The 57,671-nt window shown below is 71.5% G+C and carries 47 protein-coding genes and 3 tRNA genes (2 of these 50 cut by a window edge); 25 read left to right on the forward strand and 25 right to left on the reverse strand.

The window, feature by feature from the left end:
• A protein-coding gene (locus CLV40_RS09795) for a hypothetical protein (protein WP_104478527.1) crosses the window boundary here: on the forward strand, positions 1-606 show its 3' portion. It extends 285 nt beyond the left edge of the window; 606 of the gene's 891 nt are visible here — the last part of the coding sequence; its start codon lies off the left edge, out of view; its stop codon occupies positions 604-606.
• 131 nt (positions 607-737) lie between these two features.
• Positions 738-1,394 (forward strand): 16S rRNA (adenine(1408)-N(1))-methyltransferase KamB, encoded by a 657-nt coding sequence (kamB, locus tag CLV40_RS09800; RefSeq protein ID WP_104478528.1) that lies wholly within the window; start codon positions 738-740, stop codon positions 1,392-1,394.
• Here the strand turns inward: kamB and CLV40_RS09805 are convergent.
• The 8 genes from CLV40_RS09805 to CLV40_RS09835 form a co-directional block, all read right to left on the reverse strand.
• Positions 1,378-2,472 (reverse strand): DUF371 domain-containing protein, encoded by a 1,095-nt coding sequence (locus tag CLV40_RS09805; protein ID WP_104478529.1) that lies wholly within the window; start codon positions 2,470-2,472, stop codon positions 1,378-1,380. The genes kamB and CLV40_RS09805 overlap by 17 nt on opposite strands.
• Before the next feature lie 42 nt (positions 2,473-2,514).
• Positions 2,515-3,579: an acetate/propionate family kinase gene (locus tag CLV40_RS09810; RefSeq protein WP_104478530.1), complete on the reverse strand. Its 1,065-nt coding sequence runs from the start codon at positions 3,577-3,579 to the stop codon at positions 2,515-2,517.
• Positions 3,580-3,595: 16 nt separating this feature from the next.
• Complete coding sequence (locus tag CLV40_RS09815) at positions 3,596-5,926, reverse strand: phosphoketolase family protein (RefSeq protein ID WP_104478531.1); 2,331 nt, start codon at positions 5,924-5,926, stop codon at positions 3,596-3,598.
• A gap of 50 nt (positions 5,927-5,976) precedes the next feature.
• Positions 5,977-6,786, reverse strand: a complete 810-nt coding sequence (gene ppk2, locus CLV40_RS09820; RefSeq protein ID WP_104478532.1) for a polyphosphate kinase 2 — start codon at positions 6,784-6,786, stop codon at positions 5,977-5,979.
• An 80-nt stretch (positions 6,787-6,866) separates the two neighbouring features.
• Positions 6,867-7,007 (reverse strand): hypothetical protein, encoded by a 141-nt coding sequence (locus CLV40_RS37855; protein ID WP_181043413.1) that lies wholly within the window; start codon positions 7,005-7,007, stop codon positions 6,867-6,869.
• A gap of 96 nt (positions 7,008-7,103) precedes the next feature.
• Complete coding sequence (locus CLV40_RS09825) at positions 7,104-7,706, reverse strand: hypothetical protein (RefSeq protein ID WP_146107980.1); 603 nt, start codon at positions 7,704-7,706, stop codon at positions 7,104-7,106.
• Positions 7,707-8,611: 905 nt separating this feature from the next.
• Positions 8,612-8,684, reverse strand: a tRNA-Arg gene (locus CLV40_RS09830).
• Positions 8,685-8,820: 136 nt separating this feature from the next.
• Positions 8,821-9,378 (reverse strand): DUF3558 family protein, encoded by a 558-nt coding sequence (locus CLV40_RS09835; RefSeq protein WP_181043414.1) that lies wholly within the window; start codon positions 9,376-9,378, stop codon positions 8,821-8,823.
• A gap of 92 nt (positions 9,379-9,470) precedes the next feature.
• On the opposite strand from CLV40_RS09835, the gene CLV40_RS09840 reads away from it, so the two are divergent.
• The 7 genes from CLV40_RS09840 to CLV40_RS09870 all read left to right on the forward strand — a co-directional run bounded on the left by CLV40_RS09840 (position 9,471) and on the right by CLV40_RS09870 (position 25,698).
• A complete protein-coding gene (locus tag CLV40_RS09840; RefSeq protein ID WP_104478763.1) occupies positions 9,471-11,480 on the forward strand; it encodes a bifunctional copper resistance protein CopD/cytochrome c oxidase assembly protein in 2,010 nt (669 codons plus the stop codon).
• A gap of 155 nt (positions 11,481-11,635) precedes the next feature.
• Entirely contained in the window at positions 11,636-12,148 is a 513-nt protein-coding gene (locus CLV40_RS09845; protein WP_181043415.1) for a single-stranded DNA-binding protein, read from the forward strand.
• Between the two features lie 245 nt (positions 12,149-12,393).
• Positions 12,394-14,070, forward strand: coding sequence for an energy-dependent translational throttle protein EttA (gene ettA / locus CLV40_RS09850; protein WP_104478536.1), 1,677 nt, complete (start codon positions 12,394-12,396; stop codon positions 14,068-14,070).
• A gap of 24 nt (positions 14,071-14,094) precedes the next feature.
• The gene (locus tag CLV40_RS09855; RefSeq protein ID WP_104478537.1) at positions 14,095-19,341 is read left to right on the forward strand and encodes a hypothetical protein; all 5,247 of its coding nucleotides are present in this window, start codon (positions 14,095-14,097) and stop codon (positions 19,339-19,341) included.
• Positions 19,342-19,535: 194 nt separating this feature from the next.
• On the forward strand, positions 19,536-24,515 hold the full coding sequence (locus CLV40_RS09860; protein WP_104478538.1) for an NAD-glutamate dehydrogenase: 4,980 nt from the start codon (positions 19,536-19,538) through the stop codon (positions 24,513-24,515).
• Between the two features lie 126 nt (positions 24,516-24,641).
• Entirely contained in the window at positions 24,642-25,073 is a 432-nt protein-coding gene (locus tag CLV40_RS09865) for an acyl-CoA thioesterase (RefSeq protein WP_104478539.1), read from the forward strand.
• Entirely contained in the window at positions 25,066-25,698 is a 633-nt protein-coding gene (locus CLV40_RS09870) for a DUF8010 domain-containing protein (RefSeq protein WP_104478540.1), read from the forward strand. Before CLV40_RS09865 ends, CLV40_RS09870 begins: the two co-directional genes overlap by 8 nt.
• Before the next feature lie 14 nt (positions 25,699-25,712).
• Here the strand turns inward: CLV40_RS09870 and CLV40_RS09875 are convergent, their stop codons facing one another.
• The 3 genes from CLV40_RS09875 to CLV40_RS09885 form a co-directional block, all read right to left on the reverse strand.
• Positions 25,713-27,296 carry a glycoside hydrolase family 13 protein gene (locus CLV40_RS09875; protein ID WP_245931191.1) on the reverse strand — a complete coding sequence of 528 codons (1,584 nt, stop codon included), beginning with the start codon at positions 27,294-27,296 and terminating at the stop codon, positions 25,713-25,715.
• Between the two features lie 67 nt (positions 27,297-27,363).
• Positions 27,364-27,762: a globin gene (locus CLV40_RS09880; protein WP_104478542.1), complete on the reverse strand. Its 399-nt coding sequence runs from the start codon at positions 27,760-27,762 to the stop codon at positions 27,364-27,366.
• 24 nt (positions 27,763-27,786) lie between these two features.
• Positions 27,787-28,806, reverse strand: a complete 1,020-nt coding sequence (locus tag CLV40_RS09885) for a mechanosensitive ion channel family protein (protein WP_245931192.1) — start codon at positions 28,804-28,806, stop codon at positions 27,787-27,789.
• A gap of 303 nt (positions 28,807-29,109) precedes the next feature.
• Between CLV40_RS09885 and CLV40_RS09890 the strand changes: the two genes are divergently transcribed.
• Positions 29,110-29,679 (forward strand): HNH endonuclease, encoded by a 570-nt coding sequence (locus tag CLV40_RS09890; protein WP_245931193.1) that lies wholly within the window; start codon positions 29,110-29,112, stop codon positions 29,677-29,679.
• Here CLV40_RS09890 and CLV40_RS40725 read toward each other — a convergent pair.
• Positions 29,676-30,005, reverse strand: coding sequence for a hypothetical protein (locus CLV40_RS40725; RefSeq protein ID WP_374066457.1), 330 nt, complete (start codon positions 30,003-30,005; stop codon positions 29,676-29,678). The genes CLV40_RS09890 and CLV40_RS40725 overlap by 4 nt on opposite strands.
• Before the next feature lie 541 nt (positions 30,006-30,546).
• On the opposite strand from CLV40_RS40725, the gene ctaJ reads away from it, so the two are divergent.
• Entirely contained in the window at positions 30,547-30,807 is a 261-nt protein-coding gene (ctaJ, locus tag CLV40_RS09900; RefSeq protein WP_104478544.1) for an aa3-type cytochrome oxidase subunit CtaJ, read from the forward strand.
• On the forward strand, positions 30,794-31,291 hold the full coding sequence (locus tag CLV40_RS09905; RefSeq protein WP_181043416.1) for a DUF5130 family protein: 498 nt from the start codon (positions 30,794-30,796) through the stop codon (positions 31,289-31,291). Before ctaJ ends, CLV40_RS09905 begins: the two co-directional genes overlap by 14 nt.
• Positions 31,292-31,396: 105 nt before the next feature.
• Here the strand turns inward: CLV40_RS09905 and pepN are convergent, their stop codons facing one another.
• A complete protein-coding gene (pepN, locus tag CLV40_RS09910; protein ID WP_104478545.1) occupies positions 31,397-33,964 on the reverse strand; it encodes an aminopeptidase N in 2,568 nt (855 codons plus the stop codon).
• Between the two features lie 213 nt (positions 33,965-34,177).
• On the opposite strand from pepN, the gene CLV40_RS09915 reads away from it, so the two are divergent.
• Positions 34,178-34,801 (forward strand): mycothiol-dependent nitroreductase Rv2466c family protein, encoded by a 624-nt coding sequence (locus CLV40_RS09915; RefSeq protein WP_104478546.1) that lies wholly within the window; start codon positions 34,178-34,180, stop codon positions 34,799-34,801.
• Positions 34,802-34,981: 180 nt separating this feature from the next.
• On the forward strand, positions 34,982-36,412 hold the full coding sequence (locus CLV40_RS09920) for an aldehyde dehydrogenase family protein (protein ID WP_219823939.1): 1,431 nt from the start codon (positions 34,982-34,984) through the stop codon (positions 36,410-36,412).
• Here CLV40_RS09920 and CLV40_RS09925 read toward each other — a convergent pair.
• Positions 36,409-37,104 (reverse strand): MBL fold metallo-hydrolase, encoded by a 696-nt coding sequence (locus CLV40_RS09925; RefSeq protein WP_104478548.1) that lies wholly within the window; start codon positions 37,102-37,104, stop codon positions 36,409-36,411. The genes CLV40_RS09920 and CLV40_RS09925 overlap by 4 nt on opposite strands.
• A 28-nt stretch (positions 37,105-37,132) precedes the next feature.
• Positions 37,133-37,825: a DUF429 domain-containing protein gene (locus tag CLV40_RS09930; protein ID WP_104478549.1), complete on the reverse strand. Its 693-nt coding sequence runs from the start codon at positions 37,823-37,825 to the stop codon at positions 37,133-37,135.
• 99 nt (positions 37,826-37,924) lie between these two features.
• Here CLV40_RS09930 and CLV40_RS09935 point away from each other — a divergent pair, with 99 nt between their 5' ends.
• Together CLV40_RS09935 and CLV40_RS09940 are read left to right on the forward strand one after the other, a co-directional pair.
• A complete protein-coding gene (locus CLV40_RS09935) occupies positions 37,925-38,398 on the forward strand; it encodes a ribose-5-phosphate isomerase (RefSeq protein ID WP_104478550.1) in 474 nt (157 codons plus the stop codon).
• Positions 38,399-38,402: 4 nt separating this feature from the next.
• On the forward strand, positions 38,403-39,212 hold the full coding sequence (locus CLV40_RS09940; RefSeq protein WP_104478551.1) for an Fpg/Nei family DNA glycosylase: 810 nt from the start codon (positions 38,403-38,405) through the stop codon (positions 39,210-39,212).
• A 7-nt stretch (positions 39,213-39,219) separates the two neighbouring features.
• Here the strand turns inward: CLV40_RS09940 and CLV40_RS09945 are convergent, their stop codons facing one another.
• Positions 39,220-39,999 carry a hypothetical protein gene (locus CLV40_RS09945; protein ID WP_104478552.1) on the reverse strand — a complete coding sequence of 260 codons (780 nt, stop codon included), beginning with the start codon at positions 39,997-39,999 and terminating at the stop codon, positions 39,220-39,222.
• A 90-nt stretch (positions 40,000-40,089) separates the two neighbouring features.
• A complete protein-coding gene (locus CLV40_RS09950) occupies positions 40,090-41,286 on the reverse strand; it encodes a GNAT family N-acetyltransferase (RefSeq protein WP_104478553.1) in 1,197 nt (398 codons plus the stop codon).
• A gap of 231 nt (positions 41,287-41,517) precedes the next feature.
• Between CLV40_RS09950 and CLV40_RS09955 the strand changes: the two genes are divergently transcribed.
• Positions 41,518-42,051, forward strand: a complete 534-nt coding sequence (locus CLV40_RS09955) for a GNAT family N-acetyltransferase (protein ID WP_104478554.1) — start codon at positions 41,518-41,520, stop codon at positions 42,049-42,051.
• A 33-nt stretch (positions 42,052-42,084) separates the two neighbouring features.
• Here the strand turns inward: CLV40_RS09955 and CLV40_RS09960 are convergent, their stop codons facing one another.
• Together CLV40_RS09960 and CLV40_RS09965 are read right to left on the reverse strand one after the other, a co-directional pair.
• The gene (locus CLV40_RS09960; protein WP_104478555.1) at positions 42,085-42,546 is read right to left on the reverse strand and encodes an NUDIX hydrolase; all 462 of its coding nucleotides are present in this window, start codon (positions 42,544-42,546) and stop codon (positions 42,085-42,087) included.
• A gap of 212 nt (positions 42,547-42,758) precedes the next feature.
• A tRNA-Gly gene (locus tag CLV40_RS09965) sits at positions 42,759-42,829 on the reverse strand.
• A gap of 86 nt (positions 42,830-42,915) precedes the next feature.
• On the opposite strand from CLV40_RS09965, the gene CLV40_RS09970 reads away from it, so the two are divergent.
• Positions 42,916-42,989 (forward strand) — tRNA-Pro (locus CLV40_RS09970).
• Between the two features lie 231 nt (positions 42,990-43,220).
• Here the strand turns inward: CLV40_RS09970 and CLV40_RS09975 are convergent.
• On the reverse strand, positions 43,221-43,607 hold the full coding sequence (locus CLV40_RS09975) for an SCO5389 family protein (RefSeq protein ID WP_104478556.1): 387 nt from the start codon (positions 43,605-43,607) through the stop codon (positions 43,221-43,223).
• 156 nt (positions 43,608-43,763) lie between these two features.
• Between CLV40_RS09975 and CLV40_RS09980 the strand changes: the two genes are divergently transcribed.
• From CLV40_RS09980 to clpX, 5 genes are all read left to right on the forward strand, one after another.
• Positions 43,764-44,768, forward strand: coding sequence for an LLM class flavin-dependent oxidoreductase (locus tag CLV40_RS09980; RefSeq protein ID WP_104478557.1), 1,005 nt, complete (start codon positions 43,764-43,766; stop codon positions 44,766-44,768).
• Between the two features lie 119 nt (positions 44,769-44,887).
• Positions 44,888-46,288: a trigger factor gene (tig, locus tag CLV40_RS09985; RefSeq protein WP_104478558.1), complete on the forward strand. Its 1,401-nt coding sequence runs from the start codon at positions 44,888-44,890 to the stop codon at positions 46,286-46,288.
• Between the two features lie 160 nt (positions 46,289-46,448).
• Positions 46,449-47,057 carry an ATP-dependent Clp protease proteolytic subunit gene (locus tag CLV40_RS09990; protein WP_104478559.1) on the forward strand — a complete coding sequence of 203 codons (609 nt, stop codon included), beginning with the start codon at positions 46,449-46,451 and terminating at the stop codon, positions 47,055-47,057.
• A 27-nt stretch (positions 47,058-47,084) separates the two neighbouring features.
• A complete protein-coding gene (locus CLV40_RS09995; protein ID WP_104478560.1) occupies positions 47,085-47,714 on the forward strand; it encodes an ATP-dependent Clp protease proteolytic subunit in 630 nt (209 codons plus the stop codon).
• Positions 47,715-48,006: 292 nt separating this feature from the next.
• Positions 48,007-49,299, forward strand: a complete 1,293-nt coding sequence (clpX, locus tag CLV40_RS10000; protein WP_104478561.1) for an ATP-dependent Clp protease ATP-binding subunit ClpX — start codon at positions 48,007-48,009, stop codon at positions 49,297-49,299.
• Positions 49,300-49,467: 168 nt separating this feature from the next.
• On the opposite strand, the gene CLV40_RS10005 is transcribed toward clpX, so the two are convergent.
• From CLV40_RS10005 to CLV40_RS10020, 4 genes are all read right to left on the reverse strand, one after another.
• A complete protein-coding gene (locus CLV40_RS10005) occupies positions 49,468-50,361 on the reverse strand; it encodes an alpha/beta hydrolase (RefSeq protein WP_104478562.1) in 894 nt (297 codons plus the stop codon).
• Positions 50,362-51,581: 1,220 nt separating this feature from the next.
• Positions 51,582-52,751 (reverse strand): CaiB/BaiF CoA transferase family protein, encoded by a 1,170-nt coding sequence (locus CLV40_RS10010; RefSeq protein ID WP_104478563.1) that lies wholly within the window; start codon positions 52,749-52,751, stop codon positions 51,582-51,584.
• Positions 52,748-53,572, reverse strand: a complete 825-nt coding sequence (fdhD, locus tag CLV40_RS10015) for a formate dehydrogenase accessory sulfurtransferase FdhD (RefSeq protein ID WP_104478564.1) — start codon at positions 53,570-53,572, stop codon at positions 52,748-52,750. The genes CLV40_RS10010 and fdhD overlap by 4 nt, the downstream gene beginning before the upstream one ends.
• 79 nt (positions 53,573-53,651) lie before the next feature.
• Positions 53,652-54,989: an alpha-lytic protease prodomain-containing protein gene (locus CLV40_RS10020; RefSeq protein ID WP_104478565.1), complete on the reverse strand. Its 1,338-nt coding sequence runs from the start codon at positions 54,987-54,989 to the stop codon at positions 53,652-53,654.
• Positions 54,990-55,115: 126 nt separating this feature from the next.
• On the opposite strand from CLV40_RS10020, the gene CLV40_RS10025 reads away from it, so the two are divergent.
• Both CLV40_RS10025 and CLV40_RS10030 read left to right on the forward strand, forming a co-directional pair.
• A complete protein-coding gene (locus CLV40_RS10025) occupies positions 55,116-55,907 on the forward strand; it encodes an SDR family NAD(P)-dependent oxidoreductase (RefSeq protein ID WP_104478566.1) in 792 nt (263 codons plus the stop codon).
• Between the two features lie 31 nt (positions 55,908-55,938).
• The gene (locus CLV40_RS10030; RefSeq protein WP_219823940.1) at positions 55,939-57,432 is read left to right on the forward strand and encodes a phytoene desaturase family protein; all 1,494 of its coding nucleotides are present in this window, start codon (positions 55,939-55,941) and stop codon (positions 57,430-57,432) included.
• Between the two features lie 55 nt (positions 57,433-57,487).
• Here the strand turns inward: CLV40_RS10030 and CLV40_RS10035 are convergent, their stop codons facing one another.
• Positions 57,488-57,671, reverse strand: the 3' portion of a protein-coding gene (locus CLV40_RS10035) for an SCO4225 family membrane protein (RefSeq protein ID WP_104478567.1). The gene runs 137 nt beyond the window's last position; the window shows 184 of its 321 coding nt (coding positions 138-321); its start codon lies off the right edge, out of view; it ends in the stop codon at positions 57,488-57,490.

Consider the following 57,671-nt stretch of genomic DNA (forward strand, 5'->3'; position numbering starts at 1 on the left):
ATCCTGCCGCTGCCGGGCCCGATCAACCCCGACCTGGTCTGGGCGCTGCTCGACCTGGCCCAGTCGCTGGCCGAGGCGCTGATCAGCGTGCTGCCCCCGGGCACCCCCGGGATCCCGGCGCTGCCCCAGCTGCCACCGCTGGTCGGCGCCCTGCCCGACGTGACCGCGCCCGACCTCACCACGCCCACGACCCCGGACGTCACGGCTCCTGATGTCACTGTCACCGTCCCGGACCTGACGGCGCCGGAGGTGACCGCCCCGGACCTGAACCCGCCGGACGTCGCGATCCCGGAGCTGACGCCCCCCATTGTGACCGAACCCGACGCGACCGACACGGACGCGACGGACACCGTCACCGACGTCACCGGCACCGACGTGACCAACACCGACGCGACCGACACCGCCACTGACATGACGGGCACCGACATCAACGGCACCCACTTCACCGACGTCACCGGCACCGTCGCCGGCACGGACACCACTACGACCACGCACACCGGCACGGTGGACGCGCTGCTCCCGGATGAGTCCGACCTGAGCGGCATCCCCGGCCTGCCCGCGCTGCCCGGTGGCCCGGTCGACGTGACCGGCGGCCCCGCGCGGTAGCCCACGGACTGGCTGGCAAGACCCAGCCGAGAGGAAACGCCGCCGCCCCGCCAACGCGCCGCGACGGCCCACACCACCGAGCCCCGGTGGCCCACAAGGCCACCGGGGCTCGGCCAACTAAACTCCCGGGCATGCGTCGCATCACCGGCAAACAGGTCGTCGACGTCGGTCCCGCCGAGTTCGCCGACCTGCGCGCGCGGTACTCCGGCGCGGTGCTCGACATCGGCACCGGCGACGGCAAGCACCCCCTCGCCGTGGCCCGCGCGACCCCGGACACGCTGGTGATCGGCCTGGACGCGGCCAAGGACAACCTACGCAAGGTCGCGACGAAAGCCAGCGCCAGCCCCAAGAAGGGCGGCCTCGCCAACCTGCTCTACGTGTGGGCCGCGGCCGAGCGGTTGCCCGGGGAACTGCGCGACATCACCGAGGTCCACGTGCTGATGCCGTGGGGGAGCCTGCTGCGCGGCGTGCTCGGCGGTGACCCGGCGATGCTCAAGGGCATCGCGGCGGTGTGCGCGCCGGACAGCCGGTTCCTGGTCAGCCTCAACCTGCACGCCTGGCGTCCGCCGGTCCCGGAGGTGGGGGAGCACCCGGAGCCGACGCCGGAGTCCGCCGTGGCTGAGTTGGGGCCGGTGTACGCGGCGGCGGGGTGGCGGTTGGACGAATCCGCCTACCTCGACGACGACGCCATCGCCGCGCTGTCGACCTCGTGGACACGGCGGTTGAACTCCTCCCGCGACCAGTTGGAGGTCTTGGCGTTGACCGGTGTGATCAACCCTTCCGACTGAGGCCGAGCACGAAGTCGTAGGCGCGCTTGCGCGACCAGCCGGGCTGATCGGTCAGGGCGCGCACCAGCGTCGTCGCTGAGACCTCTTGCGCCAACAACGCCGTCAGCAGCGTAGTGGGGTCAAGGTCGACGTCATCCATTTCGGACTGGACGGGGTCCACCGCGCACAACACGTCACCGGTGAGTTCGGTGAACTCGTCCAGGGGTCCCCAGACCGGTCGTTCGTCGGTGACCAGCACCGAGGCGTGGTGGGCGCCGGTCTCGCGGGCGATCTCGGCGAGTCGGCGCGGCAGTTCGTCGCCGGGGCAGTCGAAGACCAGGCGCGCGTGCCGGTTCGTGGCCAGGCGCAGGACTTCCTTGCGCGACCGGCCCACGGCGAGGAGCGTTGGAGCGGCGATGGGGGTCGCGCCGGACACCGCGAGTTCCGTTGGCACACCGAGACATTCGACAGTGGGACGCGCGGTAAGCAGCTTTTGGACGGTGGGGGAGATGGTGTCCGTAGTGGACACGGCGAGGATCCGTCCTTCGGTGGCCGTCGACTGCGGTGTGGCGCCGTGGGCGGTGATCACGGCACGTGCGCCGGGGTCTTCCGCGAGGACGGTGTCCGCAGCGGCGCATTCCGCCGCCAAACGCTCGTCGTGGCCCTCACCGGCGCGGTAGCGGATGACACGGTGTTCGGGCTCCGGGTTGCGGGTGACCACTACGTCGATCACGGCGTCCGGGTCGCTCATCGCCAAGACCAGCGAACGCGGTAGGTCCGCCGACGACAGGTCCGCTTCGGTGCCGAGCGTGTTCGGCAGCCTCCGTGCACTACGACGAACTACGGCGCTACCGCCGGGACGCCACCCCGAGTTGGCCACCGCGTGCACGGTGGCGCTGTCTTCCCCCACGCTGACCGTGATCCGCAACCGCCCCGCCAACGCGGCCGGGGGAGTACCCACCACCACGCCGTCCACACCGACGACGCAGGTGGCCCGTCCGGTGATGGCGCTGTCCGCGGTGAACTCCAGGGTCTTGCCGTGGGTGGCACGGATGTCACGGTGACCCCGGCAGCGCAACCGCAGCAGTTCCGTCGACACTTCGGCCCCCTACCTCTTCGCGGCTGAGTGGACCGTATCCCGTCAGCGGCTGCCGGTGAGCAGCGCGGTCCGCGTGCCCCGCGCGATCTCCAGGTCCTCCCTGGCCGCCACCACCAGCGTCCGGATCTCGCACCCGTCGGCGGTGATGTCCTCGTCCCCGTTGTTGTTGCGCTCGTCCGACACCGCCACCCCGAGGAACGCCAGCCGCTCGGCCGTCCTGGACCGGATCAGCGCCGAGTTCTCCCCGACACCGCCGGTGAACGCCAGCGCGTCCAGCCCACCCGCGGACGCGGCCATCGCCGCGATCCCACCGGCGATCCGGTGCACGTAGACGTCCAGCGCCAGCACCGCGTCCGGGTCCCCGCCCTCGGCCGCCACCCGCACCTCCCGCAGGTCCGGGGTGCCTGCCAGCGCGGACAGCCCGGAGTGCTTCTCCAGTGCCTCCGCGATCTCGGCGGCGGGCATCCGCTCGGCCAACCACAGGACCAGACCCGGGTCGACCGTGCCCGAGCGGGTCGCCATCACCAGACCCTCCAGCGGCGTGAACCCCATCGTCGTGTCCACGCTCCGGCCGCCGACGACCGCCGCCAGCGACGCACCGGCACCCAGGTGGCAGGTGACCACCCGGGCGTCGGTGCGACCCAGCACGGTGCCGACGCGGGCCGAGCAGTACGCGTGCGACAGGCCGTGGAAGCCGTACCGGCGGATCGCGTACCGCTCGCGCCATTCCCGGGGGATCGCGTAGGTCGCGGCCTCAGGCGGGAGGGTCGTGTGGAAGGCGGTGTCGAAGCACGCCACGGCGGGCACGTCCGGCAGCAACCGACTCACCGCGTCCAGACCGGCCAACGACTTGGGCTGGTGCAGCGGCGCCAACTCCGTCAACTCACCTAAGGCATCCCGCACACGCGCGTCCACCACTACGGGCTCGGTGAACTCGGTGCCACCGTGCACCACCCGGTGACCCACGGCGTCCGGTGATGGCCACGCGGCCAAGACGTCGTCGAGGTCCTCCGGGGTGGTGTCGGCGGAGCGCAGCACCTCGTCGTCCGTGCCGAGCAGCCGCAGCTTGAGGCTCGACGACCCGGCGTTGACCACTAGGATCCTCATTGGGCCAGGACCCGCATCAGGCCCAGGTCCACTCGGCGATCGCCGGGTCGTCCTCGCCGTGTTCACGGGTGTACTGCCGGGCCGCCAGCCGCGCGTCGGCCATCCGCTGGCGCAGCACGGCCGCCTTCCCACCCAGGTGCGGCACCCGGTCGATGACATCCATGACGAGGTGGAACCGGTCGAGGTCGTTGAGCATGACCATGTCGAACGGGGTGGTTGTGGTGCCTTCTTCTTTGTAGCCGCGCACGTGCAGGTTGCGGTGGTTGTTGCGTCGGTAGGTGAGTCGGTGGATGAGCCACGGGTAGCCGTGGAAGGCGAAGACGACCGGCTTGTCGGTGGTGAACAGCGCGTCGAAGTCGCCGTCCGACAGGCCGTGCGGGTGTTCGGTATCGGGTTGCAGCCGCATCAGGTCGACCACGTTCACCACCCGGACCCGCAACTCCGGCAGGTGCGCACGCAGCAGCTTCGCCGCCGCCAACGTTTCCAGCGTCGGGATGTCGCCGGCGCACGCCAGCACGACGTCCGGCTCACCGTCGGTCGTTCCCGCCCACTCCCAGATACCCAGACCGCGCGTGCAGTGCGCGATGGCCTCGTCCATCGTCAGGTAGGTCAACGCGGGCTGCTTACCCGCGACGATTACGTTGACGTAGTGCCTACTACGGAGGCAGTGGTCCGCCACGGACAACAACGTGTTCGTGTCCGGCGGTAGGTACACCCGGACCACTTCGGCCTTCTTGTTCACAACGTGGTCGAGGAACCCGGGGTCCTGGTGGCTGAACCCGTTGTGGTCCTGGCGCCAGACGTGTGAGGACAACAGGTAGTTCAGCGACGCGATAGGCGCCCGCCACGGGATGTGCCGGGTCGTCTTCAGCCACTTCGCGTGCTGGTTGAGCATCGAGTCGACGATGTGGATGAACGCCTCGTAGCTGGTGAACAGGCCGTGCCTGCCGGTGAGCAGGTAGCCCTCCAGCCAGCCCTGGCACAGGTGCTCGGACAGCACCTCCATGACCCGCCCGTCCGGCCCGAGGTGGTCGTCGCCGGGCAGCGTCTGGGCGCTCCACGCCCGGTCGGTCTCCTCGAACACCGCCGACAGCCGGTTGGACGCCACCTCGTCCGGACCCATGACCCGGAAGTTGGCGGGGTTGCGGCGCATCAGGTCGCGCAGGAAGACGCCGAGCACGCGGGTCGCCTCGCTGGTGTCCGCACCGCGTTCGCGCACCTGCACCGCGTGGTCGCGGAAGTCCGGCATCACCAGCTCGCGCAGCACCAGACCGCCGTTGGTGTGCGGGTTCGCGCTCATCCGCCGGTCGCCCTTCGGGGCCAGCGCGCGCAACTCCGGCACCAGCGCGCCGTCGTCGTCGAACAGTTCCTCCGGCCGGTACGAGCGCAGCCACTCCTCCAGCTGCCTGCGGTGGCCCGCGTTGGTCCGGGTGCCCGACAACGGCACCTGGTGCGCCCGGAAAGTGCCCTCGACCTGCTGACCGTCCACCTCGGCAGGCCCGGTCCAGCCCTTCGGGGTGCGTAGGACGATCATCGGCCACGCCGGTCGGGTGTCCGGGTCGGCCCGGATCGCGGCGATCTCGTCGAACACCTTGTCCAAAGTAGAGGCCAGGAGTTCGTGCACGGCGGCCGGGTCGTCACCGGTGACGAAGTGCGGCTCGTAGCCGTATCCGCGCATGAGGGACGCAAGTTCCTCTTCGGGGATACGGGACAAGAGGGTCGGATTGGCGATTTTGTACCCGTTGAGGTGCAGAACCGGCAGGACTACGCCGTCACGCCGTGGGTTGAGGAACTTGTTGGAGTGCCAACTGGCCGCCAACGGGCCCGTTTCCGCCTCACCATCACCGATAACGCACAACGCCACCAGGTCGGGGTTGTCGAAGACGGCGCCGAAAGCGTGCACGAGCGCATAGCCCAACTCGCCACCCTCGTGGATGGAGCCGGGCGTCTCCGGGGCGACGTGGCTGGGGATGCCGCCGGGGAAGGAGAACTGGCGGAACAGCGATCGCAGACCGTCGGTGTTCTCACCGATCCCCGTGTAGACCTCGCTGTAGGTGCCTTCCAGGTACGCGTTCGCCACCAGACCCGGACCGCCGTGGCCGGGTCCGGTGACGTAGAGGACGTTCTCGTCGCGTTCGCGGATCACCCGGTTCAGGTGGGCGTAGAGGAGGTTCAGGCCGGGCGTGGTGCCCCAGTGGCCGAGCAGCCGCGGCTTGACGTGCTCCGACCGCAGGGACTCCCGCAGCAACGGGTTGTCCAGCAGGTAGATCTGACCGACGGACAGGTAGTTGGCGGCGCGCCAGTAGGCATCAATGAGACGGAGGTCGTCCGGTGACAAGGTAGGCATGTCGTCCTCTCCTCGGGCACCCCCAACGCTAGCGGCGCACTGCGGCCCCGTCAGTCGACCAAGGTCCCGGCGTGGTCGGGCACTTGGTGCTCGAGTTCCCGGGACGGTCGGACGTAACCACTCCCCGACGGGCGATCCGGCAGCTTCAGCTCGGGCCGCTCCACCGGTTCCCACGGCACGCTGGACAGCAGGTGGGCGATCATGTTCAGCCGGGCGGCCCGCTTGTCCTCCGCCTCGACGATCATCCACGGCGCGACCGGGGTGTCGGTGTGCACGAGCATGTCGTCGCGGGCCCGCGAGTAGTCGTCCCACCGGGTGATCGACTCCAGGTCCATCGGCGAGAGCTTCCACTGCTTCAACGGGTTGTCGTGCCGCTCCCGGAACCGCCGCACCTGCTCGGTCTCGCTCACCGAGAACCAGTACTTGCGCAGCAGCACCCCGTCCTCGACCAGCAGCTGCTCGAAGATCGGGCACTGGCGGAGGAACCGCTGGTACTCCTGCGGCGTGCAGAAGCCCATCACCCGCTCCACGCCCGCCCGGTTGTACCAGCTCCGGTCGAGCAGCACGATCTCCCCCGCGGCGGGCAGGTGCGCCACGTACCGCTGGAAGTACCACTGCGTCCGCTCCCGCTCGGTCGGCGTCGGCAGCGCCACGATCCGGCAGACCCGCGGGTTCAGGTGCTCCGCGACCCGCTTGATCGTCCCGCCCTTGCCCGCCGCGTCCCGCCCCTCGAACACCACGACCAGCCGGGTACCGCTCGCCTTCACCCACTCCTGCATGCGCACCAGCTCGCCCTGCAGCCGCAGCAGCTCCCGCTCGTACGCCTCGCGGGGCACCCGCCCGTTCTTCGCCTTCGCCATGCCCCCAGCCTGCCCGCAACCGACCGCCCCCGCAGCCGTGACGGCCACTACGTCCCCGAGCTCACCCGCCGCGGGGTGCGTCAACCCGCGGCGACGCGCGCCGAGTAGCGACGGCGGCGGCCCCCCGTCTCCCGCCGGGCGGCCGCCGCCGCGCACGCCGCACCCCGCGCCGGGTGCCCGTGCTCGACGATCTTCACCATGGTGATCCGCCGAACCCCCACCTGCGTTTCACCCTGGACGACAACCACTCGATCGTGGGGCACACCTTGTGTCGAGACCCCCGGTGTGCCCCACGCCCCCTTGTCTACTGTGGACGACTAAGCGCAAGCGCCCGGCTTGGTCTGGAACGCCGCGTCGGTCCGTGCGCCCTCGATGTGCTTGCGCCCGATGACCGCCATCTTGCCGTTCCGCACCGTGTACGTGACGCGCTCACCCACGTACACGTCGCGCGCCCAGTCCAGCTCCGCGGACACGGTCACGAACCTGCCCCCCGACCGCGCCTGCTCGCACCCGTACCGCAGAACGCCGCTGACTCCACCGCCCTGCCAGATCTGCACCGCCTTGCCACCGGAGGTCACCGGAACCAGCGACCGCCCGCTGAGCCGCCACGCGCTGAGCCGGTCGGTGTTGGCGCCAACCGACTCCACCACCAACACCTCCTTGCGCCGGTCCTTGTCCAGGTCCACCACAACGGGCTGCCGAACGGTGCCCGCGAAGTTCTCCAGCGGCATCCGCGCCGTGTACCGCTTCCCCCGCACCGTCGCCGAAAGTTCTTGCTGGGTCTTCGACCCCGCCACCGGCCGCAAGGTGACCTTGTCCTTGACCCGGTCGCCGTTGAGGTCGGCCCACACCACCACCGCCCCCGCCGACGACCCCACCTGCGCCGCCGCCACCCCAGCCCCCAGCAACGAAACACCCACGGAAACAACAACGGAAATGCCCAGCACAACAACAGACTTACGCATGAGAAGATCCCCCATTAAGATCCCCAAGAAACCCGCGGCCCACCCGCGAGTACCCGACGCCTCAGCGTCTGCAATAAGAGATGCGCACCCACCCGCCAAGTTCGCCCACTGTGACCCAACTCACGGAACCGAACAAAACCCCAGGTCAACCCTCGTCTTCACCACCATCGCGCACCCCGTCACCCCTGCCGCGCCCAACGCAACCCCAATTCCCAAACCGTTACCAAGCCTCAAGCACGCCTCAACATCAAATAGATCAAGATCTCAACCCCCAAACGGCAACAACCACCCTCAAACAATTCCCACCACAAGCCCGCCCAAAACCTCTCTCGACAACCAAGAAAACGCCCAACCCAAACCGCCCCCACCCCACCGCCCCCACCCACCCACGCCAGTCACCCCACGCTGCCCATCCCCACAGGCTCGTGGTCGCGCTCACTGGTTCCGGCGCCTGCCCAAACATCCGCCCCCACAAGGCCCGCATCCACAGGCACCCCGCACGCAGGCCCCCACGCCCACCCCCGCGCATCCGCGCAGCCCCGCATCCGCCCGCGCTCTCACGCTCCGCACAGCCCCGCTCCTGCTCCTACGCTCCTGCGCATCCCCATCCACGCAGCCCCGCTCCCGCTCCGCGCTCCCGCTCCGCGCGGCCCGCATCCGCAGTTGCCCCGCCTTCGCGCCCACATCTGCCCCTGCGCCCACATCTGCCCCTGCGCCCACATCTGCCCCTGCGCCCATACCTGCCCCCCGCTCGGGGGTCCGGGGGCGCAGCCCTCCGGGCGGGCCTGGGGTTGCACCCCAGAAAAAAGACGAGCGACCCAGGTTCGCGCGTTCCGCGAACATGGGTCGCCCAAAGCGAGTGCCCCCGGCAGGACTCGAACCTGCGGCCAAGAGCTTAGAAGGCTCCTGCTCTATCCGCTGAGCTACGAGGGCAGCGTGTGCGGCCGAGGCCGCACGGTAGACCGTTCCACGGGACTGATCGTCACAGGCGGCCTCACCGTTTCCGGTCAGCACTGATCGGGTGACGAAGACCGCTTTCTTGCGTCCGTTCGGGGCAGGCCCGGTTGCGCTATGCGCGCGGAAGTCTCTCGATGGCCCGTTCTGTCAACGGTTGTAGGAGACGGAGCACGTCGGCCTCCGGGGTGTCCCGTTTTTCCACTGCCACCAGGAGGGATCGGTCGCCGCGCACGGCCACGGTCGCGGTGCAGGTGCGGTAGCCGTCTTGGACCGCGCAGTGCAGCCAGGTCGGGTAGCCGAGGGTGTTCTCCTCGTGACCGGCCGGTTGGGTGCGTCTGACTTGGTCGAGGGGCTTGTAGAACGCGACCAGGGCGTAGTCGTCAGTGGCGCCGCCGCCGAGGGGGTAGCCGCAGGAGTCGGGGAAGGTCTCGGAGCGGGTTCGGGGTGCGCCGACCAGCCCGCCCGCGGCTTTGAGGTCGGGCTCGGTGAGCAACGAACACAGGTCGACACCGTCGAGTGACAGCGGGACGCCGCCGATCACCGTGGGTGTCACGCTGGTGACCGACCAGAACCCGGCCGCCGGTACGGGGTTGCCCGCCACGGGTGCGCCGCAACCCGCCAGGAGTGCCAGTGCCCCGATGGCGGTCGCCGCGACGTGTCCGCGCCTCACCGGGCCTACGGTAGTGCCTCGCGGTGTGAACCCCCGAACACTGGGAAACACCGTCGCTCGGGTGGGTGGGGGGTGGCGATTACCCTCGAGTCGTGCCACAGGACAGCGCGACCGACACCCGGCGCCCGGGATCGGGCCTGGCCCCACTGCTCGTCGTCGGGGGACTGCTCGCGGCCCTCGTCGGCGCCGCCATCGTCGCCGCCTCCGGGGGCGACCGGTACGAGCTGCAGGGCCTCCCGACCCCGGACGCGTTCACCGAGCACGCGTTGACCGTGGTCAGAGTGCTCACCGAGGTCGGTTGCGTGGTCACCGTCGGTTCGCTGCTCTTCGCCGCGTTCCTCGTCCCACCGCAGCGTTCCGGTGTCCTCGACGTGGGTGGTTACGCCGCGCTGCGCATGGCGAGTTGGGGTGCCGCGGTCTGGTTCGTCGGCGCGTTGCTGTCCGCGCCCTTCACCGCCGCGGACGCGGTCGGCCAGTCCATCACGTCGGTTCTGCAAACCGATGTGCTTCTTAACCTTCTAGGGACTCTTACCCAGGCTCAGGCGTGGTTACTGACTGCGGCTCTTGCGCTCGTAGTGCTTGTCGGCACGAGGTTTGCCCTTACCTGGGGCTGGACGGCGACGCTGTTCGTAGTGGCGCTTGTCGGCATCGTGCCTGTCGCGGTCACCGGACACTCCTCCAGCGGCGGCCAGCACGACGTGGCGACCAACAGCCTGCTGTTCCACCTGGTCGCCGTGGCGCTGTGGGTCGGCGGCCTGGTCGCGCTGCTCGCGCACGGCCGCCGCAGCGCCGAGCACCTCGGCCTGGCCGCGAGCCGCTTCTCCAAGCTGGCCCTGGTGTGCTGGATCGTCATGGCGGTCTCCGGCGTGGTCAACGCGTGGGTGCGGGTTCCGTTCAGCGACCTCTTCGACACCTGGTACGGCGCTCTCGTCCTGGTCAAGACCTTCGCGCTGCTCGTACTCGGCGTCTTCGGGTACTTCCAGCGCGAGCGCGGCGTACGCGCCGTAGTGGAGCGGGGTTCGCGCGGGGCACTGGTGCGCCTGGCCGCCGTCGAGGTCCTGATCATGCTGCTGACCATCGGCATCGCCGCCGCGCTGGCCAGGACGCCACCCCCGCAGGCCCTCTACGTCGAGCCGGACCGCGTCGAACTCGCGCTCGGGTACCCGCTGACCACCGAACCGACCCTGTCGCGGCTGCTGTTCAGCTGGCGGTTCGACCTCGTCTTCGGCACCGCGGCCGTCGTGCTCGCCGTGCTCTACCTGCGCGGGGTCGTGCGGTTGCGGCGCCGGGGGATCGCCTGGCCGGTCGGCCGGGTCGTGTCGTGGCTCGCCGGGTGCCTGGTGCTGCTGGTGGCCACCTCGTCCGGCATCGGTCGGTACGCGCCCGCGATGTTCAGCGTGCACATGGAAGCGCACATGCTGCTGTCCATGCTCGCGCCGGTGCTGTTCGTGCTGGGCGCCCCGATGACCCTCGCGCTGCGGGTTTTCCCGGCCGCGGGGAAGGACGCGCCGCCGGGGCCGCGGGAGTGGCTGCTGGCCTTCGTCCACTCGCCGGTGTCCCGGTTCCTGACGCAGCCGGTGGTCGCGTTGGTGCTGTTCGTCGGTTCCTTCTACGGCCTCTACCTGACCGGGCTCTTCGACTCGGCGCTGGAGAAGCACTGGGCGCACCTGGTCATGAACACCCACTTCCTCCTTGTGGGCTACCTGTTCTACTGGCCCGTGATCGGCGTCGACCCCGCGCCGCGCAAGCTCCCGCACGTCGGTCGGCTCGGCCTGGTCTTCGCCTCCATGCCGTTCCACGCGTTCTTCGGCGTCATCCTCATGAGCACCCAGACGGTCATCGGCGAGCGCTTCTACCAGGGCCTGGGCCTGCCGTGGAACACCGACCTGCTGGCCGACCAGCGGCTCGGCGGCGGCATCGCCTGGGCCTCCGGTGAGATCCCGCTGCTGGTCGTGCTGATCGCGCTGCTGGCCCAGTGGTCGCGCGCCGACGACCGCGAGGCCCGCCGATCCGACCGCCGGGTGGACGAGGGCACTTCCGACGACCTCGACGCCTACAACGCCATGCTCAAGCAGATGGCGGACGGCAAACCCCAGAACTGACCCGATTTCGGGTCCAGAACTCCGGAATGGGGCGGTTTTCCCGTCCGAAGTCATCCACATACCTCGAAGCTGTCCACAGCTCCCGCCGCCTCCTCGAACCGGCCTCGCGCCTCGGTCACCCTGGTCCGGAAGGCCCATCCGAGAGAGGTCGAGGGATGAACGAAACGATCGTCACGCTGGTCGGCAGGCTCGCCGGGGAGATCACCCGGCGGCGCTTCTCCACCGGATCGATCACCAGCTTCCGCATGCACTGCCGGGAACGCCGCTTCGACGCGGAGACCCAGTCCTGGGTGGACGGCGACGGCATGTTCGTGTCCGTCCACTGCTGGCGCAGGCTCGGCGACAACGCGCACACCTCGCTCGCCCGCGGCGACCGGGTCATCGTGGTCGGCAGGCTGTACCACCGCGAGTTCGAGCACCACGGCAGGCTCCGGCTCAGCGTCGAGGTGGACGCCCGGGCTGTCGGCCCCGACCTGACCTTCGACCCGGTGGAGGTCAAGCGCGACCCCGACCGGGTCGCCTGGCGCCGGACCGCGACCGAGAACCCCGAGCCAGCCGAGGGCCCGGGGGTGGCCGAGAAGGCCGGGGTGACCGCGTTGCCGGGCGCGGCCGAGCCGAGCGGGTCCGCCCCGACTGCCGAACCCGGGCCTGCCGCCCAGGCCGCGTGAAGGGGTTTGCCGTGGTCACCGCGGAGGCATGTCCGCATGGGACAGGGAGGGGAGGTGCGGGTCGTCAGAGCACCGGGCCGCGGCGCCCGACGGCGAGCGGTACTCGACCACGGCGAAGCGTGAGCCGGTCGACGCGCTGCGCGACGGTCGACCGCGTAACCCGTTCGGCGGTACGCACGCCACGGCGCGTCCGGTCCCCCCGGTCGCGCTCATGGGCGCCGACCGACCACTCTACGATCGCCAGCATGGCCGAGTTCATCTACACCATGAAGAAGGTGCGCAAGGCGCACGGGGACAAGGTCATCCTTGATGACGTCACCATCCAGTTCCTGCCCGGGGCGAAGATCGGGGTGGTGGGCCCCAACGGCGCGGGCAAGTCGAGCGTGCTCAAGATCATGGCCGGCCTCGACCAGCCCAACAACGGCGAGGCCTTCCTCTCGCCCGGCTACTCCGTCGGCATCCTGCAGCAGGAACCGCCGCTCAACGAGGAGAAGACCGTCCTGGGCAACGTCCAGGAGGCCTTCGGCGAGATCAAGGTCAAGCTCGACCGGTTCAACGAGATCGCCGAGCTGATGGCCACGGAGTACTCCGACGAGCTGATGGAGGAGATGGGCAAGCTCCAGGAGGAGCTCGACCACGCCGACGCCTGGGACCTGGACTCGCAGCTCGAGCAGGCCATGGACGCGCTGCGCTGCCCGGCGCCGGACGCCGACGTCACGGTGCTCTCCGGTGGCGAGCGCCGCCGGGTCGCGCTGTGCAAGCTGCTGCTGTCCAAGCCCGACCTGCTGCTGCTCGACGAGCCCACCAACCACCTGGACGCGGAGAGCGTGCTGTGGCTGGAGCAGCACCTCGCGCAGTACCCGGGCGCCGTCCTGGCCGTCACCCACGACCGGTACTTCCTGGACAACCTGGCGCAGTGGATCCTCGAGATCGACCGCGGCCGCACCTACCCCTACGAGGGCAACTACTCCACCTACCTGGAGAAGAAGGCCGAGCGGCTCGCCGTCCAGGGCAAGAAGGACCAGAAGCTGCAGCGCCGGCTCAAGGAGGAGCTGGCCTGGGTCCGCTCCAACGCCAAGGCCCGGCAGACCAAGTCCCGGTCCCGCCTCGACCGCTACGAGGAGATGGCCGCGGAGGCGGAGAAGACCCGCAAGCTCGACTTCGAGGAGATCCAGATCCCGCCGGGCCCGCGCCTGGGCAACATCGTGGTCGAGGTCGACAAGCTGCAGAAGGGCTTCGGCGACCGGGTCCTGATCGACGGGCTCAGCTTCGACCTGCCGCGCAACGGCATCATCGGCGTGATCGGCCCCAACGGCGTCGGCAAGACCACGCTGTTCAAGACGATCGTCGGGCTGGAGAAGCCGGACACCGGCAACGTCAAGATCGGCGAGACGGTGTCGCTGTCCTACGTCGACCAGAACCGGGCCAACATCGACCCGAAGAAGACGGTGTTCGAGACGGTGTCCGGCGGCCTGGACTACATCCAGGTCGGCCAGGTCGAGATGCCCTCGCGCGCGTACGTCAGCGCGTTCGGCTTCAAGGGCCCGGACCAGCAGAAGCCCGCGGGCGTGCTCTCCGGCGGCGAGCGCAACCGGCTCAACCTGGCGCTCACGCTCAAGCAGGGCGGGAACCTGATCCTGCTCGACGAGCCGACCAACGACCTCGACGTCGAGACCCTGGGGTCGCTGGAGAACGCGCTGGAGCAGTTCCCCGGGTGCGCGGTGGTCATCTCCCACGACCGCTGGTTCCTGGACCGCACCTGCACCCACATCCTGGCCTGGGAGGGCACCCCCGAGAGCCCGGCCAAGTGGTTCTGGTTCGAGGGCAACTTCGAGGGGTACGAGAAGAACAAGATCGAACGGCTCGGCGCCGACGCCGCGCGGCCGCACCGGGTGACCTACCGCAAGCTCACCCGGGACTAGAGGACCGGACAGGAGAGCGGCGACGTGGCGGCCTGGAACGAGTTACCGGCGGAGGGGTCGTCCCCGTCCCGGTGCGCGGAGCTGGTGGACGCGGCCGAGCGGCTCCGGGGCGGTGCCCCGGAGCTGGCGGTCCAGTTCGCCGCCCGGGCGCTCACCTCGGCGGCGGTCGAGGCCGCCACGGTCACCAGGGCGCAGGAGCTGCTGGGCACGCTGCTGGTCAAGCTGGGCAGGCACGCCGAGGCGGTCGAGCCCGGCTTGGCCGCGCTGCGCGCCGTCACCGGCGGCGGCCAGGTCGACCGGGCGGCGGTGCTGCGGGTCGCGCTGGCGGCCTGCGCGCGGGTGCTCGGCGAACCGCTCACCGGCTGCGAGCTGCTGCGGCCGGTACTGCGCGCCACCGGCACCCGGCCCGCCGGTCGGGCGCTGGCGCTCGGCCAGTTCGTCGCGTGCGCCGCGCACGTCGGCAACCGCGACGACCTGGAAGACGCGCTGGCCGAGGCCGACCGGCTCTTCGCCGCCGACGGGGACACCGGCCAGGACGGCCGCCGGTTGGAGCGGTCGCTGCTGTGCGTGCGGGCCGCCTCGTACCACCGCCGCCACGGCGACACCGAGGCCGCCGCGGAGTCGGCCCGCGAGGGTCTCGCGCTGCTCAACCGCATGTCCGACGCCGAGGCCGAGGGCGGTCTGGCCCGCTCCCGGCTGGTGCTGGAACTGGTCTGCGCCCTGCTCGACGACGGCGACCTCGACGAGGCGGGCCGGGTCGCCGCCGTGGCGCTGGGCGAACCCGTCCGCGCCACCTCCGCGCTGGCCCTGGGCAGGCTGCGGCTGGCCATCGCCACCCGCGTCCTGCTGCCCTCCGGCCGCGCCGAGTCCGGGCGGATCCTGCTCACCGAGGTCGTCCGGGTGGCCGAACGCCACCACCTCGACTCCCTGCTCACCGACGCGTGGACGTTCCTCGCCCACGCCGAGGAGGAGGCCGACCACCCGGTCGAGGCCCTGCACGCCCTGCGCTCCGCGCGCGCCGCCGAGTACCGCTACCTCCGCGCCGCCCAGTCGGCGAAGTCGCTCTTGGTGGCCGAAGTCGGTGCCGTCCACGACCCGGCCACCGCCGTCGCCGCCCTCCGCAACGCCGTCCGCCCGGTCACCGCGGTCCCCGCCAAGACCAGGCCCACCACCCCGACACCGGCCGCCGAGGAGCAAAAGCCCGCGACGGCCACCTCGGCCCCCCTCTCCCGACGCGCAACCCGAGGCGAGGACACCGCCCCCTCGGTGCGCGCGGTCACCGACCCCGGCACCGAGCAAGACGAAGAACCCCGCACCACCCCCCTGACCGGGACCGCACCCGCCACCCCATCCCGACCGCGCAACGACTCGGGGGCCATCGCACGGCGCGCGAAACGGGACTCGGATTCCGCGGCCACCCCCGCGGTGCCCGGCACCCCGGCGTCCGCTTCCGCGCGGACCCGCGATTCGGCCGTCGTCTCCCGGCGGGCCGAGCGGGCCACGGGCCCGGAGGCCCCGACTCGCGCGCGCACCAGCGCGTCCGGGGCGACCTCGCGGCGAGTCATCACCGAACCGGCCCCGGACGGGGAGACGTTCGCCGTGACGCTGGTCCGGGTCGGCCCCAAGGGCGTCGCCGAACCGATCGAACCCGAGGAACCACCCCTTCCGGTAGGCGGCGAGGTGTCCCTCAACGCCCTCGCCATCCACGTCCGGGCCCTGGCCCCGGCCAACGCCGAACTGCTCCGCTCCGACCGGGGCGAGTTCGCGGTCCTGCTGCCCGACACGTCCCTGGACACGGCCGACCGCCTGGCCACCGCGATCCGCGAGACCGCCACCGAGGCCCAGTGGCTGATCGACGACCACGGCCAGGAACTCACCATCACCACCGGCACCGCCGCCGCCCCCGGCACCCCGGACGGCCCGACCACCGGCATCGACGCCCTGCTGGCCGCCGCCCGCCGCGCCATGGCCGTACCGGAGCAGTTGACCCCGGCCCCCGCCGTCCTGCGCCGCACCGACCGCCTGGACCGCACCCCCACCACGGCGAAAACGGTCCCGCTCGACCCGGACACCCCCACCCCACAGCCCACCACGCCCCCGCCTGCCCCCACAACGGCCGCGACCACACCGACGGCCCCTTCCAACTCGGCCACCGGAACCCACACCGCACAGACCACCCCCCACGCTCCGACATCGACCCCCACCACCGACGCCGCACACGCAGCCGCGGCGCCGATAGCCCTCCCCGGCCCGGCGACTGGCGCCCACGCCGCCCCCGCGTCACCACTCACCACCGATGCGGCAACCGGCACCCACGCCGCTCCCGCCGCACAGACCACCCCCCACGCCTCGACGCCCACCCCGATCGCCGACGCGGCGCGCACGGCTGCCACGCCGTTGAGCGCCCCCGTTGCGGCGAGCGGGGCACATGCCGCTCCCGTTCCACGGGCAACCTCCACGCCAACGAGCGCCCCCGGCGCGGCTACCGGAACCCACGCCGCGCAGGCCACCTCGCACGCTTCGACGTCGACTCCGATCGCTGACGCGGCGCAGGCGGCACACACGGCTAGCGCCCTTGGCGCGGCGACCGGGGCGCACGCCGTTCCCGCAGCGCAGGCCACCTCGCACGCTTCGACGTCGACCCCGATCGCCGACGTGGCGCAGGCGGGACACGCGGCTAGCGCCCTGGGCGCTGCGACCGGGGCCCACGCCGTTCCCGCTTCGCGGGCAGCCTCCTTCGCGTCCGCGCCGACCGCCGTCGATGCGATGCTCGCCACGCCGGTCGTGACCGGGGCGCACGATGCTTCCGCCTCTCGCGCCACGGCCGACGCGGTGCCCGCCGCGCCGATGGAACCCGCCATCGGCGCGCACACGGCTTCCGCTTCACACACGACCTCCCCCGCCTCCACGTCGGCACCCACCACCGACGCGGCAGCCCATGCCGCCGGGCCGGACCGCGGGTCAGGCGCATTCGGACACACCGGCGAGCACAAGCGTTCCCACCCGGCCGCCCCCCCGGGTGGAGACCTCGCGGATGTGGCTGTGCCCGACACACCAACGGACGCCGCGCCCCTTGGTCATGCGGACCAACCCGCACACACGGCCACACCGGGCTCCGCCGCGAACTTCGCTTCCGGCGCGCACCGGATTCCCGCCGGGGAGACCCCCGGGGTGTTCGGCCCCCAGGCCAACCCCGAATCCGACGGCGGGCGGCGAACACACCGGTCAGGGGCGTTCAGCCGGGAGATCGACGCGGCCCAGGTACGCAGGCTGACCGGCGGGGTCCGGCGGGAAAAACCCGTCGAGCCCCGGCCAAGCGGGATCGAGGCCATCCTCGAAGGCAAGGAAACCACCGCCAGCCGCGAGCTACGCGACTCCGGCTCCTGGACGCGGTTGACCCCGGAGGACAGCGCCCCGGTGTGGCCGCAGGACTCCGGGTCGTTCCGCCGACCCGTCCCGCAAGCGGACAACGCCGAGACCACCCCCGACCCCTCCGCCCCGGTCGGCAGGCGCGCCGCGCGCCGGGCCAAGGCCGAGGAACCCGTCGAGAAGTCCACTTCGGACGAACCCACCGCGGGCGCCCAAGCCGTGCTGAGCCGCTTCGGGGTCACCGCCGAGGGCGGCGGCCGCCGCAGGGCCCCCGAGGACGACGACTACTACTACGACCCCAACGCTCTCGTCGGCACTGATCTGCCTTCCCCGCCGATGCTGCCCGCCGCCTCGCTGGCCCCGGACAGCGACCTGTGGTCCGAGGACGACACCACTCCCATCCCCGCCGACACCGTGCGCGCCCAGGACTCGGGACTCCTCCCGAGGATCCCCGCCCCGGCCCTCCCGCTGGACCAGTTCTTCCTGAACTCCCAGCCCCAACCCCCAAAGCCCGACGACGTCCCGACGCCGCCCGACCGCCCGGTGCCCGACCCCTCCCAGCCGACCCCCACCGGCCCGGACCCCTTCCAACCGGAACCCGACCGACCCGACCCCTTCCGGCCAGACCCGCCCCGGTCCGGTCCCGCTCGGCTGGACTCCACCCGGTCCGGCCCTCTCCGACCCGAGCCTGGCGGGTTGGACTCTTTTCCGTCCGACCCCACCCGGTCGGATCCCTTCCGGTCCGACTCTTCCCAGCCGGACCCTTTCCGACCCGAACTCGGGCAGCTCGACCCGGCTCGGTTCGGTCCCACCCGGCCGGACCCCGCCGAACCTGACCCCGGTCACCCCGAGCCCACCCGACCCGACCCCTTCCGCTCGGACCCCACCCGCTCGGACCCTTCCCGGTCCGGTCCCGCCCAACCCGATCCCTTCCGGTCCGATCCGACCCGGTCCGATCCCGCCCAACCCGGCCCTGGCAGGTCCGACCCTTTCCAGCCGGACCCGTTCCAGCCGGAACCCGGGCAACCAGACCCCTTCCGGCCGGACCCCACTCGTCCGGACCCCGATCAGCCAGACCCGTTCCAGCCAGACCCCTTCCGGCCGGACCCCACTCGTCCGGACCCCGATCAGCCAGACCCGTTCCAGCCAGACCCGTTCCAGCCGGAACCCGGGCAACCAGACCCCTTCCGGCCTGATCCCTTCCAGCCGGAACCCGGTCACCCCGATCCCTTCCGGCCGGACCCCTTCCGCTCCGACCCCACCACCCCCGGCCCCCTCCGCCCCGAGGTGCCCGAACCCCCACACCGCCCGGAGATCCCCGAGCCCCCGCTCACCCCCGCGATCCCCGACCCCCACAACCCGCCCCTCAAACGCGACACCGGGTCCATCGGGGCGGGCAGTGTCGACTCCAGCGCGTCCGTCGCCGCCGACCGGTTGGCCAGTGACTTCGCCGCTCGGTTGCGGGGGTTGCCGCGCAACTCCGGGGTGATCGACAAGGCCGAGGACGAGTTCCCCGAGCCCGTCGACCTGGACCGCCCCGCCTTGTCCGCGGACGAGCCCGCCGACCGGCCCGCCCTCCCCGCCCGCAGGCGGCGGTCCCCCGGCAGTCCCGGCAGCAGGCGCGAGCGCACCAACCCCAGTGGTCTGGCCGACTTGCTGGCCGAGGCCCTGGTCGCCTTCCAGGCCACCCAGTCCAACCAGGGCTGGGCCGACGAGCGGGAACCCGATCCGCCCCGCCGCCCCGCCGACGGTTCCACCTGGGCCACCGACGCCCGCGCCGCCGAGCCGGGGGAGCGGGAGACCCGGCGCGCGGACCTGTCCGGGCTGCCCACGCCGCCCGCGGGGCTGCGGGGCAGGCACCGGTCGTCGGAGTGGGCGCCCGCCGATCTGGACCACGGTTAAGGCCGACGGCAGGTGACCGGCGTGTCACGATGGTCGAAACACCGCGTTCCCAGGGCGCAAAACCGCACGTCATGACCCGTTCCGGGGGTGGTACCGCGGTGATCCCGACGTGCGGGAGTGGCCCGGGGCGGCACTAATGTGTGGGGTGCATGCGGCACAGCGGCGTGCCGCCAAGCGTGGAGCCAGGGAACACAATGACCTCGACTGGAGTCTCGTCCCGCACCGATGGAGCCGTCAGCGTCGACGGCTCGGCGTCGGCCGGACGACCGGTCAGCACCAGCCCGGAACAGACCAGAGACGACCTCATCGAGCGGGCCGCGCAGCAGGCCCCCGATATCGCCGACCTCATCCGCCTCTACTTCCGCTACATCCCCCCGGAGGAGGTCATCGGCGACGAGCCGGTGAACCTCGTCGGCGCCGTGCGCTCGCACGCGCAGCTCGCCGAGCACCGGGTCAAGGGCCGACCGGCCGTCCGGATGCTCAACCCCACCACCGCCACCGACGGCTGGAACTCGGGTGGCTCGGTGGTGCAGATCGTCACCGACGACATGCCCTACCTCGTCGAGTCGGTCAGCGCCGAGCTGGTCCGCCGCGGCGTGCAGGTGCAGCGCGTCGTGCACCCGATCGTGGTGGTCCGCCGGGACCTCGCCGGGCAGCTCAAGGACGTCAAGCCGACCTGCGACCCGGACAACCCGCCCGGCGAGTGCTTCGCCGAGTCGTGGATGCACATCGAGGTCGACCTGATCACCGGCGCGGACCGCGCCCGGGAGATCGAGACCGGCCTGCTCACCGTGCTCAACGACGTCCGCGAGGTCGTCGAGGACACCGACCGGATGCTCGCCACGGCCCGTGCGCTGGCCGACGAGCTGGAGCAGAACCCGCCCCCGCTCGACCAGGCCCAGCTCACCGACGGCGCCGCCCTGCTGCGCTGGCTGGCCGACGGCCACTTCACCTTCCTCGGCTACCGGCGCAACGAGCTGATCGCGGGCGACGACGGCGCCGACCCGGCCCTGCGCGCCGTGCTGGCCAGCGGCCTGGGGGTGCTGCGCCAGGACAGCCTCGCCGCGCGCAGCCTCACCGCGGGCCCCGACGCCCTCGCGCACGCCCTCGCCCCGCGCCTGCTGGTCCTCACCGAGGCCAGTGCCCCGTCGACGGTGCACCGCTCGACCTACCCGTACTACGTCGGCGTGAAGACCTTCGACGCCGACGGCACGGTCACCGGCGAGCACCGCTTCCTCGGCGTGTTCACCACCAACGCGCTGCACGAGGACGTCCTGGACATCCCGGTGGTCGCCCGCCGCGTGCGGGAGGTCATCCACCAGGCCGGGTTCCCGATGGAGTCCTACTCGGGGCAGCGGATGCTGGAGGTCATCCAGAACTGGCCGCGCGCCGAGCTGTTCTCCACCACGGCCGACGCGCTCTACGCCACCGCGACCGGTGTGCTGGCCCTGGCCGACCGGCGCAGGCTGCGGCTGTTCCTGCGCCGCGACCCGTACGCCAGGTTCTTCTCCTGCCTGATCTTCCTGCCCCGCGACCGCTACACCACCACCTCGCGCATCGCCATGCAGGAGGTGCTGCTCGACGAGCTGGGCGGCACGAACCTGGAGTTCAGCACGCGGCTGGGGGAGACGCCGCTGGCGCAGGTGTACTTCATCATCCACACCGACCCCGGCAGGCACGTCGACGCGGACGCGCAGCGGATCCAGGAGCGGCTCACCGAGGCCGTGCGCGGCTGGGACGACCGCCTGGTCGAGGCCGTGTTCGCCGAGCAGCGCGAGCAGGCCGACGCGGGTGTCGCCCTGGGCCCGGAGTCGGCCACCGAGCAGGGCCAGCGCTACGCCAGCGTGTTCCCGGAGGCCTACAAGGAGGACTTCGACGCCGCCGACGCGCTGGCCGACCTGCGCCGCCTGCAGGACCTGCGCGACGGCGGCGACCTCGGCATGTCCTTCTACGTGCCGCGCGAGGCGACCCCGGGGGAGCGCCGGTTCAAGCTCTACCTGACCGGCGAGGGCGTGACGCTGTCGCAGGTGCTGCCGGTGCTGCAGAACATGGGCGTGGAGGTCGTCGACGAGCGGCCCTACGAGCTGCGCCGCGAGGACGGCGAGCGCTGGTGGATCTACGACTTCGGGCTGCGCATCGACCCGTCGGTGCTGGAGGGCCGCACGGCCGAGGAGCTGGACCGGCTCAAGGTCGACTTCCAGGAGGCGTTCGCCGCGATCTGGCGCGGTGACGCCGAACCCGACCGGTTCAACGCGCTGGTGCTGCGCGGCGGCCTCACCTGGCGCCAGGCCGTCGTGCTGCGCGCCTACTCGCGCTACCTGCGCCAGGCGGGCACCCCGTACTCGCAGGAGTACATCGAGGACGCCGTGCTCGCGCACACCGGCATCGCCACCGCGCTGGTCCGGCTGTTCGAGGTCGGCTACGACCCGGCGCTGTCCGAGGAGACCCGGCACTCCCAGGCGGGCACCCGCATCGCCGAGATCTCCGAGCTGATCGACGGCGTCACCAGCCTCGACGAGGACCGCATCCTCCGCAGCCTGCTCACCGTCATCCGGGCCACGCTGCGCACCAACTACTACGTGCGCGACGCGGACGGCGCGCTGCGGCCGTACCTGGCGGTGAAGCTGGAGCCGCGCGCGGTGCCGGAGCTGCCCGAGCCGCGGCCGAAGTTCGAGATCTTCGTCTACTCGCCGCGCGTCGAGGGCGTGCACCTGCGCTTCGGCGCGGTCGCCCGCGGCGGTCTGCGCTGGTCCGACCGCCGGGAGGACTTCCGCACCGAGGTGCTGGGCCTGGTGAAGGCGCAGGCGGTGAAGAACGCGGTGATCGTGCCGGTCGGCGCGAAGGGCGGCTTCGTGGTCAAGCGCCCGCCCGCGCCCACCGGCGACCCGAGCCTGGACCGCGAGGCGTTCCAGAACGAGGGCGTGGCCTGCTACCGGATGTTCATCTCCGGCCTGCTCGACCTCACCGACAACCTGGAGGCGGGCGAGGTCGTGCCCGCCCGCGGCGTGGTCCGCTACGACGGCGACGACACGTACCTGGTGGTCGCCGCGGACAAGGGCACCGCGACGTTCTCCGACATCGCCAACGAGCTGGCCAAGAGCCGCGGCTTCTGGCTCGGCGACGCGTTCGCCAGCGGCGGCTCGGTCGGCTACGACCACAAGGCCATGGGCATCACCGCCAAGGGCGCGTGGGAGAGCGTGAAGCGCAACTTCCGCGAGCTGGGTGTCGACACCCAGACCGAGGCGTTCACCGTGGTCGGCGTCGGCGACATGTCCGGTGACGTGTTCGGCAACGGCATGCTGCTCTCCGAGCACATCCGGCTGGTGGCCGCCTTCGACCACCGGCACGTCTTCCTCGACCCCAACCCCAACGCGGCGGTCGGCTTCAACGAGCGCAAGCGGCTCTTCGAGCTGCCCCGCTCGTCCTGGGACGACTACGACCGCTCGCTGATCAGCGAGGGCGGCGGCGTCTTCCCGCGCACCCTCAAGGCCATCCCGGTCAGCGCGCAGGCCGCGCGCTCGCTGGGGCTGCCCGAGGACATCGGCAAGCTCTCGCCGCAGGAGCTGATGAAGGCGATCCTGCTGGCCGAGGTCGACCTGCTGTGGAACGGCGGCATCGGCACCTACGTCAAGGCGAGCACCGAGAGCCACGCGGACGTGGGCGACAAGGCCAACGACGCGCTCCGGGTGGACGGCTCGGCGCTGCGGGTGAAGGTGGTCGGCGAGGGCGGCAACCTGGGTCTGACCCAGCGCGGCCGGATCGAGTTCGCCCGACGCGGCGGCAAGGTCAACACCGACGCGCTGGACAACAGCGCGGGCGTCGACTGCTCCGACCACGAGGTCAACATCAAGATCCTGCTCGACCACCTGGTCCGCGAGGGCGAGCTGGCGTCGAAGCAGCGCGACGAGCTGCTCGCGGAGATGACCGACCAGGTCGGCCACCTGGTGCTGGCCGACAACTACCGGCAGAACGCGGTGCTCGGCGTCAGCCGCGCGCACGCCAAGCCGATGGCGTCCGTGCACGCCCGCCTGGTCGACGCGCTGGAGCGGGAGGACGGCTTCGACCGGCGGCTGGAGGCGCTGCCGTCGCGCGAGCAGTTCAAGGCCATGGAGAAGGCGGGCGACGGGCTGTCCTCGCCGGAGCTGGCCACGCTGCTCGCGCACGTCAAGCTCGCCCTCAAGGAGGACGTGCTGGCCAGCGAGCTGCCCGACCAGGACGTGTTCGCCCGCAGGTTGCCGGAGTACTTCCCGACCCAGCTGCGCGAGCGGTTCGGCCCGGCCATCGGCGCGCACCCGCTGCGCAGGCAGATCACCACGACCCTGCTGGTCAACGAGGTCGTCGACGGCGGCGGCATCTCCTACGCGTTCCGCCTGGCGGAGGAGATCAGCTCCAGCACCACCGACGCGGTCCGCGCGTTCGCCGTGGCGACCAGGGTCTACGACCTGCCCGCGATCTGGCGGGAGGTCGACGCGCTGGACAACGTGGTGCCGACCGAGCTCGCCGACTCGATGGTGCTGGAGACCCGCAGGCTGCTCGACCGGGCGTCGCGGTGGCTGCTGTCCAACCGGCCGCAGCCGCTGGCGGTCGGCGCGGAGATCACCCGGTTCCACCGGGTGGTCAGCGAGCTGGCGCCGCAGGTCGGCGACCTGCTGCGCGGCCGGGCCGCCGACGAGGCCGCCGCGGACGCCGAGCGGATGGCGTCGGCGGGGGTGCCGGGGCCGCTGGCCAAGCGCATCTCGGGCCTGCTCGACGCGTACAGCCTGCTCGACATCACCGAGATCGCCGAGCTGGCCGAGCGGGACGCGGGCGGGCTGGAGACCGAGCGCAGCCCGCTGGAGGCCGCGCAGCTGTACTTCGCGCTGTCGGACCACCTCGGCATCGACGAGATGCTGACCTCGATCAGCGCGCTGGAGCGCGGCAACCGCTGGCACGCCCTGGCCCGGCTGGCCCTGCGCGACGACCTGTACGGGTCGCTGCGCGCGATCACCCTGGACGTGCTGCGGCAGAGCGACCCGGGGGAGCGGCCGGAGGACAAGATCTCCGGGTGGGAGCGCACGAACACCTCCCGGCTGGCCCGGGCCCGCGCGGCCCTGGAGGAGATCCAGGCCTCCGGCAGGCTCGACCTGGCGACCCTGTCGGTGGCCGTCCGGCAGGTCCGCAGCGTGGTCCGCTAGCCGGTGGAGATCGGTTAGCAGCACGTCTCCCACGGGGCGGCGGGGGACACCCGCCGCCCCGCGGCGTACCGGGGATAAGGTCGTCGTACGGCGTTTCGCCGGGACTTCACGGCTGGGAGGCAGCAGTTGGGTGTGTTCGTCGCCGAGGTGCGGCCGCGGTGGTCCGATATGGACCTCTTCGGCCACGTCAACCACGCCAACACGGTGACCCTGCTGGAAGAGGCCCGGGTCGACCTGCTCTTCCGCGAGGCCGCCCTGCGCGGCGCGGACGACCTGGCCAGGGGTGTGGTGGTGGCCAAGCTGGCCGTCGACTACAAGGCGCCCCTGTTCGCCAACGGCGGCGCCTTACGGATCGAGATGTCGGTCCGGGAGATCCGGGCCGCCTACTTCGTCATCGACTACTCGGTCCGCAGCGGCCCTTCGGAGTCCGATCCGGTGGCGGTGACCGCGTCGACCACGCTGGCCCCGTACGACCTGGCCAGCGGCAAGCCCCGGCGCATCACCGACTCCGAACGCGACTTCCTGGCCGCCTGGCACAGCGGGGGCAACGGTGCCTAGCCTGAGCTTCGCCGACCCGGCCGACCGCGACGACCTCGGCGCCTTCGTGGCCCGCGCGGTCCGCCTCGACCAGCAGGCCGTGGTGCGCCTGCGGGCCAGGGACGAGGGCCTGGTCGACGCCTGGGTCGCGACCCCCTTCGACGTCCTGGCCACCCGCACCGCCCGCGGCGAGATCACCCCGTCGGACACGACCGTCTCCGGCACCGAGCTCCTCACCGCCTTGGCCGTGGTCCGCGGCGCCGAGCTGGACCCGGGCCCGTCCCGCGACCTGCTCTGGCGCTCGGCGCTGCCGCCCACCCGCCACTGGCAGGTCGTGGACCACCTGCCTGCCAAGGCCGTGGCGGAGCTGGCGGACAAGGGGATCGCGGTCGCGCGGGAGAACACCGGCCCCCAGGGCACCCCGCCCGCGTCGCTGCTGGACCAGACGGTGCTGACGGTGACCGGCGACGGCCTGGAGATCAAGGTCCCGCTGCGGTGCCTGTTCGCCCTCTCGGGCATGGGCTTCCTCACCGACTCCGACGACGACCACATCCGCGTCACCGCCACGGACTCCTGGCTCCGCCTGGACGCCCGCTACGGCGCGGTGGTCCGCCGCCGCCACGCCCTGCTGCCGCTGCTGGTCTGACCGCGAACCCCCGGTCAGACCAGCCAGACGGCGGTCTCCGGGGGCAGCTCGTCGCCCGCCATCGGTCCCGAGGACAACAAGATCTCACCGGGGGGCAACGGAACCGGCGCGTCGGACGTATTCAACGCACAGATGAGCCCTCCGCCCTTGCGCCGGTACGCGAAGCAGCCGGGGGGAGCGCCGTACCACTCCAGTTCGGTGCCGCCGAAGCCCGCGTGGGTCTTGCGCAGTTCCAACGCCGCCCGGTACAGCGACAGCATCGAGTCGGGGTCCTCCAACTGGGCCTCGACCGTGAGCGCCGCCCACTCCGGCGGCACCGGCAGCCACGGCGCCCCGGTCGAGAACCCGAACGGCGGCTCGGAACCCTCCCAGGGCAAGGGGATCCGCGCCCCGTCGCGGCCCCGGTCCACGTGACCGGAGCGCTCCCACAGCGGATCCCGCAAAGCCCAGTCCGGCAGTTCGACGTCCGGCAGGCCGAGTTCCTCGCCGTTGTATAGGTACACCACGCCCGGCAGCGCCAACTGCACCAGCGCCATCGCGCGGGCCCGCCGGATCCCGCGCGCGCCGCCGCCGTAGCGGGTCACGTGCCGGGTGACGTCGTGGTTGGACAGCGTCCACGTGGCCGGTGCGCCGGACCGGGCCACCGCCGCGAGCGAGTGGTCGATGGCCCGGCGGACCGCGTCGGCGTCGAAGTCGGTGTGCGTCAGGGCGAAGTTGAAGGCCAGGTGCAGCTCGTCCGGCCGGACGTACCCGGCGAACTGCTCGTCGGTCTCGACCCAGACCTCGCCGACGGCCATCGTGCCCGGGTACTCGTCGGCGACCTTGCGGATCAGCCGGTGCACCTCGTGCGTGGCCTCGTTGTCGAACCGGGGGTCCAGCGGTCCGTGCGTCGCGGAGCGGTCCGCCGACAGCAGGTGTTCGGGCATGTCCGGCAACCCGGCCGGTTTGCCCATCGCGTCCGCGACGTCCACGCGGAAGCCGTCCACGCCGCGGTCGAGCCAGAAGCGCAGCGTCCGCACCAGGTCCGCGCGCACCTCGGACTCGTCGAAGTTCAGGTCCGGCTGCTGCGGGGTGAACAGGTGCAGGTACCACTGGCCGTCCGGCACCCGGGTCCACGCCGGACCGCCGAACACGCTGATCCAGTTGTTGGGGGGTAAGGCTCCCCGGCCGTCGCGGAAGACGTAGCGGTTGCGCTCGCGGCTGCCCGGCGGCGCGGCCACGGCCTCCTGGAACCACGGGTGCCGGTCGCTGGTGTGGTTGGGCACCACGTCGATGGTGACCTTGATGCCGTGGTCGTGCGCCTCGGCCACCAGCCGGTCGAAGGCTTCCAGGTCACCGAAGAGCGGGTCGACCTCGCGGGCGTCGGCCACGTCGTAGCCGTGGTCGACCATCGGGGAGCGGAAGAACGGGGTGAGCCACAGCGCGTCGACCCCCAGCAGCTCCAGGTAGCCGAGGCGGGAGCGGATGCCCTCCAGGTCACCGACGCCGTCGCCGTTCGAGTCGGCGAAGGAGCGGACGTAGACCTGGTAGAACACCGCGCGCTGCCACCACGGCGGGACCGGGGAGCCGGTCGGGTCGGACTCGGCGGTTCGTCGCACGGTGAACCATCCTGCCATCGCGGGGCGCGCGGACGGCCCCAACCGCCGGACTGTGACCTTGGACCGGTCAGCCCCAGCTGTTGAGCAGGCTGTTGGCGGCCATTTCCAGGTACTGCCACAGCCGCTCCCGGTGCGGCTCGGACAGCCCGGCCTCGTCCACCGCGATCCGCATGCACCGCAGCCACGCGTCGCGCTGGAGCGGGCCGACGGTGAACGGCTGGTGCCGCATCCGCAGCCGCGGGTGCCCGCGCCGGTCGGAGTAGGTGTGCGGGCCGCCCCAGTACTGCATCAGGAACAGCCGCAGCCGCTCCTCGGCCGGGCCGAGGTCCTCCTCCGGGTACATCGGCCGCAGGATCTCGTCGGCGGCCACCTCGGCGTAGAACCGGGCCACGATGCGGCGGAATGTCTCCTCGCCGCCGACGGCCTGGTAGAAGTTCTCGATCTCGGGATCGCTCGGGGTGCCCACGCGCCCATCCTCCCCCACGCGGCGCTACGCGGGCGGCGTCGGGGGGAACAGCCGACCCATCGGCGGCTGGATCCCCGCCTCCTCGATCGCGCCCATCGCCCGCGCCCGCAGCGCCCGCTGCACGGCCCACTGCCTGCCCGGCCGGACCTTGACGGTCATCCGGATGGTGATGCTCTCCGGCGTCACCTTCTCCACGCCGAGCACCTCCGGCGGCTCGATGACGTCCGCCGACATCTGCTCCTCCGCCACCGCGTCGCCGATGACCTTGGCGAGCAGGTCGGTGACCGCGTCCACGTCCGCGCCGTAGCCGACCGGCAGGTCGACCACCGCGACCGCGAAGCCCTGGCTGGAGTTGCCGACCCGGAGGATCTCGCCGTTGCGCACGTACCACACGGTGCCGTTGACGTCACGCAGCGTGGTCACCCGCAGTCCGACCGCCTCGATCGTGCCGCTGGCCTCGCCGACGTCCACCACGTCACCGACGCCGTACTGGTCCTCCAGCATCATGAAGATCCCGGACAGGAAGTCCTTGACCAGGTTCTGCGCGCCGAACCCGAGCGCGACGCCGACGATGCCCGCCGAGGCGATGATCGGGCCCAGCTGCACCCCCAGCTCGCCGAGCGCGAGGATGAACGCCAGCCCGTAGACCAGGAACGTCACCACGGACTTGAGCACCGAGCCGATGGTCCTGGCCCGCTGCGCGCGCCGCTCCGAGACCACCAGCGAGCCCAGCGCCTGCGGTGCCCGCTCCTTGAGCGGCCGCAGCAGCGCGGGCGTCTTGCCGTTGCCCGAGGTCAGCTTGTCGATGAGCCTGCGCACGGCCAGCCGGATCAGGAACGCCACCACGAAGATCAGCAGGATCTTCAGCGGCTTGGCCACCAGCCAGCCCGCGGAGGCCGCCAGCCACTCGTTCCCGGTCAGCCGCCACACCTCGGCGCACCACGAGCCGTCCTCGGTGATGCACTTCGGCGGCGCCGTGATGAACGGGAGGTCGGCGCGGAGGAACCCGGTCGGGAGTAGCGCGGGGATCAGCTCGGGAGTCATCGAGCGCGACGATAGCCGGGTGGCGTGAACGCCCCGAACCGGGCGCCCCCGGCGGCTGCGCGCCGCGGGTGGGTTCACCGTGATTTAGCTGGGCGATCCGGGACACGTCACATAACACACGTGCGTTCCGGGTCGGGTTTGTGGTCGACTTAGGCCAGCACCGGTGGAGGTGGTCGAGTGCCAGACCGACAACCGACCCGCTCCGGCGCGCCCTCGGGGCACGCGCCGGGGCCGAAGCTTTGCCCGGACCCGGGTCACCCGGGTCCCGCGCTCACGCGCGCCAGGGCCGCCCCGAGCGCTGTCGTGGCCGTCCCGACCGGTCCGCCGGTCGTGGCCGTCCCCGCGCCGGTCCCCTCGTGGGGCAGGCGCCGGGTGCTGCTGCTCAACACGACCTTCGAGCCGCTGACCGCGCTGTCGCTGCGCCGTGCCGTCGTGCTGGTGGTCTGCGGCAAGGCCGAGGTCGTGCACGGTGACCCGGCGGGTCTGGTCGTGCACTCCGCGACGTCGAACGTGGTGGTCCCCTCGGTGATCCGGCTCAGCAGCTACGTCCGCGTGCCCTACCGCGGGCGGGTGCCGCTGACCAGGGCCGGGCTGATGCACCGCGACCGGTACCGCTGCGCCTACTGCGGTGGCCGCGCGGAGACGATAGACCACGTGGTCCCGCGCAGCCGCGGGGGTCAGCACACGTGGCAGAACTGCGTCGCCTGCTGCGCCAAGTGCAACCACCGCAAGGCGGACAAGATGCTCGCCGAGCTGGGCTGGCGCCTGCGCGTGGTCCCCAACGCCCCGCGCGGCGCGCACTGGCGGCTGCTGGCCGGTGTCGTGGACACCGATCCGCTGTGGCTGCCCTACCTGGGCGAACCCGCCGCCTAGGCGGCCGTGACGCGGGTGCCCGCGGTGACCCTGGTGCCGCGGGTCACCCGGGTGCCGCGCGTGACGCGCGTGCCCCGGTCGACCAGCGAGGTGACCCGGGTACCGCACTCCAGCAGCGCCGTGACCCGGGTACCCCGGGTGACGCGCGTCCCCGCTTCGAGCCGCGAGGTCACGCGGGTGCCCCGGGTGACGCGCGTACCCCGGGTGACGCGGGTGCCGCACTCCAGCAGCGAGGTGACGCGGGTACCGCGGGTCACCCTGGTTCCCCTGGTGACCCGGGTGCCGCTCTCCGGCAGGAACGTCACCCGCGTGCCGCTCTCGAGCAGTGCGGTCACCCGGGTGCCCCGGTCCTGGGACGTGACCCTGGTGCCGCGGGTCACTCTCGTGCCACGCTCGGCGGCGGTGACCCGGGTTCCCCGGGTCGCGCGAGTACCCATCAGCATTCGGCCACCCTGTTGCGTCTTGTCAGCCATCTGGGTGATGATCTTGTCCGCGTGGCGGGAAGCGATGGTGTACATGGAGTGGCCTCCTGAGGGCGGTTGCGCGTCTGGAGAGCGGAAGGTCGTCTTCGCAAGGGCCGTACAGGTGAAAGCTATGGCGCAGATCGGTAACGGACAAGACGTCCGGCCCTCCCAAGGGCTGCAACCTGCTGGTTTGGGGCCGTTCGCCCCTTGTCGATAGGCAGAAAGCGCTACCCCCGAGGACGGCACTCGGCGCAGCAGCCTTACCAGGAGAGCACCAACCACTCACGCGGTGCGACCACCGGGTTGCCCACCCGGAGCGGTGTTCACACCCCGGGGTCACCGGGGTAGGTCCCAGCCGGAGGTCTCGCGGCCGGTCACGCGCCTGTCGGCTACCGTATCCGCTGTGACGCTCGTCGAGACCCTTCTCGTCTTCGCGGCGATCCCGCTGGCCATCTACGGCGTGATCGCCCTGTTGACGCTGCGCGAGAAGTTCGCCAAGGCCCCGCGCTACCGCCCCGGCCAGGAGTGGGAGCACGAGCCCGTGTGGTGGACCGCCAACCCCGCCGGGCTCGGTGCGGCGCACGCCGCCCACCACACCCCGCACAACGACGCCCCGGCCCAGCCGGTGCGCACCGCGAAGGGAGGTGCTCGTGGTGGCTGGTGAACTCGCCCACCGCAACACCGCCGACACGGTCCTCGAGGACCCGGAGCACGGCTACGGCGCGGCCCGCACGGCCAGCGGCCGGATCTCCGTCGCCCGGCAGAAGGAGGTCGCGCCCCCGGGTCTGCCGTTCAACACCGTCCAGCTCACCCGGCTGGACGAGGCGCTGACCCTGGCCTCCCGGGCCACCGGCATCGCCTTCAGCGTCTACCTCGGCGACCTGGGCAACGACTCCCGGGACCGGGCGGAGGAGCTGCACGCGACCATCCCCGACTCGGCGGACGCGGTCCTGATCGCGGTCTCCCCGGGCAAGCGCCGGGTGGAGATCGTCACCGGCACCGAGTCGTCCCGCAGGCTGACCGACCGGGGCTGCAACCTGGCCGTCATGAGCATGGTGGCCTCCTTCAAGGAGGGCGACCTGATCGGTGGCCTGGTGAGCGCCCTGCGCATGCTGGCGGACCAGGCGGGCCACGCCCCCCGGCGCTGACGGCGCACGACAGCGAACCGGCCCGGACCGCTCTGGTCCGGGCCTTTTGCTTGTCCAGCAACGAAAAGGGCCCGCGACCGGCGGTCGCGGGCCCTGTGCCTCCGGTCAGGAACCGTCGAACTCCCGGGCCGCCAGCGCGCGGAGGATGCCCGCGCGGCCCTCGGAGACCAGCCGCCGCAGCGCGGGCGGGTGGTCCTCGCCTGCCAGCCACTCGTCCGCGGACTCCACCGTGGACCGGGTGACCGCCCACGCCGGGAACAGGCCGAGGGCGACCGACTGCGCCCGCTCGCTCGACCGGCGGGCCCACACGTCCGCCACGTCGGCGAAGTAGCGCGGCGCGTAGGACGCCAGCAGCGGTCGCTGCGACGGGTGCGAGAAGCCCGCGATGATCGCCTCGTTGATCGCGTTCGGCAGGTCGTCGTCGTGGATCGCGCGGCGCCAGGCCTCGGCCTTGCCCTCCTCGGTCGGCCGCAGCGACCGGGCGATCTCCGCCTGCCGCCGACCGGCCGCCGTCGAGTCGCGCTGGAGCTCGGCGTCGATCTCGGACTCCGCGGCCGCGCCGTGCGCGACCAGCGAGTGCAGCAGCCGCCAGCGCAGGTCGGTGTCGACCACCAGACCGGCCAGCGGCGCGGAGCCGTCCAGCCAGCCGCGCAGGGTGGCCAGCTTGGCCTCGTCGAGCACCGAGCCGGTCAGCGAGTTGACGAACGCCAGCTGGTGGTCCGAACCGGCTTCCGCGGCCAGCGCCAGCGCCAGGATGCGGTCGGTGAACTGCTGCCAGCCGCGCGGCACCCACTGCGGGTCCCCGTACGAGCCCAGAGCCGTCTGCGCCTGCAGCAGCAGCCGCTGCACGACACCGACCTCGGTCTCGGCGGCCAGGCCGTGGCAGACCAGGGTGACGAAGTCGCGGGCCTTCAGCTCGGCCTCGCGGGTCATCTCCCAGGCGGCCGACCAGCACAGCGTGCGGGGCAGCGGCTCGGTGATGTCGCCGATCCGGTCGATCAGCGTGGTCAGCGAGCCCGGGTCCAGCCGCATGGTGCAGTAGGTGAGGTCGTCGTCGTTGACCAGGACCAGCTTGCCGCTCGCGGCGCCGACCAGGTCGGGGACGTCCGTGCGCTCACCGGACACGTCGATCTCGACGCGGTGCGTGCGCACCAGCCTGCCGTCGACGTCGTCGTAGACGCCGATCGCGACGCGGTGCGTGCGCAGCTCGCCCTTGCCCGGCTTGGCACCGCCCTGCAGCACCGCGAACTCGGTGAACTTGTCGTCCGCGTCGACGTCGAACCGGGCGCGCAGCGAGTTGAGGCCGGTGGTCTCCAGCCACTGCGCGCTCCACCACGACAGGTCGCGGCCGGACGCCTCTTCCAACGCCCCCAACAGATCCGACAGCGTCGCGTTGCCCCAGGCGTGCTTGGCGAAGTACACCCGCAGCCCGGACAGGAAGTTGTCCAGGCCGACGTAGGCCACCAGTTGCTTGAGGACGCTGGCGCCCTTGGCGTAGGTGATGCCGTCGAAGTTGACCTCGACCGCCTGCACGTCCGGGATGTCCGCGGCGACCGGGTGCGTGGACGGCAGCTGGTCCTGCCGGTAGGCCCAGGACTTCTCGATGTTGGCGAAGCTGGTCCAGGCGTGCTCGTACTCGGTCACGTTGGCCTGCGCCAGGACGCTGGCCCAGGTGGCGAAGGACTCGTTGAGCCACAGGTCGTCCCACCAGCGCATGGTGACCAGGTCGCCGAACCACATGTGCGCCATCTCGTGCAGCACGGTCTCGCAGCGGCGCTCGTAGGCGTAGCGGGTGACCCGGCTGCGGAAGACGTAGTCCTCCAGGAAGGTCACGCAGCCCGCGTTCTCCATGGCGCCCGCGTTGAACTCCGGTACGAAGCACTGGTCGTACTTGCCGAACGGGTACGGCACGCCGAAGTTGTCGTGGAAGAAGCCGAAGCCCTGCTTGGTCTCGGTGAACAGCCGCTCGGCGTCCATGTGCTCGGCCAGCGACGCGCGGCAGTACAGGCCGAGCGGGATCGTGCCGTGCTCGTCGGTGTACTCGTCGCGCCATTCGGCGTAGGGGCCCGCCACGAGCGCGACCAGGTAGGTCGACATCGGCTTGGTGGTCTCGAACTCGTGCCGCGAGACGCCTTCCACGCCGTCGACCGGCTCGACCGCGGCGGCGGCGGAGTTGGAGATGACCTTCCACGACTCCGGCGCGACGACCGCGATGTGGTAGGTCGCCTTCAGGTCGGGCTGGTCGAAGCAGGCGAACATCCGCTTGGCGTCGGCGGTCTCGAACTGCGTGTAGAGGTAGACGCCCTTGTCCACCGGGTCGACGAACCGGTGCAGGCCCTCGCCGGTGTTGGTGTACAGGCAGGTCGCCGTGACGGTCAACACGTTGTCCGCGGCGAGATCCGGCAGCCGGAGGCCGGTTTCCTGGGTGTAGCCGGAGACGTCGAGCGCGACGCCGTTGAGCTCGGCGGAGAGCACCGACTCGGCGACGATGTCGATGAAGGTCTCCGCGCCCGGTTCGGTCCCGGTGAAGCGGATCGTGCTGCGCGAGCCGAAAGTCGCCTCGCCCGGCTGGCCGAGGCCGTCGGTGAGGTCCAACTCGATGGAGTACGACGCCACCTGCAGCAGCGCGGCCCGCTGTTGGGCTTGGTCTCGGGTCAGGTTGGGCGCGGCCACTCGAACACCTCGGCGAACTCGTCGGTCGGACTGGGGATACCAGGGCAGAGATAGCAGGGTTGGTGCGTTACTGACAATGGCATCCAATCACGCCGTGCGGGCCGATGGTGTCGAGGAGGCGCGGGAAGCTTTCCCAGAAGCCGCGTGTTGGTGGTGTTGGGGCCGTTCGCGCGCCGGTCGTGAGCGGCGAAGAGCACAACTGGGAGAGACCTGATGACCGCACCTGCGTCCACCGGGCAGACCAAGGTCGACTTCTACTTCGACCCGATCTGCCCGTTCGCCTGGATCACCTCCCGGTGGATCTTGGAGGTCGAGCAGCACCGCGACCTCGACTTGAGCTTCCGCGTGATGAGCCTGTCGGTGCTCAACGAGGGCCGTGACGTGCCCGAGCAGTACCGCGAATCGCTGGCCAAGGGCTGGGGGCCGGTCCGCGTCGCCATCGCCGCCGCCCAGCGGCACGGCGACGAGGTCCTGCGCGACCTGTACACCGCGCTGGGCACCCGGATCCACAACCAGGGCGTCAAGGACTACCTGGAGGCCATCAAGGGCGCGCTGGCGGACACGGGCCTGCCCGCCGACCTGATCGACGCCGCCACCAGCACCGAGTACGACGAGGCGCTGCGCAAGTCCCACCACGAGGGCATGGACCCGGTCGGCCAGGACGTCGGCACGCCGACCATCCACGTCAACGGGGTGGCCTTCTTCGGCCCGGTCCTCACCGAGATCCCGCGCGGCCAGGACGCGCTCAACGTCTTCGACGGCGCGGTCCTGCTGTCGTCCTACCCGAAGTTCTTCGAGCTCAAGCGCAGCCGCACCGGTGAGCTGAAGTTCGACTAGTCCGGTTCGACCGTCTCAAGTGGTCCGGTCCGCTTTCCGGCCGGGGGGAGTGAGCCGCGCGCGGCGCGCCGATTGTCCGGTGCGCCGTGCGCGGCTCATCTCGTGCGTGCGCTCCCGCACCCCGATGTGACACTCTGACCCCCGTAGGTGCGGATGAGTGTCACAAGTGCGGGAGGAACCATGGCGGGTGTCGACCTCAGCCGGGAGATCGGGCACGTCATCGGCGGCCGGGTGATCGAGCAGGCGGGGGAGCGGATCGAGGTGGTCGACCCGGCCACCGGCGGGGTTTTCGCGACCGTCCCCGCGGGCACCGCGGCCGATGTGGACACCGCCGTCGCCGCCGCGGCAGAGGCTTTCGGCCCCTGGTCGGCCACCGACCCCGCGCACCGGGCCGCGATCATCCGGCGGGTCGTCAACGGCCTGTCCGCCCACCGCGACACCATCGCGTCGACGATCTCCAGCGAGATGGGCGCACCGCTCGGCTTCGCGGTGAAGCTCCAAGCCGGGCTGCCGATCGCCACCGCCGCCGGGGTCGTGGACCTGCTGGAGAGCGGCTACCGGTTCAGCGAGGAGATCGGGAACTCGCTGGTCCTGCGCGAACCCGTCGGCGTGGTCGGCGCGATCACGCCGTGGAACTACCCGCTGCACCAGATCGTCGCGAAGGTCGTGCCCGCGCTGGCCGCGGGCAACACGGTCGTGCTCAAGCCGAGCGAGGTCGCGCCGCTCAACGCCAACCTGTTCCTGTCCGTGCTCGCCGTCGCGGGCGTGCCGGACGGCGTGGTCAACCTGGTGCACGGCACCGGCCAGGTCGTCGGTGAGGCCATCGCCGCGCACCCGCGCGTGGACATGGTGTCGTTCACCGGTTCGACCGCGGCGGGCCGCCGGGTGGCCGCGGTCGCGGCGGCCACGGTCAAGCGGGTCGCGCTGGAACTGGGCGGCAAGTCCGCCAACGTCGTCCTCGACGACGCCGACCTGCCGCGCGCCGTGAAGATCGGCGTCGCCAACGCGTTCGTCAACGGCGGCCAGACCTGCACGGCGTGGACCCGGCTGCTGGTGCCCGAGGACCGGCACGACGAGGCAGCGGCGCTCGCCGCCGCGGCCGCTGCCCGCTACACCGTCGGGCACCCCCGCGACGAGGCCACCCGCATCGGCCCGATGGCCTCCGCCGCGCAACGCGACCGCGTGCTGGGCTACCTCCGCACGGGCGTGGCGGACGGGGCCGAACTCGCGTACCAGGCCGACATCAGCCACCTGCCCACTACGGGCGCGTACGTGCCGCCGACGGTGTTTTCCCGTGTGCGCCAAGACATGCGCATCGCACAAGAGGAGATCTTCGGCCCGGTGCTGTCGATCCTGCCGTACCGCACCGAGGACGAGGCCGTGTCGATCGCCAACGCCACGATCTACGGCCTGGCAGGCGCGGTCTTCAGCGCCGACCCGGAGCGCGCGCTGGCGGTCGCCAAGCGCTTGCGCACCGGGCAGGTCGACATCAACGGCGGCGCGTTCAACCCGGTGGCGCCGTTCGGCGGCTACAAGCAGTCCGGCAACGGCCGCGAACTCGGCCGCCACGGGCTCGAGGAGTTCACCGAGGTGAAGTCGATCCAGCGCTAGCGGTCCGACCGCCCGGCGATCTCCGCGCGCTGCGCCAGCACGAACTCGGCGTCCACTGGCTCACCGTGCCCGGGAACCACGGTCCGGGGATCCAGGCCGAGCAGGGTGTCCAGCGCGGCGGGCCACTCCAGCGGGTACGAGTCCTCGCCGACCGACGGCGGCGCGCCCTGTTCCACGGTGTCGCCAGCGAACACCACACCCGCGTCGGGCACGTGCGCGATGAGGTCGTTGTCGGTGTGCCCGCGACCGGGGTGCACCAGCGAGACCACCCGCCCACCCAAGTCCACCTCGACGGAGTCCGCGATCTCCTCGGTCGGCAGGACGAGCCGCGCGGAGAGCAGGCGCTCCGCCACCTCGTCCCGCCCGTCCACGCGGTACTTCGCGGCCCACTTCTCGGCTTGCACCCCGCCGTGCTCGCGCATTTCGGTCGTGCAGCGGGGATGCGCCAGGACCGGGGCGTCGCCGAAGGCGGCGGTGCCGAAGAAGTGGTCCCAGTGCGCGTGGGTGATCACCACGGTCCACGGCAGCGCGGTCAACCCCCGGATGGCCGCGGCCCACTCGGCGCCGTGGTGCTCGTCGGTCCCGGTGTCGATGACCAGGCAGCGCTCGTCGCCGATCACGAGACCGAGCGTCTGGTCGAGTTCTTCGTAGCGCCGGGCGTACACCCGGTCCGCGACTTCGATCCACCTCATTCGCCGGTTCTACCCGAAGTGCGCTCCATTACACGACCATCCGCATCGGCTGGCCGGTCGACGGGTCGGGTTCGCCGCCGAGGACCTCCGCCGTGCGGTCCGACCAGCGCGTCGCGGACCACGCCGCGACCAGCGCGTCCATCGCGTCGTCCGGCCCCGCCGGGGCGGGCGCGCCGGTCATCGCGCCCGCGGCGTCGACGAACCCGCGCAGCGCGGCCACCCGCTGGCCGAGCCCGATCGCGGTGCGCTTGGAGGCGAACTCGACCTCCGGGGCGAGCGCCCGAAAGCTCACTTCCGGGTGAACTTCGACGACCCGGTCGTCCGCCCGCAGCGCGTCCCAGTCCCGGATCCGGGGCAGGATCGCCCACGTCTGCTTGCTGATCCGGTGGCCCATCGTGGTCCACGCCGCCGAGATGTCGCACGCCTGCGAGTACGTCGTCGCGGACAGCACGGCGCGCACCGGCGCGTAGAAGACCGACGCCCGCGCGTTGCCCAGCCGCAGCCGCGCCTCGATGTCGCAGGCGCGCAAACCCTTGTCCGACAAGCCCATCGGGATGTCCACCCCGACCGCGGCGCACTCCGCGGTGAGGTCGACCACCTCGGCCGCGGTCCGCGCGCTGGCCCACTGGACCGACCGGTCCGGCCGCACGGTGGCGACCACCCACCCACCGGGCATACCGTCCACGCCCGCGACGGACCGCGCCGTCTGCACTTCGGTCATGGGAGTGCCGTCGCCGCACCGGGGGCCGCTGTTACCCGGGACACGCCCGGGTTCGCCCGCTTGGGTACCGCCGGGTGGTGGATGGCAGACTCTGGCGCCGTGCGCGTTTACCTGGGTTCCGACCACGCGGGCTTCGAACTGAAGGCCCTGCTCGCCGACCACCTCGCCGCGGCGGGCCACGACGTCGTCGACGTCGGTCCGCACGCCTACGACGCCCTCGACGACTACCCGCCCTTCTGCGTCGAGGCCGCGCGCCGCGTGGCCGCCGACCCGGGCAGCCTGGGCGTCGTGCTCGGCGGCTCCGGCAACGGCGAGCAGATCGCGGCCAACAAGGTCCCCGGCATCCGCGCCGCGCTGGCCTGGAGCCCGGAGATCGCCAAGCTGTGCCGCGAGCACAACGACGCCCAGGTCATCGGGCTCGGCGCGCGCATGCACACCACCGAGATCGCCTTCGCCATCGTCGACGCCTTCGTCGGCACCCCGTTCTCCCAGGACGAGCGGCACATCCGCCGGATCAACCTGCTGAGCGAGTACGAGCGCACCGGCGAGCCCCCGGCCCTCCCCTCGGCGTAGCGCCGTGCCCGAGGGCCACACCCTCCACCGCCTGGCCCGCCTGCACCACGAGCGCTACGCGGGCACCGCGGTCCGGGTCACCAGCCCGCAGGGCCGGTTCGCCGCGGACGCCGCTCTGGTCGACGGCCAGGTCCTGCGGCGCGCCGAGGCGCACGGCAAGCACCTGTTCCACGTCTACGGCGAAGACCGCGTCGTCCACGTGCACTTGGGCCTCTACGGCACCTTCGCCGAGTCGGCACTGCCCGCGGCGGACCCGGTCGGCCAGGTCCGCATGCGCTTGGTCGGCCGCACGCACTGGACGGACCTGCGCGGCCCGACCCGCTGCGAGGTGCTCACCGGCGTCGAGGTGGACGCGCTGCACGCCCGCCTCGGCCCGGACCCGCTGCGCGCGGACGCGGACCAGGAACGGGTGTGGGACCGCGTTTCCCGCTCCCGCTCGGCCATCGCGGTCCTGCTGATGGACCAGGCGGTCATCGCGGGCGTCGGCAACGTCTACCGCGCCGAACTGCTGTTCCGGCACGGCGTCCACCCCATGACGCCCGGCAAGTCCCTGGACCGCGCGCTGTGGGACGACATGTGGTCGGACCTGGTCGCGCTGATGGAGTTGGGTGTCCACAGAGGACGCATCGACACCGTCCGGGACGAACACCTGCCGGAGGCGACTGGTCGCGCGCCGCGGCAGGACCGGCACGGCGGCGAGGTCTACGTCTACCGCCGCGCCGGGCTGCCCTGCCTGATCTGCGGCACGGAGATCCGCACCGAGGTCTTGGTGGCTCGCAACAACTTCTGGTGCCCGACCTGCCAACCGGCCTGAGCCGGGGCTAGAAGAAGTCGCCCCCGCCGAAGTCCCCGCCGCCGCCGAAGTCCCCGCCACCGCCGAAATCGCCGCCGCCCGCGAAGTCCTGGTCGCCGCCGACGTCGCCGCCCTGGTCGAAGTCGGACATCGCGTCCGCCTGCCCGGCGTCGTAGCCCGCCTCCCAGGCCGCCGCGTCCGGGATGCCCGCCATACCCGAGAACATCGCGCTGAACAGCACCATCGACCCGACGCCCCAGGCGCCCGCCACCAGCGCGGGCTTCCACCACGGCTCGCTGTACCAGCCCTGCGGCACCGGCCGCCCCGCGACGCGCCCGCCCGGGTAGTAGTACGGCGTGCCCTGCCCCGCGTGCGGCGAGGCGTGGTAGTCGTGGCCCTCGACCGACACCCTGCGGTCTTCCTCGACCCGACCCGCGCGTTCGGCCTCGCGGTCCACCGGCAGCTCCGGCCCCGGGTCCAGGCCCATCGCCAGCCGCGCGGCCCGGACGTAGTACAGCCCCTCCATGGCCGTCTTCGTCACCAGCGCGCACTGCTCCGGCGTGCGGGCCTGCTCCATCTGCGACCCGGCCGCGGTGTACCGCTCGGACGCGTCGGCCAGCGCCTGCCGGGACGGCTCGTCGCTGCCGGACAGGTTCACCACCTGCCCGCCCAGCCGCTCCACCCAGCGCCGGGCCTCGGCCTGCGCGTCCGCCAGCCGCCGGGCCTTGGCCTGGCCCTGGTTGCGCACCACCACCAGGCCGAGCGCCACCACGGCCAGGATCACCACTACGACCACGACGGCACCCATTGCGCCTCCTTGCGGAATGCCCGTTTCCCAGAACAACGCCGCACGGCACCGCCGAGGTTCCCGCCCGCCGGTGTGAGTCAGCCGATCGAGCTAGAACACCTCGCCGCAGAACGGGTCCCGATCACCCTGGAAGGCGCGGGAAAGGACGGTCACGGCGCCCGGGGTGTGCTCCTGGACACGTCCGGCGGCGGCCAGCGCGGCCAGCCGGGTGCCGCCGAGGAAAGCCGCGCCCAGCTCGGTGCTGCTCGTCGACAGGTCGGCCGGGTCGGTCGTGGCCGCGACGGTCGCCTCGCCGCCGGAGATCCCGAGCCGCCACCGGCCCGCGTTCCACGGGCAGAACTCGTCGGCCAGCTCGACGACCACGTCCGCGTCGGCCGCGTACGTGCGCAAAGCCAGCGCCTCGGGCACCCTGGTGAGCCGGACGTGCAGCGCGTGGTGGGTCTTGCGCACCGCCGCGCGCGGGTTCGCCAGCAGCAGCGGCAGGAGCTCGTCGGTGGCGCCGAGCGCGGTGACCGTGCCGACGAGGTCGACGTCGAGCGCGTAGCGCCACAGTCCCGCGTAGGCGTCCGGGGTCAGCGCCACCAGCTCGTGCAGCTCCAGGAGGCCGTCCGGGCCGCGATCGCCCCAGTTGACGGTGGTGCGGAAGGTCGCGTAGCCGTCGGGGTGGACGGCGAAGCGCCGCGGGTTGACGCCCGGCTTGCCCGCCTCGAAGTAGTGCGCGTCCCAGTGGGCGCCCTCCCGGCCCAGCACCCCGGGGGTGCGCTCGGCGAACCTGGCGTAGGTCTCCCGGACCGCCGCCATCGCCTCGTCGCGGGGCAGTTCGCGCACCGACGACACGTCCGGCGCGATCTCCGGCCGGAACGCCGCGCCCGCGGGGACCTCGAACTCCGTCGCCTCCGACGCGGTGCCGAAGCCGAAGCGGCCGTAGATCTGCGCCTCCGACGCCCACAGCCCGGCCAGCGGCGTCCCCGCCTCGGTCAGCGTCTCGCGCATCAGCCGGTTCAGCAGGCCGCGCCTGCGGTGGTCCGACGCCACGACGACCATGGAGATGCCGTCGAAGGGCACCAGCCCGCGCCCCGGCACGCTGACCTCGCGGGGCAGCACGCGCAGGTTCCCCACGAGCCGCCCGCCGTCGAAGGCGCCGAGGTTGCGCGAACTGCCGAACAACGACGCGTCCTTCTCGGCGATCGCCCCGGAGTCGTATTCGATGAGGAAGGCGCGGCCCAGCAGGTCCACGACCGCGGGGAAGTCGTCGGCGGTCAGTTCGCGCAGTGTGTAGGTGTCCACAGAGCAGTTTGTCTACGCCAGAACCGGCGCTGCCGCCACACCTTTCCGCCCGCGCCCCACCGGCGCGCCGGGTTTCACCGCGATTACCGGCCCGGGGGCGTGCCGTTTGTCGTATAGCCCCCGTGACAGGCCCGATATGGTGGTCGGCATGGGGAATCGCACGGCAGTCCCGGCCGTTGCCGGTCTCAAGGGGAAAGCCCAGCTCGTCGGTGGTGACGCCGAGGCGGGTGCGTGGTGAGGGTCGGCGCCCCGGTGCTGATCCGGGAAGCGGGCGCCGACGACGCCGCCGGGGTCGGCGACGTGCACGCCGAGGCCTGGCGGGTCGCCTACCGCGACCTGTTCGAGAGCCGCTGGCACGCGGTCTTCGTCGCGCGCCGCCGCGCCATGTGGGCCACCAGGATGGCCGAACTCGGGCCGGACGGCGTGGTGCTCGTCGCCGAGCGCGGCGACCGGGTGGTCGCCTTCGCCTGGTACGGCAGGCACCCGGACAACCCGCACGACGCCCAGCTGCACGCGATCTACGCGCACCCGGACGCCTGGGGCAGCGGCGTCGCCCAGACCCTGCTGGACGAGGTCTGGGCGGGCACCGCCGACTTCCGCCGCGTGCGCCTGTGGACACTGGCCGGGGCCACCCGGGCCCGCCGCTTCTACACCCGGGCGGGCTTCGCCGAGTCCGGGCTGATCCGCGAACGCGACTTCGGCGACGGACGGCCGCTGCTGGAGTTCGAGTACGCCCGCCGCCCACCGCGCCCGGCGTTCCGCTGACGCTGCCTTTGGGGACTGGGAAACCGGTGGGAATCAGATGAAGTAGGCGTCGGGGTGGTCGTCGAGTCCGTGTTCGACGACCAGCCTGGTCGCCTCGGGCACGCCCAGGTCGGCGAGCCGCTCCGGCTCCACCCACACCGCCGTGCCGACCCGCAGCCGACCCTCCACCGGGCGACCGCGGAAGCACACCGCCAGCTCCGCGCTCCACGGCTCGCTGGCGTCGCTGTAGACGCCGACCAGGCCGGTGATCCGGGTCAGCACCCCGGTCCGCTCCTCCACGGCGCGCACGGCCGCGTTCGGCAGGGTCTCGCGGGCGGGCTGCGGGCCGCCGGGCAGCCGGTGGCCGTCGCGGCTGCGCAGCATTAGCAGCAGCCCGGCGTCGTCGAGGACGAGGATGCCCGCCCCGACCGCGGTGCGTCGCACACCACCGGGGCCGGGCGGGTCGAGGGGGGACAGGGGTCTGGTGTCGAGGTCGAGATGGCTGGATTGCGACATGGCTCCTGCCTACCGACTCCACCGCGGCGGCACCACGGGCATTGATCCGTTCTTGGTCCGGACCACCCGGAAATCACCCGGCTGGCTGTGGCGTGGGCCACTTATCCCGGAGGCTGTCCGGTGGGTGGACGCCGTTCCCAGTGTCCATCCGGTTGGGAACGGTCCCAAGCGCACAAAACGGCCGGACCCCGAGAAGGTCCGGCCGTTAAGAGAGCGGGCGACGGGAATCGAACCCGCGTAGCTAGTTTGGAAGACTAGGGCTCTACCATTGAGCTACGCCCGCATAGAGGCATCTTCGCCCCGTGCGGAAAACAGCCTAGCGTGCCCCGCTAGGCTAGTGGTGTACGGCCCCTAGGGGCCATGAGTTTACGGGCTGTGGCGCAGCTTGGTAGCGCATCCGCTTTGGGAGCGGAGGGTCGCAGGTTCAAATCCTGTCAGCCCGACGGACGATGGGCGGCACGTGTCTGCGGAGGTCGCAGACCGTGTCGCCCGTCTGTCATTCTGGGGGCCCGAGCCCCCAGACCCCCATGGTGCGAGCTTCTCACCTGGGCGAACGTGGTTCCGTGACGCTGGACCAGCGGGCGTCGGTCGGGGAGATGGCAGGGGGCGCGGAGCGGGAGGTCGCATCCCGCTGGGAGTGCCGACACCCCCTGCCGGGTCCAGGTGCCGACCGCTCAGCAGTCGCGCAGTTCGGGGGACTGGTTGAGCAGCTGGCCGCGCGGGGAGATGAACGCCCGGTACCGGTCGCTGTCGACCGCGGACGGGGTGAACGCGGCCACCCGGTGGCAGTTCTGGAACGCCAGCTTCACGCCGAAGTGCCGCTCCAGGCCGCCCCGGATGGAGTCCGACGCCAGGGCGCGCAGCAGCTGCCCGCGCTCGGCCTCGCTGGGCGGCGGGGTCTCGTGATCGGCGAAGCCGGTCTCGTCGACCGAGGTCGCCACGGCCGAGATCACCTGCCAGGCGTAGGGCAGCGAGTCGCGGACGCACGCGACGAACTCCGCGTCGTCCACCGGCCCCGCCTCCGCGCGCGCCAACAGGTCCGCGGGCACATCCAGAGACATCCGCACCTCCACACCGTCGGGGTACTGCCTTTGGTACTGCGTACCGCCCTGTTGAACACCGGACAAGACCCCGAACCGGACGCCACCGGTTCGGCCCAGTCGCTGTCCCCCGGACGCCCCTTGCCCCGGGCGTCCCCCGGTCGGTATCGGACCAGGGTGAAACTCGGAGCCTTCGTCCTCGCCGCCCGCTTCCCCGGCCAGTCCGACCTCGACGCGCTGGAACGGGCGGTCGCCATCGGCACCGCCGCCGAGCGCGCCTGCCTGTCCGACGTGTGGTTCGCCGAACACCACTTCATGCCCTACGGCACCTGCCCCGACGCGACCACCCTCGCGGGCTTCCTCCTCGGCCGCACCCACCGCGTCGACGTCGGCACCGCGGTGAGCGTGCTCTCCACCACCCACCCCGTAGCCCTCGCCGAACGCGCCCGCCTGCTCGCCGCCGTCTCCGGTGGCCGCTTCCGGCTCGGCGTCGGTCGCGGCGGCCCGTGGGTGGACCTGGAGGTGTTCGGCTCGTCCCTCGACCGCTACGAACGCGGTTTCCCCGAATCCCTGGCCCTGCTGCGGAAAGCGCTGGCGCACGCCGTCGTCGAGGGAACACCGGCCTTCCCCTTCCGCGAGGTCCCGATGGTCCCCGCGCCCGCCGCGCCGCCACCGGTCCACCTCGCCTGCACCTCGACCGCGTCGGTGGAACTCGCCGCCGCGCAGGGCCTCCCCATGCTCCTGGGCATGCACATGACCGACGACGAAAAGCGCGCCTTCGTCGACCACTACCGCGCCCGCGGCGGGCCCGCGGGCGCCGACCACATCTCCACCGTCGTCGCGCACGTCGCCGACACCCGGGAGCAGGCCGTCGCCGAGGTCATGGCCACCGCGCCCGGCTGGCTCGCCGACGGCCTCGCCGCGCACGTCCCGGTCGACGGCAGGCCCGGTCCCGGCCGTGATCCAGTGGCGTACGCGCGGTACCTGTGCGACCTTCACCCGGTAGGTGACGCGGACCACTGCACCGCCCGCCTGCGCGACTCCGCGCGCAGGTCCGGCGTCGACCACGTCATCGCGATGGTCGAGGTGACCGGCTCCACTAGGCGGGCGGTGCGCACCCTGGACCGCCTCGGGGCGGACATCGCCACCCCGGCGCGGCCCGACCTGGGCAAGCTCGCCTAGACTCGGGGGCTGATCCCGGCCGTGGTATCGGGCCGACGCGCCAGCGGGCCCCGGTCCGCACGCCCGCCGCGGGTCAGGCAACCCCACAGCAGTCCAGTCAGTCGCACGAGGAGACCACGTTGAAGAGCACCGTCGAGCAGCTGAGCCCGACGCGAGTCCGGATCAACGTCGAGGTGCCGTTCGACGAGCTCAAGCCGAACTTCGACCGCGCCTACCGCAAGCTCGCGAGCCAGGTCCGCATCCCGGGCTTCCGCCCCGGCAAGGCCCCCGCCCGGGTCATCGAGTCCCGCATCGGCCGCGCGCCGATCCTGGACGAGGTGATCAACGAGGCGATCCCGGCCAAGTACATGGAGGCCGTGAACGCGGGCTCGATCCACGCGCTGGGTCAGCCCGACATCGAGGTCACCAAGCTGGAGGACAACGACCACCTGGCGTTCACCGCCGAGGTCGACGTCCGCCCGGAGATCACCCTCCCGGCCTTCGGCGAGTTCTCCGTGTCCGTCGAGGACGTCGAGCTCACCGACGCCGAGGTCGACGAGCAGCTCGACGAGCTGCGCGCCCGGTTCGGCACCCTCACCGGTGCCGACCGCCCGGTCGAGGACGGCGACTTCGTCTCCGTCGACCTGTCGGCCACTGTGGACGGCCAGGAGGTCGAGGAGGCCAAGACCAGCGGCCTGTCCTACCAGGTCGGTTCCGGCGAGCTGATCGACGGCATCGACGAGGCGCTGGTCGGTGCCGCGGCGGGGGAGACCAAGACCTTCACCACCAAGCTGGTCGCGGGCGAGTTCGCGGGCCAGGACGCGGAGGTGTCGGTGACCGTGCAGTCGGTCAAGGTCCGCGAGCTGCCTGCGGCCGACGACGACTTCGCCCAGCTGGCCAGCGAGTACGACACCATCGAGGAGCTGCGCGGCGACCTGCGTGAGCGGCTCTCCCGGGTGAAGAAGATGCAGCAGGGCGTGCAGGCCCGCGACAAGGTCCTCGACGCGCTGCTCGAGGTCGTCGAGGTCCCGCTGCCCGACAAGGTCCTCGAGGCCGAGGTGGAGTCCCGCCAGCACGACGCGGTGCACCCGTTCGAGCACGACGAGGCCAAGCTGAACGAGTACCTCGCCACCCAGGACAAGACCCGCGAGGACTTCGACGCCGAACTGCGCGCCGAGGCCGAGAAGTCGGTCAAGACGCAGCTCGTCCTCGACGCCATCGCCGAGGCCGAGGGCGTGCAGGTCAGCGACGCCGAGCTGACCGAGCGGATCATCTACCAGGCGCAGCGCTTCGGCATCAGCCCGGACGAGTACGTGCAGCGGGCCCAGCAGTCCGGCCAGCTCGGCGCGATCTTCGCCGACGTGCGCCGCGGCAAGGCGCTGGCTTCGGTGGTGCGCCAGGCGACCGTGACCGACGCCGAGGGCAACACCGTCGACCTCTCCGAGCTCTTCGGCGCGGCCGAGGAGCCCGCCGCCGAGTCCGCCGAGGACACTGCGGTCGAGGCCAAGTCCGACGACTCCAAGGAGCCGGTGGCCCCGTAACCCACCCGGTCGGGTGGGATGTGTTTGACGCTCTGAGCGAAAGTGGGCGGTGTCGGCACGTCGGCGCCGCCCACCTTCGTTAATGTCGGTCCCAGGAAGATCCCCCCAGCGGGACCGGCAGTACCCCAGCCAAGGCAGATTTGGGAGAAGGCAGGCAGACGTGACGCAGCACCTCTCGCCCCACATGCGGTCCGGCACCGCGGGGCTGACCCTGAACGACTCGGTGTACGAGCGGCTGCTCCGTGAGCGCATCGTCTTCCTCGGCTCCGAGGTCGACGACGAGATCGCCAACCGGATCACGGCGCAGCTGCTGCTGCTTGCCGCCGAGGACCCCGAGCGGGACATCACCTTCTACATCAACTCGCCCGGTGGCTCGGTCACCGCGGGCATGGCGATCTACGACACCATGCAGCTCATCGAGCCGGACGTGGCGACCTGGGGCATGGGCCTGGCCGCCTCCATGGGCCAGTTCCTGCTCGCCTCGGGCACCCCCGGCAAGCGCTACGCCCTGCCGCACGCCCGGATCATGATGCACCAGCCGTCCGCGGGCGTCGGCGGCACCGCGTCGGACATCGCCATCCGCGCGCAGGTCTACGCCAAGTGGAAGTACGAGATGGCGCTGATCACCGCGCAGCAGACCGGCCAGACCGTCGAGAAGATCACCGCCGACGCCGACCGCGACCGCTGGTTCACCGCCGAGGAGGCCCGCGAGTACGGCTTCGTCGACCACGTGGTGAGCCGCGCCCAGCACACCCCGAACTCGAACTGACGCGGACGAGGAACCAGGAGCAAGCCCGTGAGTGAACTTCACCTCCCGCAGTCCCGCTACGTGCTGCCGTCCTTCGTGGAGCGCACGAGCTACGGGGTCAAGGAGTCCAACCCGTACAACAAGCTGTTCGAGGAACGGGTCATCTTCGTCGGCGTGCAGATCGACGACGCGTCGGCCAACGACGTGATGGCGCAGCTGATCTACCTGGAGTCCACGGACCCCGACCGCGACATCACCATGTACATCAACTCCCCGGGTGGCTCGTTCACCTCGTTGATGGCCATCTACGACACGATGCAGTACGTCCGGCCCGACATCCAGACGTTCTGCCTCGGGCAGGCCGCGTCGGCCGCGGCGGTGCTGCTGGCCGCGGGCACCCCGGGCAAGCGCTTCGCGCTGCCGAACGTGCGCGTGCTGATCCACCAGCCGTCCACCGACGGTGTGTACGGCCAGGTGTCGGACCTGGAGATCCAGGCCAACGAGATCCAGCGGGTGCGCAAGGCGCTGGAGACCACCCTGGCCCGGCACACCGGCAAGGACGAGGAGCAGGTCCGCCAGGACATCGAGCGGGACAAGATCCTCACGGCCCAGGAGGCCAAGGAATACGGCATCATCGACGAGGTGTTGCCCTACCGCAAGCTGTCGGCCAAGGGCTGACCGGGCGAAAACCCTCGCCTGCGCCGCCTAACGGTCGAAAAGACCCGACACGCGGGCCGCAACCGGCCTACCGTGTTCGACTAGGTCATACGAGCAGATTCAGGCCCGGGACGACCCCGGCTTCTCCCGCTTGGCGGGGGAGGGCGGGTACCGTCGAGGGCAACGGTCGCGACCGGCTCGGTCACGCGGCGGCACCCCACGGGTGACCGGTGCGTAACCGGGCCGGCCGATACCGGTCACGTAGCCAGGCGCACAACCCCGAGTGCGCCGGAGGGGACAGAGGTCAGCGGTCATGGCGCGTATTGGTGACGGCGGAGACCTGCTCAAGTGCTCTTTCTGCGGGAAGAGCCAGAAGCAGGTGAAGAAGCTCATCGCCGGCCCAGGCGTGTACATCTGCGACGAGTGCATCGACCTCTGCAACGAGATCATCGAGGAAGAGCTCGCGGAGGCCGGTGACGTCAAGCTCGACGAGCTGCCGAAACCGGCCGAGATCCACGACTTCCTCGACCAGTACGTCATCGGTCAGGACGACGCGAAGCGCTCCCTGGCCGTTGCGGTCTACAACCACTACAAGCGCATCCAGGCGGGTGACCGCGCCCGGCCGGAAGGCCGCGAGTCGCGGGAGGAGACCGTCGAGCTGGCCAAGTCCAACATCCTGATGCTGGGCCCCACCGGCTGCGGCAAGACCTACCTGGCCCAGACGCTGGCCAAGCTGCTCAACGTGCCCTTCGCCATCGCCGACGCCACGGCCCTGACCGAGGCGGGCTACGTCGGCGAGGACGTCGAGAACATCCTGCTCAAGCTCATCCAGGCCGCCGACTACGACGTCAAGCGGGCCGAGACCGGGATCATCTACATCGACGAGGTCGACAAGATCGCCCGGAAGAGTGAAAACCCCTCCATCACCCGCGACGTGTCGGGCGAGGGCGTGCAGCAGGCGCTGCTGAAGATCCTGGAGGGCACCACCGCCAGCGTGCCCCCGCAGGGTGGCCGCAAGCACCCCCACCAGGAGTTCATCCAGATCGACACGACGAACGTGCTGTTCATCGTGGCGGGCGCCTTCGCCGGTCTGGAGAAGATCATCCAGGACCGCGTCGGCAAGCGCGGCCTCGGCTTCGGCGCCGAGATCCGCTCGAAGGCCGACGTCGACGCGGCCGACTTCTTCTCCGACACGATGCCCGAGGACCTGATCAAGTTCGGCCTGATCCCCGAGTTCATCGGCCGCCTCCCGGTCCTGGCCAGCGTGACGAACCTGGACAAGGCGTCGCTGGTCCAGATCCTCACCGAGCCGAGGAACGCCCTGGTCAAGCAGTACCAGAAGCTCTTCGAGATGGACGGCGTCGAACTGGAGTTCACCGACACCGCCCTCGAGGCGGTCGCCGACCAGGCCATCCTCCGCGGCACCGGCGCGCGTGGCCTGCGGGCCATCATGGAGGAGGTCCTGCAGTCGGTCATGTACGACATCCCCAGCCGCACGGACGTGGCCAAGGTCGTCATCACCGAGCAGACCGTCCGCGAGAACGTGAACCCCACGATCGTCGCCCGCCAGCCCTCCCGCCGCGAACGCCGCGAGAAGTCGGCCTAACCAGCCCCCATCCGCGCCCCCGAGCCCTCCGGCCCGGGGGCGCGGTGCTGTTCGGGGCTTGTCAGGGTCGCCGCGTCCACACCCGTCGCCGGGGCCTTTAGCGCGCCCACCGCCTCTGCTCTCCCCGCCCGGTGACCAAGAAGCCCAGCCCGTCCGGGAAGCCGCCCGCTAGACCCCTGGGGCGACGGGCGCGTGCTTGCCCAGGAAGTCCAGCACCGACGGCACGACCCCCCGGTAGAACGAATCCCCGTGCCCGCCGGGCCCGGTGTAGGCCACTTCGGGGGCAGCCAACCGGATGAACTTCCGCGCACCCTCGATGAAGTGGTCCTCGGTCCCGCACCAGATCCCGACCGGCGTCTTCCCCAACTTCTCCACGTTGCGCAGCGGATCCAGCGACGCCCACTCCTGGTTGCTCTTGAACGCCCGCCGCGTGCTCATCTCACGCCACGACATCAGCAGCCCGGGCGAGACCGCCGCCACCGCCGACAACGGCCTCCTCAACTCCTGCCGCCGCCGCGCGTACAGCAGGGCACCGAACCCGCCCATGGACACCCCCGCGCACGCGAACGGCGTCCCGGTCGAGTCCCCCAGCCCACGCGCCCGCAACCACCGGGGAACGTCATCCAGCAACATCGCCATCGAGTTGTCGCCGACGTGGTTCTCGTGCCAGTAGTTGTCCCCACCATCCACCGCCACGAACGCGAACGGCGGCAGGTCCCCGTCGGAAACCCGTCGAGCCAACGCCCTGGCCAACCCGGTCGGCGCGGCGTGCTTGGCGTTGCCACGCAGGCCGTGCAGCAGCAGGCAAACCGGCAGATTCCGACTGACCGGCTCCTCGGGCAGGACCGTCACCAGGTCGACATCGGTACCCCGCGCCGCCGACCACACGCGCTCCGTGCGGATCACCGGCTCCCCGCCACCTCCCACCGCGGCCCCGATGACATCCAGCAACGGCAACGTCCGAGTAGCGGCCCCCACGACAACCCCCGCCGTGGCAACCCCGGCAGCCCCGGCGACCAGTAAAGACCGCCGACTGACCCGCACCCCGCCAAACCCAGCCATCAGCCCCTCCGCGGTCCCCGTACCACGCCTGATTCACTCATCGGACAAAGTGGTCCAGACGTTTCTCGGTTCAGACACGCTGTGTGCCCGCCCACGGCGAAGCAACCCCCAACCGGCCCAACCCCCCAACGCGCGCCCCTCACCCCGCGTTCCCCTCCGACACCCGTTCACACCATCAACACGGACCAGCCGCGCCCCACCGCCCCATACGCGGCCCGAATGTAATTCGCATCACACTCTCGCCCGGGTTCTCGTCCACCCGCCGCCCACCACCAGTCCCGACTCCACTCCACGTCCCCTCCCGCCGACCAAGGTCACTCACTACGACGTGCGGCAAATGGTGTGGAGCACGCTCCCCCCAGGCCCACCGCAGCCCCGGCGGCCAGGGCTCCTTCGACGACCTGCACAAGACCTGCGGGTCCTTCGCCCAGCGGGCGCACCATCACGGAACCCTCATCCGCCCACATGGAGCACGCTCCCCGTCAGGCCCGTCAGACTCACCGCAGTCCCGGCGGCCAGGGCTCCTTCGACGACCTGCACAAGACCTGCGGGTCCTTCGCCCAGCGGGCGCACCATCACGGAACCCTCATCCCACCCACCTCGCGTTCCCGGTTTGTCACCGAACACCCCATTTTCGCCAGACCCAGTGCCTCAAGACCGCCGCCACCCTCTGGCGCCCCGCGCACCTCACCCGATCGAGCGCAACTTATCCACAGCCCTCGACGCCCACCCTCGCTGACCTGGCCTTTCCCCCTCCAGGGGCCATCCACATCCTCCCCATCTATCCACAGAAACTCGTCACCCCCGCCCGCCGTCACCGCCCCCGATAGGCTGGAGCAGGGCCGTCCCCCCGGTGGTGGGTGGGGGCTGTGCGGGGTCCGGCGTGGGGCATTTCAAACTGGTGTTCCGCGGCCGCGCAGGCGGTCTCGTGTGGACGGAGCGCGGTCGGGCCTGTTGGTTTGCCGTGGAGGTCTGGTTCTTGCCCCGGTGCGGGTAGGACAGGGTGGCGTGAGCCGGCGCTCGTCAGGGACAACTCGGTGAGTTCTGGGTTCGAGCGGTTCCGGCGGGTGCTGTCTCGGGCGGCCTGGGTGTGCGGCGCGCAACCAAGTGTTCGGCCCTGAGTGCTTCTTCGCGGCGGGCCGGTCGGCTCGGGCGTTGCGCCCGAGGAGGCCCGCCGAGGCTTCGGAGGGTGGGGGCTGTTGGGGGGTGCCTTGGAGATTTCAGAGGCCGATGACGCCGCTCGCCGCCAGCTCCCGGACTTGGTCCGGGGCGTACCCCAGCCACTCCAGCACTGCCGCAGAGTGCTCGCCCAACCCCGGCACCGAACCCGCCGACCACTCCCACCCGTCGACCGGTGGCCGCAGCATCGGCACCACCGCCCCCGGTGCCTCGATCTCCACCCACCGGTCCCGCGCCACCAACTGCGGGTGCGACCGCAGGTCCGCCACCGACCTCGTACGCCCCGCGGGCACGTCCGCCAAGTCCAACGCCGCCAGCAACTCGGCCGAGGTCATGGCGTCGAAGGCCGGTTGGAGCAAGGCGTGCAGCTCATCCCGACACGCCACCCGCCCCGACACCGACGCGAACCGCGGATCGGCGGCCAACCCGGGCCCGACCACCGCGCACAGCCGACGCCACTGGCCGTCGTTCTGCACCGCCAAGTGCACCGTCTCGCCGTCTCCGCAGGTGAACGGACCGTACGGCGCGATAGTCGGGTGATGCGCCCCCGATCGTGTAGGCGCCTGCCCCGTCCCGAACGCGTACAGCGCGGGTTGGTGCATCCACTCCGCCAACGCCTCCATCAGCGTCAACCGCAGCGTCGCGCCCTCCCCGGTCCGTCCGCGCCGCACGAGCGCCGCCAGCACGGCCGCGTGCATCTGCGTGCCCGCCGCGATATCAGCCACCGAGATCCCGGCCCGCGCCATCGCGCCACCCGAGCCGGTGGCCGCGACCAACCCGGTCTCGGACTGCACCAACGCGTCAAAAGCCTTGCGCGACCGATAAGGCCCACTGTCCCCATAGGACGACAACTCCGCGACGATCAACTCGGGTCGACCGTCCCGCAACGTCTCCGCGTCCAACCCCAACCGCCGGGCCGCACCGGGGGACAGGTTGCACATCACCACGTCCGCCCGCTCCACCGCCGCCGCCACGACCGCCAGCCCCTCAGGCCGCTTCAGGTCGACCGCCAGCGACTCCTTGCCGACGTTCGTCCAGGCGAAGTAGCTCGACACCTCCCCGCACGCGGTGTCGTAGTGCCGCGCGAAGTCGCCGTCCAGCTTCTCCACCTTGATCACCCGCGCGCCCAGGTCGGCCAGCAGACGGGTCGCGTACGGCACCGCGACGGCCTGCTCCAACCCCAGCACCACCACCCCGTCGAGGGGTTTCACCCGGTGATCCGCTCGTCGCGCGTGTACAGGTTCATCGTGTCCCCGCGCAGGAACCCGACCAGCGTGATCCCCTGCTCCTCGGCCAACGACACCGCCAACGACGACGGCGCCGACACCGCGGCGAGCACCGGGATCCCCGCCATGGCCGCCTTCTGCACCAACTCGAACGACGCGCGCCCCGAAACCAGCAGAACCTTGCCCGCCAACGGGACCAGCTCCTGCTGCACGGCCCACCCGATCACCTTGTCGACCGCGTTGTGCCGCCCGACGTCCTCGCGCACCACGAGCGCGGCACCGTCCGATGTGAACAGTCCGGCGGCGTGCAGGCCGCCGGTGCTGCCGAACACCTTCTGCTTCTCCTGCAACTCATCCGGCAACCCCGAAAGCGTTCCCACGCTGACCCGCGACGAATCCCCGGCGGGCGAGTACCGCGTCTTCAACCGAACCGCGTCCAGCGCGGCCTTTCCGCAAACCCCGCAGGACGACGTCGTGTAGAAGTTCCGCTCCACACCGACTTCCGGCGCGGGCACACCCTCCGCCAACGCCACGTCCAGCACGTTGTAGGTGTTGCGCCCCTCGTCGTCGACCCCGTCGCAGTACCGCGCGACCGCGATGTCCGCCCGCCCCCCGATGACACCCTCGGTGAGCAGGAACCCGTGCGCCAACTCGACATCGTGCCCCGGTGTCCGCATGGTGACAGCCAGTGCCCGACCCCCGACCCGCAACTCCAACGGCTCCTCGGCCGCGAGCGTGTCCGGCCTCGACCGCCGCCCGTCGGGCCCGACCCGCACCACCGACCTGCGCACCGTCACCCGTCCCATGGGGACAGCATAGAAAACGGGGGCCGCTCCGACGCCTGCGTACGTCGGGAGCGGCCCCCTAGCGGAACTGCCTAGCTGTTTACGCGCGTCCCCACAGCGACGGGACGTTCGGCGGCTCCCAGCCGGGGAGCGAGGTGTGACCCTGGATGGCGCGGTAGGTCACGCCGGAGTAGGTCACGGTCGCGCCGGCCGCGTAGTTGGTGTACGGCGCCCACGAGGTGCCACCGGGCGGGTTGCCCGGAGTGGTCGTGGTGGTGGAGCCGGGCGGGTTACCACCCGAGGTCAGCAGCCGCAGACCGTAGGCCTGCAGGATCTCGTTGACCGGCTGGAAATAGAAGGTACCGCCCTGCGAGCAGTTGCCGGAGCCACCGGAGGTGACGCCCTGCGCCTGGGCGCCGGCCAGCCACGAACCACCGGAGTCACCGGGCTCGGCGCAGGCGTTGGTCCGGGTCAGGCCCGAGACGGTGCCCTCCTGGTAGTTGACCGAGGCGTTCTTCTGCTGGATGGTGCCGCAGTGCCAACCGGTCGTGGAGCCCGAACGGCAGACCGACGCGCCGACAGCGGCCTCGGTGCTGCCCTCGACGCTCACGTTCTGGCCGCCCGAGTAGCGGTTGACCAGCGGACGCGGGGTGTTGCCCGCGGCCACGCGCACGTAGCCGTAGTCGTTGCCGGGGAAGCTGGAACCGGCGACCGAACCGCTCGGGTTGGAGGTCTGGGTGCCGACGGTGCCGCAGTGGCCCGCGGTCACGAAGCCACCCTCGACCGAGAAGCCGATCGAGCAGCGGCTGCCGCCACCGAAGTTGTACGCGTTGCCGCCGATGACGTCGATCAGCGGGCGCGGGGCCTCGGTCGAGGTCTCGACGCGCACCGCCGCGGCGTCCAGACCGGCCGACTTCGCCCACGCCTTGGCCGCGTCCTGGCCGCCCGCCTTGGCCAACACGACCACCGCGTTCGTGTTGACGTCGACGTACCAGCCCGGGACGGACTGGGGGGCCTTGCCGTGCGCGTCCAGCTTCGCCTTGGCCGAGTCGAGGGCGGCCTGGCTCCTGGCCACCACCTTCGGCACCGCGCCGAGGCCGCGGACCTGGTCGGCCTTGGCCGGGTCGGTCAGCGCCACGGTCAGGGTGTTGGCGCCCGCGTCCAGCCAGGCACCACCGAACGCGTTGCCCAGCGAGCCGCGCAGCGCCTGCTCGGTGCTGGACGCCTTGTGCTCGCGGGCGATCCGCTGGCGCGCCTGGTCGGGCGTCAGCTTGAGGTCACGGGCCATGGCCGAGAGCATCTCGGGGCTGGCCGCGTCGGCACCCACGGCGGCCGGGGCGGTCTGCCCGGCGGTCGCCGAAGGGGTGAGGGCGACGGCCGTCGCGAGACCGGCGGCCGTCAACGCCGCCATGGCGGCGGCGGTTAACTTTCGATTCATCACGCTCTCCTAGCGAGGGCGAGTTGTGCAGGGTAGGACACCGACGGTAAGAGTCCGATAGCCCGTATTGGTACATACCAATAGGGTCATATCTCTCTAATCCGGCATTAATGGGAAGGTGGGAACGTGAGTCCACAGCGCGAATTCGTCCAGCCATCAGCACAACCACCTCGGCGGATCCTGGTCACTGGCTCGTCGAGTGGTATAGGCGCGGCGGTGGCGCGCGCGTTCGCGGAGTACGGCGATCGGGTGGCCATCCACTACTTCTCGGGGGCCGAAAGAGCGGAACTGGTGCGGGCCGCGCTACCGGGAGGAGGGCACATCACCGTGGGCGCCGACCTGGCGGACCCGGCCGCCGTCCCGGGGTTGGTCGAGGCCACTGTGGAGGGTCTGGGCGGGGTCGACGTACTGGTCAACAACGCCGCGGTGATCACCCAGGCGCAGCCGCCGACCATGCCGTACGACGAGTGGGTCAAGGCCTGGCAGGACGTGCTCGCGGTCAACCTGCTGGGCGCGGCGAACGTGTCGCACCAGGTCATCGCGCGCATGCTGGCCCAGGGGACCGGCGGGCGGATCATCAACGTCGGTTCGCGCGGCGCGTTCCGCGGCGAGCCGGGGCACGCCGCGTACGGCGCGAGCAAGGCCGCCCTGCACGCGATGGGGCAATCGCTCGCGGTCGCGCTGGCGCCGCACGGTATCGCCGTGACCTCGGTAGCCCCCGGATTCGTGGAAACCGATCGGGTGGCGGACCGGCTCTCGGGTACGCAGGGCGAACACATCCGCGCGCAGAGCCCGTTCAACCGCGTGGCCACGCCGGAGGAGATCGCGGCGGCCGTGCTGTACCTGGCCTCGCCCGAGGCGCTGTGGGCGTCGGGGACGATCATCGACCTCAACGGGGCGTCGTACCTGCGCACTTGATCCCGTCCGCCTGCCGTGGTGGGGTCGGGGCGTGGGCAACCGGGTGGTGATCGTCGGAGGCGGGCACAACGCCCTGGTGGCGGCGGCTTATCTCGCGCGCGCCGGGCGTTCGGTGCTGGTGCTGGAGCGGCTGGGGCACGTGGGCGGGGCGGCGGTCAGCGCCAGCCCGTTCCCGGGGGTGCGGCTGTCGAGGTACTCGTACCTGGTCAGCCTGCTGCCGGACCGGATCGTCCACGACCTCGGCCTCCGGCTGGACCTGCGCACCCGGTCGGTGTCCTCGTACACGCCGGTTGACCAGGGCGGACTCCTGGTCGGCGGCCCCGACACCGCCGGTTCGTTCCGCGCGCTGACGGGCTCGCACGCCGAGTACGACCGGTGGCGCGAGTTTTATGGGGCTATAACACTGATGGCGAAAGCCCTCGCGCCGACGCTGCTGGAGCCGGTGCTCACTCGCGAATCGGTGCGCGACCTGGTACTGGCCGCGGCGGGCGAGCGCACTTGGCGGCAGGTGTTCGAGCAGTCGCTGGGGGAGACCCTCGAGGAGACGTTCACCAACGACATCGTCCGCGGCGTAGTGGCCACCGACGGTCTCATTGGCACCTACACCTCCCTCTACGACCTACGCGCCAACCGCTGCTTCCTCTACCACGTCATCGGAAACGGAACCGGCGACTGGCGTGTCCCGGTCGGCGGCATGGGCTCGGTGACCGCGGAACTCGACCGCGCCGCCCGCCGGTCCGGGGCGCGGATCACCACGAACGCCGAGGTCACCGCCATCGAGGCCGACGGTATAACGGCGGAGGTCCGCTACGTCGTGGCGGGCGAGGAGCGCACGGTCGCCGCGGACCACGTGCTCTCCGGCGTCGCCCCCGCGATCCTGGACCGCCTCCGCGGCCGCACTCCCGCCGACGCGGCCCCCGGCGCCCAACTGAAGATCAACCTCCTGCTGGATCGCCTGCCGAGGTTCAAATCCGGCGTCTCCCCGGAAGACGCCTTCGCGGGCACGCTCCACCTGGACGAGTCCTTCGCGGACCTGGAAAATGCCTACCGGGCAACGGAAGCGGGCGCTCTCCCGGATCATCCGCCCGCCGAGACGTACTGCCACACCCTGACCGACAGGTCCATTGTGGACTCGCCAACCGCGCACACCCTGACCCTGTTCGGCCTGCACACCCCCGCCGCCCTGTTCGCCGACCCCGGCGCCCGCGACGAGCTGGTGTCCCGCTACCTCGCCCGCCTCAACCACCACCTGGTCGACCCGATCGAGGACTGCCTGGCCCACTTCCCGGACGGCCGCCCCTGCCTGGAGGCCCGCACCCCATTGGACCTCGAGGCCGACCTGTCCATGCCCCACGGCAACATCTTCCACGGCGACCTGACCTGGCCCTTCGCCGAACGCCCCGTCGGCTGGGGCGTCGAGACCGACACCCCCAACCTCCTGAACTGCGGCAGCTCCGCCCTACGCGGTGGCGGCGTCAGCGGCATCGCGGGCCACAACGCCGCAATGGCCCTCCTGAACCCCTGACCGCTGGTTCTCCACGGGACGTGCGAGTCCGGCCTTTCGCGGGCTGCGCCGCAGGTCAACGCGGCGCGCCCGCCGGCCCCCGGCCGCCCACTCGGTGGCCGCGGAAGAGCAGCCAGAGGATCCACGCCTGCACCAGCGTCGCGGCGACCAGCACGGCAGACGCGACGATGCCGTCCCAGGGCGCCGCGAACTCGGGCAGCAGAACCAGAACCAGTGACGCGGGCAGCGCGGCGATGATC

The organism is Actinokineospora auranticolor (assembly GCF_002934265.1).
GTDB lineage: Bacteria > Actinomycetota > Actinomycetes > Mycobacteriales > Pseudonocardiaceae > Actinokineospora > Actinokineospora auranticolor.

What these genes read in the sequence shown, in the direction of transcription:
- kamB (WP_104478528.1), top strand. Translation starts at nt 738, where the DNA reads ATGCGTCGCATCACCGGCAAACAGGTCGTCGACGTCGGTCCCGCCGAG.
- CLV40_RS09810 (WP_104478530.1), bottom strand. Translation starts at nt 3,579, where the DNA reads ATGAGGATCCTAGTGGTCAACGCCGGGTCGTCGAGCCTCAAGCTGCGG.
- CLV40_RS09815 (WP_104478531.1), bottom strand. Translation starts at nt 5,926, where the DNA reads ATGCCTACCTTGTCACCGGACGACCTCCGTCTCATTGATGCCTACTGG.
- ppk2 (WP_104478532.1), bottom strand. Translation starts at nt 6,786, where the DNA reads ATGGCGAAGGCGAAGAACGGGCGGGTGCCCCGCGAGGCGTACGAGCGG.
- CLV40_RS09845 (WP_181043415.1), top strand. Translation starts at nt 11,636, where the DNA reads ATGAACGAAACGATCGTCACGCTGGTCGGCAGGCTCGCCGGGGAGATC.
- ettA (WP_104478536.1), top strand. Translation starts at nt 12,394, where the DNA reads ATGGCCGAGTTCATCTACACCATGAAGAAGGTGCGCAAGGCGCACGGG.
- CLV40_RS09860 (WP_104478538.1), top strand. Translation starts at nt 19,536, where the DNA reads ATGACCTCGACTGGAGTCTCGTCCCGCACCGATGGAGCCGTCAGCGTC.
- CLV40_RS09885 (WP_245931192.1), bottom strand. Translation starts at nt 28,806, where the DNA reads ATGACTCCCGAGCTGATCCCCGCGCTACTCCCGACCGGGTTCCTCCGC.
- CLV40_RS09915 (WP_104478546.1), top strand. Translation starts at nt 34,178, where the DNA reads ATGACCGCACCTGCGTCCACCGGGCAGACCAAGGTCGACTTCTACTTC.
- CLV40_RS09920 (WP_219823939.1), top strand. Translation starts at nt 34,982, where the DNA reads ATGGCGGGTGTCGACCTCAGCCGGGAGATCGGGCACGTCATCGGCGGC.
- CLV40_RS09925 (WP_104478548.1), bottom strand. Translation starts at nt 37,104, where the DNA reads ATGAGGTGGATCGAAGTCGCGGACCGGGTGTACGCCCGGCGCTACGAA.
- CLV40_RS09930 (WP_104478549.1), bottom strand. Translation starts at nt 37,825, where the DNA reads ATGACCGAAGTGCAGACGGCGCGGTCCGTCGCGGGCGTGGACGGTATG.
- CLV40_RS09945 (WP_104478552.1), bottom strand. Translation starts at nt 39,999, where the DNA reads ATGGGTGCCGTCGTGGTCGTAGTGGTGATCCTGGCCGTGGTGGCGCTC.
- CLV40_RS09960 (WP_104478555.1), bottom strand. Translation starts at nt 42,546, where the DNA reads ATGTCGCAATCCAGCCATCTCGACCTCGACACCAGACCCCTGTCCCCC.
- CLV40_RS09975 (WP_104478556.1), bottom strand. Translation starts at nt 43,607, where the DNA reads ATGTCTCTGGATGTGCCCGCGGACCTGTTGGCGCGCGCGGAGGCGGGG.
- clpX (WP_104478561.1), top strand. Translation starts at nt 48,007, where the DNA reads ATGGCGCGTATTGGTGACGGCGGAGACCTGCTCAAGTGCTCTTTCTGC.
- CLV40_RS10005 (WP_104478562.1), bottom strand. Translation starts at nt 50,361, where the DNA reads ATGGCTGGGTTTGGCGGGGTGCGGGTCAGTCGGCGGTCTTTACTGGTC.
- fdhD (WP_104478564.1), bottom strand. Translation starts at nt 53,572, where the DNA reads ATGGGACGGGTGACGGTGCGCAGGTCGGTGGTGCGGGTCGGGCCCGAC.
- CLV40_RS10020 (WP_104478565.1), bottom strand. Translation starts at nt 54,989, where the DNA reads ATGAATCGAAAGTTAACCGCCGCCGCCATGGCGGCGTTGACGGCCGCC.